Source organism: Rhodococcus sp. A14 (assembly GCF_011603105.1).
GTDB lineage: Bacteria > Actinomycetota > Actinomycetes > Mycobacteriales > Mycobacteriaceae > Rhodococcus_F > Rhodococcus_F opacus.
On record NZ_JAAOQS010000057.1, the window covers coordinates 1 to 57,105 of the forward strand.

Here is a 57,105-nt window from a genome sequence, read left to right on the forward strand (position 1 = left end):
GGGCAGAAGGGTGCACTTCGGTCACGGTGTCGGTGGCGAGGGCGGCGTCGACTTCGAGGACCTCTTCGGGCAGATGTTCGGCGGCGGTGGCGGGTACGGGCCGATTCCCGGCGCCGATCAGGAAGCGGAACTGGAACTGCCCCTGGAAGAGGCGTATCGGGGCGGCAAACGCACTCTCAGACTGGACGGACGGCAGTACGACGTCGACATTCCGGCCGGTGTCCTGGACGGCCAGCGAATCCGGCTGGCCGGGCAAGGCGGCCGGGGCAACGGTGACGCGCCGCCCGGGGATCTGTACCTCGTGGTGCGGATCAAGCCGCATTCCCGGTTCCGCGTCCAGGGCCGGGACATCTACGTCGACCTGCCCGTATCGCCATGGGAGGCGGTCCTCGGGTCGACCGTCGTCATTCCCACCCCGGGTGGCGAGGCGAAAGTCAAAGTGGTGCCGGGCTCGTCGACGGGACGGAAGCTACGCCTGCGCGGAGAGGGAATGCCCAATCCGCGGGGCGCCAACGGCAACCTCTACGCCGAAATCAAGGTGATGGTGCCGCCGAAACCGACAGCACGCGAACGCGAGCTGTTCGAGCAGTTGGCCACCGAATCGAACTTCGATCCGAGGAAAGAGACATGAGCACCCCGACCCCGGTCACCCAGTACGTATTGGTTCGCCGTGCCGGATTGTCGCCAGATGCCTTCGCCGAACGTACCGGGCTGCACCCCGACCTGGCACGAAAGCTTGTGGCTCTCGGCCTGCTCGACGCCCACCGCGCCGCCGGCGGCGAGATGTCGTTCGAACCGTCCGAAGTGGCCCACGCCGCCCGCATCCAACGGCTGCGGACCGGTCTGGGCCTGAACTACTCGGCAATCGGGCTCGTGCTCGATCTGCTGGATCGAATCGAGAAACTCGAAGCAGCTTCCCGCAGAAGGAGGACACCCCCATGGACACCGGCAGCCTGACTGAAAAGTCACGAGAAGCCCTGCAGGAAGCCCAGAACGTCGCGACCAGAATGGGTCACACCGAGGTCGACGGAGAGCACCTGCTGCTCGCGTTGGTCGATCAGCAGGAAGGGTTGGTCCCCCGACTGCTCGAGCAGGCCGGCGCGAACGTCGATGCCCTGCGATCCGACCTGGAACGTGAACTGTCGCGCAGGCCGAAGGTCAGCGGCCCCGGCGCGACGCCCGGTCAGGTGATGATCACCCAGCGTTTGGCCAAGCTGCTCGACGCCGCGGAGCGGGAGGCGAAGCGACTCAAGGATTCCTACGTGTCGGTGGAGCATCTCGTGATGGCCCTCTCCGAGGAGGGGTCGGCCAGTGCGGCGGGGCGGGTCCTCGCCAGTCATGGGGTCACACGAGAGGCCTTCCTCACGGCGCTGACGAAAGTGCGCGGCAATCAACGCGTCACCTCGGCGACCCCGGAGGGGGCGTACGAGGCTCTGGAGAAGTACGGACGCGACCTCGTCTCCGAGGGGCGGGCAGGCAAACTCGATCCGGTCATCGGCCGAGATGCCGAGATCCGCAGGGTAACGCAGATCCTGAGCCGGAAGACGAAGAACAATCCGGTGCTGATCGGCGACCCCGGCGTCGGTAAGACCGCGATCGTCGAGGGCCTCGCCCAGCGGATCGTCCGCGGCGACGTGCCCGAGGGCCTGCGCGACAAGACGATCTTCTCGCTCGACATGGGTTCCCTGGTGGCCGGCGCGAAGTACCGCGGCGAGTTCGAGGAGCGACTGCAGGCGGTGCTGTCCGAGGTAAAGGCGGCCGAGGGGCACATCCTGTTGTTCGTCGACGAGTTACACACGGTGGTCGGTGCGGGATCAGTCGGCGGCGAGGGGTCTCTCGACGCCGGCAACATGCTCAAGCCGATGCTCGCCCGCGGCGAACTGCACATGATCGGTGCCACCACTCTCGACGAGTATCGCAAGCACATCGAATCCGATGCCGCACTGGAGCGTCGCTTCCAGACCGTTCTCGTCGACGAGCCCAGCGCCGAGGATGCGATCTCGATTCTGCGCGGACTTCGAGAACGCCTCGAGGTGTTTCACGGCGTGAAGATTCAGGACGGCGCACTGGTGGCCGCCGTGACCCTCTCGCACCGGTACATCACCGACCGCTTCCTTCCGGACAAAGCGATCGATCTGGTGGACGAGGCGTGTGCCCGGCTACGCACCGAAATCGATTCGATGCCCGCCGAACTCGACGAGCTCACCCGGAAGGTGACCCGGCTGGAGATCGAAGAGGCCGCGCTGTCCAAGGAAACGGACGCGGCCAGCAAGACGCGCCTCGAGGAGCTGCGTAAGGAGCTGGCCGATCTACGGGCCGAGGCCGACGCCCGGCACGCTCAGTGGGAGGCGGAGCGGCAGGCGATCCGGCGGGTGCAGGAACTGCGGGGAGAGCTGGAACGATTGCGCCACGAGGCCGAGGAGGCGGAGCGCAACTACGACCTCAATCGGGCCGCCGAGTTGCGATACGGCGAGATCACCGAGTTGGAACGCAGGCTCGAGGCGGCGGAGGAGCAACTGGCCAGCAGGCAGGGACAGAATCCGTTGCTGCGTGAAGTGGTCACCGAAGACGAGATCGCAGAGATCGTGGCCGCATGGACGGGTATCCCGGTCGCCCGGCTGCAGGAAGGCGAGCGGGAGAAGCTGTTGAAGCTCGACGAGATTCTGCACGAGAGGGTCGTCGGTCAGGACGAGGCCGTGCAACTGGTCGCAGACGCGGTGATCCGGGCGAGGTCCGGTATCCGTGATCCGCGCCGGCCGATCGGTTCGTTCATCTTCCTGGGCCCGACGGGCGTGGGAAAGACCGAGCTCGCAAAGACGCTGGCCAGTGCCCTCTTCGACAGCGAAGACAACATGGTGCGCCTGGACATGAGCGAGTACCAGGAGCGGCACACGGTGAGCAGGCTCATCGGTGCGCCCCCCGGGTACGTCGGGTACGACGAGGGCGGCCAGCTCACCGAGGCGGTACGCCGCAAGCCGTACTCCGTGGTGCTCTTCGACGAGATCGAGAAGGCCCACGCCGACGTCTTCAATACTCTGCTGCAGGTGCTCGATGACGGCCGGATCACCGATTCTCAAGGCAGGCAGGTCGATTTCCGGAACACGGTGATCATCATGACCTCCAACATCGGATCCCAGCATCTCCTCGACGGAGTCACAGCCGACGGCGAGATCAAGCCGGACGCCCGGGAGCGGGTGCTGGCGGAGCTGCGCGGGCACTTCCGTCCCGAGTTCCTCAACCGGGTCGACGACATCGTGTTGTTCACCCCGCTCACGCTGCCCCAGATCGAGCACATCGTCGAGCTGCAACTCACCGACCTTCGGAACAGGTTGTCGGAGCGCCAGATACACCTGGATATCACGCCGGAAGCACGCCGGCTCATCGCCGAACACGGTTTCGACCCGGTCTACGGTGCGCGGCCGCTGCGGCGATACATCGCCCACGAGGTGGAGACCAAGATCGGTCGTGCGCTGTTGCGAGGCGAAATCGAACCGGGTGGCACCATCGGTGTCACGGTGGACGGCGGCGAGCTCGCCGTCGCGTATGCGGAACCCGCCGTCGCGGCGGCCTGAGAAGAGGTGTCGTCATGGGATCCGACAAGGTGAAGTGTCCGAACTGCGGCAAGATCAACAAGGTGCCGGCGGCCGGGGAAGGAAAACCGCGCTGCGGGAACTGTCACGAGCCGCTGCCCTGGATCGCCTCGGCAGGGGACGGCGACTTCGCGGAGGTCGCCGAGAAGTCCTCGGTGCCTGTGCTCGTCGATCTCTGGGCGACGTGGTGCGGCCCGTGCCGCATGGTCAGCCCGGCGCTCGAGCAGCTCGCCACAGAACGCGCAGGTCAGATCAAGCTGGTCAAGGTCGACGTAGATGTTGCTCCCCAGACGGCCGAACGGTTCACCGTCCGCGCCGTGCCGACTCTGCTGGTGATGGACCGGGGTGAGGTCCTCGCTCGGCAGGCGGGCGCAGCTCCGGTACCCCAGCTGCGCACGTGGCTCGATCAGGCACTCTCGGAAAATGCAGGCAAGGAGGCGAAGTCATGACCTTTGTCCATGCGGACCCACACGTGACCGCGATCCGGGCCGTGGTGCCCCGGACCCCGCAGGGTTGCGAGGAATGTCTTCGCCTCGGCACCCCGTGGGTGCATCTGAGGCTGTGCCTGACGTGCGGACACGTCGGTTGCTGCGACTCTTCGCCGGGCAAGCACGCGAGCGCGCACGCTCACGCCATCGGCCATCCGATCGTCCAGTCGATGGAGCCCGGTGAAGATTGGCGCTGGTGTTATGTCGACCAGAACTTCGTCTGAAGACGCCACACCCGTCGGCGACATTCCGCCGGTCGACGACGAGACTCCGGATGCGGTCGGAGCATTCCCGCGGCTGACGGACGACCAGGTCGCAACGCTCGAGGTCGGTGGCACGCGTCGATCGGTTCGCGCCGGCGAGGTGCTGATCCGTGAGGGCGCGCCCAGCCACGACTTCTTCGTCATCCTCTCCGGCAAGGTCGCGATCATCGACGAGGGCGACGTGGACGGCGAACGCCGGATACTGCGCGTGCACGGTCCCGGCCGATTCCTGGGCGAGCTCGGACTGCTGGAAGGCCAGGTGGCGTTCTTCACCGCCGAGGCGATCGAGGACGGCGAGATGCTCGTCGTCCCGGCCGCGCGGGTGCGCGAACTAGTTGCCCACGATCTCGTGCTCAGCGATCTGATCCTGCGCGCCTACCTGGTGCGCCGGCACCTGCTGATCGGACTCGGATCCGGGTTCCGGATCATCGGCTCCTGCTATTCCCCGGACACGTTGCGGCTTCGGGAGTTCGCCATGCGAAACCGACTGCCGCACAGGTGGATCGATCTGGAGCAGGACGAACGGGCGGAGCAGCTGCTGCGCAGCCTGGACATCGCCCCCGAGGACACTCCCGTCGTGATCTGGCACGGCGAGAAGGTGCTGCGCAATCCGACGAACGCCGAACTCGCCCGCATCGTCGGGCTTCCGGTCCCGGACTCGGTCCCGGACGCAGCCCAGGACGTGTGCGACCTCGTCGTGGTGGGTGCCGGACCGGCCGGTCTGGCCGCGTCCGTGTACGGCGCCTCGGACGGGTTGAACACGGTGACGCTGGAGTCGATCGCCGCCGGCGGCCAAGCCAGTACCTCCTCCCGGATCGAGAACTACCTGGGCTTCCCCGCAGGGATCTCCGGCGCCGAATTGGCCGAGCGCGCGGTGATCCAGGCCGGCAAGTTCGGCGCCCGCATCCTGGTGTCCGCCGAGGTGACCGGTTTGGGATCCGAGGACGGGCACCACGTGCTCCGGCTGGCGGACGGCGGCGCGGTCCGCGGCCGGGCCGTCGTGCTCGCCACCGGGGCGCGATACCGCAAGTTGGCAGTTCCGGGGATCGAGGCACTGGAGGGAACAAGCGTGTACTACGCCGCGACCCATCAGGAAGCGCGGATGTGCGGCACCGACCCGGTGGCCATCGTCGGCGGCGGAAACTCCGCCGGCCAGGCCACCGTCTTCCTCGCCGACCATGTCTCCCACGTCCACCTGTTCATCCGCGGCGACGACCTCGGAAAGAGCATGTCCCGATACCTGGTCGACCAGATCGAGCACCACCCGCGCGTCACCGTGCACCGGAACACCGAGATTCGTATGGTCCACGGCGAGAAATACCTCGAGGAAATCGTGGTCGAGGACAACCGCACCGGCGACCAGGACACGATCCGGGTGCACGCCCTGTTCGTCTTCATCGGGGCGACGCCGCACACCGGGTGGCTGGCCGACACGATCGCACTCGACGACCACGGCTTCGTCCTCACGGGCGTGGACGCGGCTCGCGCTCGAGGAGACGGCGACCGGCGGATCGGCGCCGGGTTGTCGAGGACGCTCGAAACCAGCCGGCCCGGCCTGTTCGCGGCGGGCGACGTCCGCCGCGGCTCGGTGAAACGGGTCGCATCCGCTGTCGGTGAAGGAGCGATGGCGGTTCGCCAAATCCATGAATACTTCGAGAGGAGCTGACGACATGCCAGTGATGGGCACCGTGAAATTTCAGCGGTTCTTCCGGGCAGCGGCTGGACTGCAGGTCGACCGGAACGACCTCAAGCGCTATACGGATTTCATCGACGACAAGATCTACGACATGATCCTCATCGGCAAAGCCTCGGCCAAGGCCAACCTGCGGGACGTGATCGAACCGTGGGACCTGCCGATCACCAAGGGGCTGCAGGAGAGCATCCACCGGTTCGAAAAACTGGACGAGGAGATCGAACTTCAACCTCTGCTCGACCAACTGACGGCCCGCCCACCGTTGGACGTGGCCCTCTCCGAGGAGACCGAGCAGCGACTGCCGCTGATCGCCGGAGGCTTGAGCGTGGCGCTGGCGCATACCTTTGTCACGGTCGAGCCGGACCGCAAGAACCCCGGCACCGCCGAATGGAACGTTGCCTTCGACATCTTCCATCTACTGCTCTGACCCCGGACCGGCGGTCCGGGGTCAGAGCAGTAGATCGCCGGGACGCGATAAGGAACTCGTCCGAAGTCACGTATTACCGGTCGTCGACCACCACACCGTGTGATCGTACGGTGCAGATTTTCATAGATGATTGAGCATCAGCGGCCACCGCGCTGTCTGTCCTTCCTCGTTCTGGACGCTTCCGGTCATGGTTGAGGGGTCCGTTCGGGGGCGTGGTGGTCACAACACCGTGAACCGTGCCGGATTCTTGCCGTGCCGGAACGGCCCGAAGGGATATCGGACCTCGTCCCACGTGGAGGCGGCAGTGGCGGGCGCCGCAGGGCGGCGACCAGACCGGCGTGCTGATCGCTGATGATCAGTCGGACACCGGACAAGTCGCGTTTCTTCAGCGAAGCGAGGAAGCCTCGGACCCGTTGCGTTCGGTCGTGCGGGCCTCGGTGCGTTCACAGCGGCCGGCGCCGATCTGTTCGGTGGCTTCGGTTTCGATCAGTTCCTGCATCACCATCCGGACCGACTCACGGATCAGATTCACTCCGTCTCCGGTGCGGAACTCGTCAAGTAGCTCGGACAGGTGAGACTCTACGTCGGAGCCGCGCCGATCGAGCTCGGCATACACAAGTTCTAACGGCAGTTGCGCCGCTTTGGGGCCATTGTCGACGAGCGGACGCCGGACGGTCGTCATGCCCGCGGCTCGCGCGCGTCGAGGGCGAGCAGGTCGGATGCCGCGACGACCGCCATCATCGGAACTCATTTGGCAGGATGTGAGGGCCGCCGGACCCTGCGCCTGACGATTTCCGCGCGATCCGCTGTTGGTCGACCTGTCCGCCGTTCGCGCACGTCATCAGGACAGTGTGAATGCCTTGTACCCGGCCGCGACGTTTTCCTCCCAGTGGTCGAAGTAGGAAGGAAGGCCGCCAGAGTAGTTGAGCATCTGGCTCGGTTTACCGGGAATGTTTGCCCCGTGATACCAAGACTTGGCCCGCGGAAAGAGCGACATGTGGAAGACTTCCTCCACGTGCGCCGTCCATGATTGCTCTGCGTCCTCGCTGGTCTCGAACCGCTGGTATCCGCCGTCGCGAACGTGGGTCAGGAAGTCGACAACGATCTCTCCCTGTACCTCCGCGCATGTGGGCCCGTTGCAGAATCCGGCTGGGCTCTGCGGGCCGTACACGAACATCAGGTTGGGGAATCCCGCAGTGGTGAGTCCCATGAAGGTATCGAGCCGCTCGGACCACTTGTGGCTCAACAGTTGATCATTGGTGCCTCGGATATCGATCGACGTGATGCCACCTCGGTTCGCGTCGAAACCTGTGGCAAAGACCAGGATGTCGAACTCGCGCAGACCGGACTTGGTCTGGACACCCGCCGGGGTGATCCGCTCGATCGGATCCTCGTTGACGTCGACGATGTCGACGTTCTCCTGGTTCACCACATCATAGAAGTTCTGCTCCAGCGAGGGTCGCTTCGTCCCGAACGGATGGGGCGGATCCATCGGGGCAAGCTTCTCAGCCTTGACCGGATCGGTGACGCGCTGATGGACCTTGTTGCGCCAGAAGTCGTACATGGTGCGGTTCGCGCGTTCATCGAGCAAGATGTCTTGATAGTTGGCGAGCCACAGCTCGAAACCGCCTGTGGCCCACATTCGTTCGTAAGTGTCAGCCCGCTCCTCGTCCGAGACTTCGAACACGCTCTTCGGGATGAAGTCCATGTCGAATCCGGCAAACGACCTCCGGCGCTGGGCGAATCGCTCGGGAAGGTTTTCCTTCAGCTTCTCCTTGAGCTGGCCTGTCAACTGTTGCTGCCGCATCGGCAGCGCAAGGTTCGGCGTCCGCTGGAAGATTGTGATCTGTTCGGCGTCCGCGGCGGCCTCCTGGGTGACCTGAACGCCACTCGACCCGGTGCCGATGATCCCCACACGTTTGCCGGCCATGTCCAGACCTTCTTGGGGCCACAACGCGGTATGGTGAGAATCACCTGCAAAGCTGTTGAGCCCGTTGATGCTGGGAATGTACGGCTTGGCACCGAATCCAGTGCAGATCACCACAGACCTGGCACGCAGCATCCGGCCCGTGGAGGTACGCACTGTCCATTGGTTCCGCTCGCCGTCGAAGTCCGCAGACGTCACCCGCGTACTGAAGATGATGTCTCGAGACAGATCGAGCTTGCGGTCGACGTATGCAAAATAGTCGCGCACACCGGACCACGACGGGTAGAGCTCATCGTAACTCCAGTCCTTCCACAGGTCCTCGCGTGAGTACTGATAGATCTGTCCGGTGCTGTCGGTTCGAGCACCCGGGTAGCAATTCCAGTACCAGATGCCCCCCAGCGAGTCACCGGCTTCGACAACCTTCACCGAAAATCCGCGTGAACGAAGTTGATCGAGTTGATACAGACCCGCGAAGCCGCCTCCGACGACGAGGACGTCCAAGACGCCGCTCGTCTCGTCGAGTTCCCTTGGATCGATCGATATCGTGGCCATGTTGCCTCCTTGAGTGAAATGCCCGGGACCCGCGCCGAGGAGCAGATCGATATGTGCCAGTCCGGCCCGTTCGTATGACCGACATCACATACGCTAGGGCCGTTCGAGAACCTGGGACTGTCCGATATCGATCCACCAGACACCCGAAGGGCGCCAGGCACGTGCACGCACGCCTCGCGTGGCGAACGGCCAATTCATCGGACGGCATCCACCATGCAACTACAGCAACATCTTTTGACCGGAACAGTGCCTGGAGCGAATCCGGACACTTCTGCCCAACTCTGCACGTAGAGCATGGAACTCAGCTCCTGTGCCGGCATCCACGCCGACCTCGTGGCACCGTACTTGCCCACCTCACCAGTGAGGGGCAGAACAGCCCTGGCCGAGGTTATGCAGTGGCGAGATGCTCGCTGCGATCGACATGACCGAGACATCGGGTGGATCAAATCTGGTCACTGAAGACGACCGGGCGGATTCGAGTGGCCGTCGCAACGCTTGCGCAATCATTGTGGCAGTCGAGCGGCGAAAGCCGTTGCCGGTGTGGCCCAGTGCAAGCTCTTGCGCGGCCGATTGTTGAGAAGGTCCTAGACCCGTCGCAGGTCGTCGATGGCGTAGGTGCGCAAGTCGGTGCTCTTGGGAAAGTACTGGCGAACCAAGCCGTTCGTGTTCTCGTTGGTACCGCGTTGCGACAGACTTCCGGGTCGGCGACATAGATGCCTTCGTCAATGAGGTGGGCAAGAAGATCAGTGGCGAGCCGTCTCGCTGCCCTGATCCCAGGTCAAGGTGCGCCGCGCGATCGGCGGCAGGTCGCCGACCGCGGTGGCCAAGGCCGCGGCGAAGTCCTCACCCCTGCGGCGATCGGGCACATGCACCAGGCGGACGAAAGGAGAGAGACACACCGGGTTCGCGCGGCCATCGGCACTGCGGAACTACCCCGGTCACAGCTGATCGGCCACCCGTGGGCTCGTCGACACTGCTGGGATTTCGTTGGCCGGTAGGCCGTGACGATGAATGGTTCTACCCGTATTCCGCGAGCGACATCACAGCCTTTGTCTCAGCGGCGCTACCGCTCTATCCAGTCGGTGTAGAAGTCAGGAAGGTCGGTGGATACGCGTCCCTTGAACTGGGGCTTCCTCTTCTCTCGGAATGCTTGGACACCTTCTCTTCCATCTCCGATACTGGTGTAGAACATGGCGAGTGAGTCGATGCGGTGAGCCTCGGCGGGGTGATCGAGAAGCGCGTTGCGGTACATCATCTGCCGGGTCAGGGCGGTCGCGACACGCGACCGACCGCGAGTGAAGCGATGTGCCAGTGCAAGCGCGGCATCGAGAAGTTCGTCCGGCGAGTGGACCGAGCGAACCAGGCCGATGTCGGCCGCGTCGGCCGCGTCGAGGATGTCGGCGGAGTACACGAGGTCGAGCGCGGTGTCGAGTCCGACGATCCTCGTCAGGAACCAGGTCGAGGCTGCTTCGGGTGTGATCCCGAGGCGGCCGAAGACAAACCCGAATCGTGCTGCTGTGGAGGCGAGTCGGGCGTCCGTGGACAACGTCAGGGTGGCTCCGATGCCCACGGCTGGGCCGTTGACGGCGGCGATCACGGGTTTGAGGCAGTCGAACACCGCAAGGGTGACCCGACCGCCGGTGTCGCGGACGCCGCGGGCAATGACCGGGTCCTGCAAGTCCCCCATATCGTGGAGGGTCGGCTCCAATGTCTCGTCGAGACCGAACACGTTGCCGTCGGTCGTGAGATCCATACCGGCGCAAAAGGCACGGCCCGAGCCGGTCACCACCACGGCGTTGACGTCGTCGTCCTCATTGACGGCCCGGAAGAGGTGCTCGAGCTCATCAGCCATGATGATGGTGAAGGCGTTGAGCGACTCCGGTCGATTCAGCGTCACGATGAGCACGCCGTCGCGCAGCTCGAGGGCGATCGTCTCGTACTCGGCATCCACGGTGCGGATCATCGGATGGCACCCGTAAGTTGGGGAAGTCTGTTCACGATCAGATCATGGGCTTGGTTGACCGTGCTGGTCACGATCTCCTCGCAGGTGAGGATCTCGTCGATCAGTCCCTGTGATTGCCCGGCCCACCACAAGCCGGCATCCACGTCACCGCCGGCCAGAACCTTCTGGCGACCGCGCACCCCGGAGGCCAGATCGGCGACGTCGTCGAATGTTGCGTTCGGAAGCGCGGAGATCTCGGAAATTCTCTCCGAGATGGAGTTGCGGGCGACGCGGGCGGTGTTGTTGAACTCTCGGAACACCAGTTGCGTGGATCGTTCGTCGTTGACGGTGATCTGGCGTTTGACGTTCTCATGGACTGTCGCCTCTGTGCTGGCGACGAATCTGGTTCCCATGTTGATTGCGCTGGCCCCCAATGCCAGAGCCGCCGCCAGGCCGGCACCGTCGGCGAATCCGCCGCTGGCGATGACGGGGATCGACAGTTTGCGGGTGGCGGCAGGGATCAGGACGAGACCGGGAACGTCGTCGTTTCCGGGATGGCCTGCACATTCGAACCCGTCGATGCTGACCGCGTCGACTCCAAGCTTCTCCGCCTTCAGCGCGTGGCGCACGGAGACGGCCTTGTGGATTACCTTGATGCCGGCGGCGGCGAAGGCGTGCAGATGGGGAGCGGGGTTGCTACCCGCCGTTTCGACGATGCCCACGCCGGAGTCGATGATGGCAGCGCGGTAGTCCTCGTAGGGAACAGGTTTGAGGGTTGGCAGGATCGTCAGGTTGACACCGAAGGGTCGGTCGGTCATGGACCGACATCTTGCGATCTCCTCGGCCAAGGCTTCGGGTGTCGGCTGGGAGAGAGCGGAGAGGAATCCGAGAGCACCCGCGTTTGCGACGGCGGCGATGAGGTCGGCAGTGCCGACCGCAGTCATGCCGCCACAGACGACGGGATGCTCCACGTCGAAGATCCGTGTGAAGGAGGTAGTGAACACCCCGGGGCTCCTTGGTCAGTTGAAATGTGAGATCAACGCCGGACCCGCTGTGGGAGACGGTTCCGCCGCGGGATCCGGAGGGTCAGGGGCGTCCGGCGTGTGGTACGTCCACTTCGGTGGCGAGCATGCGCCCCAGCCGGGTTGCGGTGCGTTCGGTCTCGTCGAAATTCGGTGCGACGCACAAGAACAGGGTGCGCCCGTCGTCGCCGCCGAGCGCGACGGCGAACACCCCGTCGGGTGCGGTGCTGACCTCGTCGAGGATTTCGCCGCCCTTGGCGATCCGCACCGCTCGGTTGTTCCCGGCATCGGCAATCCACACGGCGCCTTCGGCGTCCAGGGTCAGACCGTCGGGCACGATCGTGGCGGCCTCGAGTCGTGTGCCGACGTCGGGCTCGGCACCGAGATCTCCGTAGCCGGCCCATTCGATTCGCTCGCCGAGCGTGCCGTCCGGGTGGATGTCGAATGCCGAGATCCGATTGCCGAACAATTCGTTGACCAGCAGGGTTGAACCATCGGGAGTGATGACCATGCCGTTGGGGAATGACAGTCCGTCGGCGACGATCGAGGCGCTTCCGTCGGTGTCGACGAGGACGACAGTTGTGTGCTCGTGTGGCGCCCCACCCATGAGGTCGAATCCGAAGTTGCCCACGTAGGCCCTTCCCTGGGCGTCGACGACCATGTCGTTGGCGTGGCCACCGCATAGGTCGCGGATGTCGGCATGCTCGACGAGTGTGCCGTCCGACTCTTGACGCAGCACCTTGCGGTCCTTCATCGACACGATCAGCAACCGCCCGTCCGGCAGCCAACCGAGCCCAGAGGGTTGGTGCGGGACCGTCGCGACCAGTTCGATGCTGCCGTCGGCGTTCACGGCATTCACGGTGTGGGTGTAGAAGTCCGCAAACCAGAGACGTCCGTCATGCCAGCGGGGGCCCTCGAGGTACGAGTAGCCGTCGACAATGGTTCGCAGCGTGTATTCGGTCATGGTTGTGCCCCTTTAGATTTGGAGTCGTTTCGGGCTCGGCATTTCAAACCCGCGGTTTCCACCACTGTTGTCGGCTGAGTGATCAAACGAATGTCCGAAAATGCAACACCACGTTGAGGCAAGGGATGACTCGTTATAGGACACCTTGTGCCTGACGGGGGGTACAGGATCGGCCTATTACGTGGTCGCAGAGTTGGCATCCATCGAGGACCCGACTTGGAGCGATCTGATGAAAGGCGGTAGGACCGGTGGATGGGCTGATGATGAGTAGTCAATTGTCGGTGGCGAGGCTGCTGTGGCGCGCCGAGAACGTGAATGGCGCTCGGATCAACACGGCCTGGACTTCGGACGGGGTTCGCAGTTTCACGTACCGGGACCTGGTCTCCGACGTGAGGGATCTGGCCGGTGCGCTCGCATCGATCGGCGTGAAACGCGGGTCCCGAATCGCAACCATGGCGTGGAATACCCGTCAGCACCTGGCGGCATACTTCGCGGTCCCAGCGCTCGGGGCCGTCCTGCACACGGTAAATCACCGCATGCCGGTCGAACACATGGCCTATACGATCAACCATGTTTCAGATGAGGTTCTGATCGTCGACGAGGATCTCCTCCCGTCGGTAGAGGCGATGCGTGGTCGGATTCCCACGGTTCGTCACCTCGTCGTTGTGGGCGAACCCGGTGCGATCGATGGCTTCGACCAGGTCATTCCCTATGATCAGTTCGTTTCAGGTGCATCCACCCACGGGTCCTTCCAGGAGGTCGACGAAAACACTGCGGCGTCGATCTGCTTCACCTCGGGCACGACCGGGTTGCCCAAGGGCGTCGTCTACAGCCACCGGAGCATCGTGCTCCACGCCATGGCGATCAGCACCAAGGGCGGAGTCGAGATCGACGCAGAGCGGGCCTACCTGCTCGCCACCCAGATGTCGCACGTCAACGGCTGGGGTGTCCCCTACGCGGCGGCGCTCCAGGGCGCACGTCTGGTGCTGCCCGGACCGCACCCCACACCCGAGCGGTTCCTGGACTTGATCCATGGCGAACGGCCCGACACCTTCGTCGGCTCGCCGACGGTCGCCGCCCTCATGCGCGACGAGCACCTACGCCGTAACTGCGGCTACGACCTCTCGGAGCTGAAGACGATGTGGCTCGGAGGGCAGGTGCCGCCGGTCGCGCTGGCGCGGTGGTGGGCTGAGCAAGGCGCCCGCGTCGTAAATGGATGGGGAATGACCGAGACATCTCCGATGGGCACGTTCTCCCCCGGCGGCTCGATGCAGGGCAGGCCACTGCCGTTGTTCGAGCTCCGCGTCGTGGACGAATCCGGCTCACCACAACACTGGGATGGTCAGACCGTCGGCGAACTGGAAGTACGTTCGCCGTGGGTCGCCCGGGAATACCTGGACGATCCACGAACGCCGGACAGCTTTCGAGACGGCTGGCTCCGCACCGGCGATGTGGCGACCGTTCACCCAGATGCCGGCCTGCAGATCAAAGACCGCGAAAAGGACCTCGTCAAGAGCGGTGGGGAGTGGATCTCCTCGGTAGACCTCGAGAATGCGCTCATGCTTCATCCTGCTGTCTCGGAGGCCGCCGTCATCGCCATACCGGACGACACATGGCAGGAACGCCCCCTCGCGTGGCTCCGGCTGGACGCCGACGTGACCGACGAGGAGCTCCGGACGTTCCTGGCGACAACACTCCCCCGATTCTGGCTGCCCGATCGTTTCGTGAGAGTCGATGAGATCCCCAAGACTGCAATGGGCAAGATCGACAAAGCCGACATCAGACGACAGCATCGGGAAATCACAGGTCAGCCCGCATCGACAGACCAGGCGAGCACAGCCTCCGATGGGCGCAACCACAACGTTGCAGTCATCCCCACCAGGTCCGGTACAACGAGCGGACTGTAGCAAAACGGGACACACCCGAAGATGTGAGCCAGGTTACATTGAAAGGAGGGTCAGCTCGGAAAATCCCCTGACCAGTGATGTAAGGTGGCTATGAGTATCGACAAGGCGGGCCGCGAGCCATTGAATGAACGTGAACGATTCTGGATATCAGCGCCATCACGAGAGAGCCAGGAGTTGAGCGCCCTCCGACCCGAGATCGAGGCGTCATGGCGGCGGTGTGAAGTTATCGGCGTCTCGTCCGGCGATGGCGACCTTCCCTACACGCCGGACGTGGATCGTGACAGCCGGTTGAGGAGAGCCGCCGATCCCGTGATCGACAACCTCGTCCTACACCTGCAGGACGCGCCCGCGACCATCCTGCTGGCCGATTCCGCCGCTCAGATCGTCGACCGCAGGGCGGGCGACGCAGGGTTGCGAGCGCGTTTGGACCGCGCCTACGTGGCACCCGGTTTCCGCTATGCCGAGGAGGACACCGGCACCAACGGGATCGGCACCGCGTTGGAGGAGCGACGACCGTTCCAAGTCAGCGGTGGTGAGCACTTCCGTGAGGCGCTGCAGAGCCTGGCGTGCGTCGGTGTTCCTATCATCCATCCGATCACCCGCACCGTGGAGGGGATCCTCGACATCACCTCCAACCTGTCGGACTCCAACGCGCTGATGGGTGCCCTGGCGCAATCAGCCGTTCGCGAAATTCAGTCGCGCCTCTACGCCGAGTCCTCCGATCGCGAGCAACTGCTTCTCCAGTCCTTCCTGCAGGCCTCTCGACGCGGCTCCTCTGCAGTGGTGTCCTTGAATCAAGATGTCATCATGACCACTCCGATGGCCGCGCAGATCATCGACACGTCCGACCAGGCGCTCTTGTGGGATTGGGCATGCCGAATGCTGGCCGGCCGCGACGAGTTCATCGGGGAAGTCAGACTCGCCGACAACGTCACGGTTTCCGCAACTGCACGTAGAGTCGGAGACTCCCGAACGCCGGCGGGCATCGTCATCGAGATGCGGCCACATCCCCGCGATACGAAGAAGTCGCCCGCCCGTCAATTGGCGTCGGCGTCCCCCGTCGAAAGACGCACGGAGACTGTCAAGATTCCCGGCCGCAGTTTGTCAACGAAGCGACTGCAGACCGAACTCGAGCGACTCGCCGCAATCGACGCACCTGTGCTCGTCACCGGAGAACCCGGCGCCGGCAAGTTCTTTGCCGCGAGCGCCCTCCACCGGATGCAGGATGCCGACGGCCATTTCACCGTGTTCGACGCTGGTACCGCCTCCGTCGACCCCGACGCGTGGATTGCCGGACTGGTCAATTGGAACAAGGTCGACGGAGCCCTCATCATCCGGCATCTCGATCTCCTGCCGGAACAACTGGTCTCCAACGTCTGCGCGATCCTCAGCGAGGCCGTCGACAATCGCGCTCACATCATTGCCACCGCCGGCGAAGGGATCCGTCAAGGCCCCGCCGGACGACTGTGCGATCACTTCATGCGCCGCATAGAGATCGATCCACTGCGACATCGGTCGGAAGATATCGCCGACATCAGTATCGCCCTACTACGTAAGCACTCCCCGGACCGCACCGGCTTGCGACTGCAACCCACTGCTTTGCAACTGCTGGTCGCGCGGGACTGGCCGGGAAATGTCAGAGAGCTCGAATCGGTTCTGGCGTCCTCGCTCCTGCGGTCGATGGGCTCCGACATCGGAGTGCAGCATCTGCCCGACGGATACCGCGACGGTGATCTACGCCGCCGAAATGCCTCGACCTCACTCGAATTGGCGGAGCGTGACGCGTTACTCAGGGCACTCGTCGAGACCGACGGCAACAAACTACTGGCTGCGCAACGCCTGGGGGTAGCTCGCTCCACCCTCTACCGCAAAATGCGCGCCCTGGGAATCGACGGAAGCCGGTTCCTTCCGCAGTAGCGCCAGTCGATGACGGGACCGTGCCGATCGAGACAGAGCGTCAATCACCGGCTCGCGCCCAGGCCTCGAGCATGCGCCTCGCAATCGAGACTGCGCCGGGCAACAACACGTCCGCATCCGCCGAGCTCGTCCAATCCCCTGCAGCCAGAGCCTCCCGTACCTCTGCGCGGGTGCACCAGAGAGCTTCGCCGATCTCGCCATCCATGAAGACGAGCTCGTCTCGGGGATCGGCCGTGGCATGGAATCCGAGCATGAGGGAGCGCGGGAAGGGCCAGGGCTGACTTCCGACGTAGACCACGTCGGAGACGACGAGACCGACCTCCTCCGCAACTTCCCGTGCCACACAGCTTTCCAGAGACTCGCCCGCCTCGACGAAGCCCGCCAGCGTCGAGAAGTTCCGTGCCGGCCAGTTCGCCTGACGCGCCAGCAGTACTCGGTCTGCCCCGTCGTGCACCAGACAAATGATCGCGGGATCGGTACGCGGATATTCCTCCCGGCCGCACGCCGTGCACACGCGCATCCAACCACCCGAGGTGATCGTTGTCGGCGCCCCATCCCGCGCGCAGAAATGGGCGTCGTCCTGCCACGTCAGCAATGCCAACGCTGTGACATACCGGTCGGCGTCAGCAGCATCGAGGAGTGCTCCGTGTGAGCGCAGGTCACCGAGCTCGACCAAGGTTCCCGCAGAGGAATTGTCAGCGAGGAACTCGTCCCGCACCGCCCACTCGTGAACCGTGCCACAGACGCCGAGCAGCACGGCGCGCGCGGGAGGCTCGGAGTAGAGGTCGACGGCCGGTTCCAGCATCAGTTGTCTGTCGACAAGCCGGACCTGACCGCGACCGTTCACGCGAAGTATTCGGGCATCCGGCCACGCCTCCACCCACGCAGCCGCGTCGTCACGCACAGAGACGGGACGGCTCAGGGCACCACGTGACGGGGCCTGCCCGCTGTGTTCGACACTCACCACTGGATCACAACTTTCGGAAACGAGCGACACTGTCGACCGGACCGTCGTTCGACGGTCCGGTCGCGCCTATCGCGAGGCGAATTCGATCTGAACGGACGAATACGATTCGGCCATCACCGAGATGAATTCCTGGACGAGGCGCACATGATCGGGATGCGCCAGGTATGTGCGAAAGTCGGGAACGTCTTCGAAGGTCGCGGAGATTGCGTAGTCGCCGCTGCCGGGCTTGAGGGCCAGATCCCTTCCGTAACGGTATTCCACGACCTCCGGAATCTTCTCCGAGACTGCGCTCAGAGCTTCGTGAAAGGACTCAATGTGCTCGTCACTGATGTCCTGCTTCCATTTGAATGTCACAACGTGATTCAACATGGTGAGAATCCTCCCTGGATTCGTGATTCGAACGTGGCATGTCGGAACCCGGATTGCGTTCCCGGTCAGATCAGTACAGAGATTGCTCCGACAACGCCACCGTCTCCGGAGCGTTCTCCACCATGGGGTAGTGCCCGGCTTTGCCCTGAACGGTCTTCAGGTTCCCGTTCTTCAAGGCCGCCAACGTGTCCCCGAGGTAGTCGGCGGTAACGAACGGGTCGCTCTCACCCACGATCAGGGTGGTAGGCCCTTCGTAGGTGCCCATCCGGTCGAGGAAGTCGGGACTGGTCCAGTTCTTCAGGTAGGACTCCCAGGTTGCCTGGTCCATCGTCGAGCGGTTGCGGTCGACGAGGTTCTTCAGATCTGTCTCGTCGATGTGTGGTGCCAGTGCGCCACGGATGGCTGCACCCGGGTCTGCCCAGGCCCCGGCGAAGGAACCGTAGGTCGCTTCGTCGAGAGGGGTACCTGCCGGGGAGACGGGCGTCAGTGCGACGACCGAGGTCACGCGTTCAGGTGCGAGGGTCGCCACCCGAAGCGCTGTGGTGCCCCCCATCGAATGTCCGAGAACGGAAAAGGTCGACCATCCGAGCTGATCGGCGGCGTCGAGGGCGACCGCGGCCATCCCGTCGATTCCGTCGGCCGGTGCTTCGGGCCGGTTGACCCCGTATCCCGGAAAGTCGAGGTACGCGTAGGTGAAGCGGGACTGATCCGTCCGGGCTCGGGCGGTGAGCCATACGCTGCTGTCCAGCGCCCAGCCGTGCAACACCAGGATCCGATGGTCACCGCTTCCTTCGATCGCTGCAATCGCGTTCACTGCCGTTCCTCTCTGTCGGCGACGCTGAAATTCCAGCCGTCTGTTGATCACTCCGAATCAAACTAGAACCGCAGGGCGTCGGCGTGTCCGATTGTGAAACACACGCCTGTGACACCGGGGGCGCGGATGCGTGTGTGATTTTCGGACACTCCCCGCGCCGAACGCACCCATAGTGTGGCTCCACCTGCCGGCTGAACAGACTTGCTCATGACATGAAGGAGAACACCATGGCACTCGATCCTGCGGTCAAGAATTTGATAGACACTTTGAACGAGCAGGGACTGAAGTCGTTCGAGCAGATGAGCATTGCTGAAGTCCGTGAGGTCGTCGAGTCCTTCAGCGGCCTCCAGGCACCGAAGGCGGACGTCGCTCGTGTCGTCGACACGGTCTACCCCGGCCCCGGTGGCGACCAGGCAGTGCGTCTCTACATCCCGGAGTCCGAAACACCTCTGCCGATCGTGGTGTACATCCACGGCGGTGGCTGGGTCGCCGGCAGCCTCGACGTCACCGAGCAGCCATGTCGCGCGCTCGCCGCCGATGCGAAAGTCGTCGTGGCTGCACTGAGTTACCGGCTGGCTCCCGAGCACAAGTTTCCTGCCGCACCCGAAGATGCGTTCGCCGGACTGAACTGGGTCGTCGAGCACGCAGCCGACTTCGGTGGCGACGGCACGCGCGTAGCCGTCATGGGTGACAGCGCCGGAGGCAACCTGGCCGCGGTCACAGCCCTCCGGGCACGCGACACCGGCGCCCCGGCACTGCGCGCTCAGGTATTGATCTATCCGGTCATCGACGGCACGGCACGATTCCCGTCGCGCGAGGAGAACGCCGAGGGGTACTTGGTCACCACGGCAGCCATCGACTGGTTCTGGGAGCAGTACCTGGCCACCCCGGAAGACGCCGAGAATCCGTACGCCTCCCCGGCCAAGGCCGCGGATCTGTCGGGGCTTCCCTCCACTCTGCTGTTGCTCAACGAATACGAGGTCACTCGGGACGAGGGCGTGGACTACGGCCGGAGGTTGGCCGACCAGGGCGTCCCCGTGCAGGTCGAACTGTATGAAGGCCTTGTCCATGCCGTGTACTGGATGACCGGTGCCATTCCACGCAGCGCTGAACTGCACGGTGCCGTCGTCGAATTCCTCGGCAAGCAGTTCGCCGGCTGACCACGGTGCCCCGGGTCGGCTGCATTACGGCCGTACGCTGCGATCGGACCAACTCCGGGCACCTTGCTCCAAGAGCGCGACCAGCCTGTCGCGCTCCTTCGTGATCACGGTGTGTGGTGCGATGACACCGACGGCGGCGACGGTCTTGCCGTTCTCACGAACCGCGACCGAGACACCGTCGCCGTCGGTCGACTCGTTGGGGGAGGCGCAGATTCCGGTCTGTTCGATCTCCGGTAGGGCAGCGAAGAACCGCTCGACAGTGTCGCGATCCTCGTCGGGCAGAGTCTGGATGTACGCCCAGAGGTCACGCTTCTCCATCCCGGCAAGCAGTATCCAGCCGCCGGAGGTTCGGATGAGCGATCGCCTCACGTAGTTCTCGGCGAGGTACGCGAACCGTGGGTCGGAAGAGCAGTAGTCGACGTAGAAGATGTTCGGACCGACGGCGATCGACAGCACGGTCGTCAAGCCGGAACTCGCGTGGACGTCTTCGAGGTCGGCGTGCGTGACCGTCGAGACGGGCTGCCGCCCAGCGAGGCGGTTGAGTAGATACGGGGCACTGCCGAGCGAGTACCGTCGCTCGTGCTCCTCGAGATAACCCGTCGCAACGAGGCCGTTGACGAGACCTTGCGTCGAACTAATCGGCGCGTCGAGCTCTTTGGCCATCCCACTCAAGGTGAGTCCGGTGCGGGATCGGGCTACGAGCTCGAGAATCGCAGCAATGCGGTCCACGGTTCGATGGCGACTGCGGCCTCGAACATTGAGGGCGTCCTCTGGTTGCATCACGGCACATTCTCCCTACGGGCACTGCTCCATCCGAGCGGTCACCACCACTCTATCTTACTTATATCTGTAATCGACTCCTATATTGCGGAAAACTGCTCCGACTGACATAGTCCTTGAAGTGCTTCCTGTCACAGCGAAAGAGTCGTTATGCCGCATACGTCATCGCCGACAAGGTCGTCGGGCGCTACATCGTCATCGCCGTCCTCGTCGCCGCGATGGAGAAGAACCGTACGGCCTCGGCCAGGAGGTCGACGTGCCGATGGTCGATGCCGTACTCGGCGAAGAACTGGAACGACTTCTTCATCATCGCCGGCCGCGCCGATCTGGTGAACAACCCCGCTACGCCTCGGTGAACGACCGCCACACCCACATGGGCGAACTTCTCTCGGCGATCCGTGAGGCCGTCCCGAGCCGGACCACGCGGGAATAGTTGGACTTGTGTCAGACACAGGGAATTCCCGCGTCCGACCTACTCGATCTCGCCCACGCACACGAGAACGCCTACGTCCTGGACCAGGGATTGATCACCAAGCTTGAACACCCCACCGAAGGCGAGTATTACGCCACCCGCACTCCGTTCGCGATGTCGCGCACACCGATTTCGTTCAGCCGACACGCTCCCTTGCTCGGTGAGGACACCTTCACGATCCTCGAAGATCTCGGTTACTCCGCCGACCGCGTCCATGCGCTGGCCGATGCATCCGTCGTGACGGCGACCTCGCCTCAGGCCACCTCCTCCTGAATGAAAGAAACATCATGACCAACCTCAGACTGGTGCCCCCGGTCTCCAGTGACCCACACGCCATGGACGACTTGCGGACCGAAGTCCGTGAGTTTCTTGCCGAGCAACTCAGTGAAGGCAAGATCGGCCGACAGGTCGACTCCTGGTTGACCGGCTGGGACGAAGACTTCACACGTGCATTGGCCGCCCGCGGATGGCTCGGCATGACCGTGCCGGCCGAGTACGGCGGCCACGGTCGCCGCCACCTCGAACGGTTCGTCGTCACCGAAGAGTTGCTCGCCGCTGGCGCCCCCGTCGCCGCCCACTGGATCGCCGACCGGCAGATCGTCCCGTCGCTGCTGAAGTACGGCACCGAGGTCCAGAAGCACAAGTTCTTGCCGGCGATCACGCGCGGAGAATGCTATTTCGGTATCGGTATGAGCGAGCCGGATTCGGGGTCCGACTTGGCAAGTGTGCGCACAAAGGCCACCCGAGTGGACGGAGGGTGGTCCATTACCGGAGTGAAGGTCTGGACCTCCGGTGCTCATCGCGCTGACGCGTTCATCTGCCTTGCCCGCACCGCCCAACTCGATCCGGCACATCGACACGATGGCCTCAGCCAGTTCATCGTCGATCTGCACGCCCCCGGAGTCGACATCCGGCCGATCGTGTCGATGAACGGGCAGCACCACTTCAACGAGGTCCTCCTCGACGAGGTCCTCGTCGAGGACGAGATGGTCTTCGGCACCATCGACAACGGGTGGCAGCAGGTCACCTCGGAACTCAGCTTCGAACGCAGCGGCCCGGAGCGATTCCTGTCGACGTTCGTCCTGCTCGCGAAGACCGCCGAACAGATGAAGCAGGGAACCTTGCCGCGGCATTCGAATCTGGGCCGGTATTTCGGACGGATCGCCGGTCTGCACCAGATGTCGACCGCAGTGGCGGGCGCACTCGAGCGCCACGAGCCCGCCGACACCGCCGCAGCCGTGGTCAAGGTCCTCGGGACGTCCACCGAAGGCGACATAGCCGACTTCGCCGACCTCCTCACCGATGAATCTTCGGCTACTGGTTACGCCTCGATGCTCGAGGACGCCATCGTCCAACGCCCGGGATTTACTCTGCGGGGCGGCACCAACGAAGTTCTGCGCGGCGTGATCGCGCGGGGATTGGGGATGCGCTGATGTACGCACCAACCACGGTCGACGCGGACCTCACCGACATGATGTCCGCGGTCTTTTCCGCTCACCGGGAACGGAACGGGCCCGAGAACGGTATGGCCACGTGCGATCCCTCCCTGTGGGCACAACTCGACGAACTGGGTCTTGTCCGGCTGACCGGCCGCGAAGAGACCGGCGGCAGCGGCGCAGGCTGGTACGAGGCCGCGGAACTCTTGCGCGCCGCGGCATCGCACGGGGTCCGGATTCCTCTCGCCGAACACGACCTGCTCGCCGGTTGGCTCCTCGAAGAGGCCGGCCTACCGATGGACGATGCGCGCCTCACCGCATGCGTACTCGACGAGAAAGGCGTCGCCCGCGGCGTGCCGTGGGCGTCCCAGGCAGACAAGATCGTCACGGTCTGGCGGAAGAACGACACGTACGTCGTCGCCGACCTCGAGTCAACCTTCTTCGACATCACCTCCGGGTCCAACCTCGCCGACGAACCCCGCGACGTCGTTTCCGCGGACACGATCGCATTGTCGGGCACCGCAGTGTCGGACTCGGTGATCCGACAACTCTTTCTGCGGGGCGCCCTCATCCGAGCGCTGCAGGTGTGTGCCGCCCTCGACCGCATCCTCGATCTCTCCGTCGCCCACACCACCGAACGAGTGCAATTCGGACGCCCACTGGCCAGGTTTCAATCCGTGCAGAACCTGGTGGCTGACATGGCAGCCGAAGCTTCCCTCGCCCGAACAGCGACCGAAGCAGCACTGACGGAAGCGGTCCGCACACAGTGGTCGAGTGAGAACCTCGAACTCCTCATTGCCGTCGCCCGGTCGTGTGCTGGACACGCGGCATCGGTCGTCGTCCGTAACGCACACCAGGTGCACGGTGCGATCGGCACCACCCGCGAGCACAGGCTGCACGAATTCACCAAACCCGCCCTGGCGTGGCGCTCGGAATTCGGATCCGTCCACTACTGGGACGACACCTTGACTACCGCCGCTCTCGAAGCAGGTTGCGAGAATATCTGGGGCCTCATCACCCGCTGAAGTGCCCAGGCGCCACCAGAAGGGGCACCAGTTTCGCGAGCAGACCTGAAAGAAGAACTCCGTGGAAGCATCCAATTCGCATCCACGGAGTTCTTCGGTTTCTCGGGCACGTCACTCGCCGGTGAAGGCGGCAGTTCTCTTCTCCATGAAGGCGTTGACTGCCTCCGTGTGATCGGTCGTCTGCTGAACCAGCGCCTGCATGGCAGCGGACAATTCGAGGAGACTGTCGAGGCTTTGGTGCTGTCCCTCGCGGAGGAGCCTCTTGGCCATCCGTACCGAGTGTGGCGGATTGGCGGCCACCCGGCCGGCGAGCGCACGAGCTTCGTCGAGCAGCTTGTCCGGCGCAACGACACTGGAGACCAATCCCCACTCGAGTGCCTTGACCGCGTCGACGCGGTCGCCCGTCAAGATCATCTCTGCCGCCCGCGCCATCCCGACGGCCTTGGGCAGCAGCCACGCGCCACCGTCACCCGGGATGATTCCCAGCTTGACGAAGCTCTCTGCAAAGAAGGCCTTACTGCTGGCAATGCGAAGGTCGCACATGAGGGCGAGGTCGCATCCGGCACCGATTGCAGGACCGTTCACTGCTGCGATGAGAGGTACGTCGCAGTTGTACATGATCCGCGGAATCCGTTGTATCCCAGCCCTGTAGCCATCCCGCTGTTCGTGAGGCTTCCCCCCGAACAATCCGCGACGATTCGCCATGTCCTTGACGTTGCCGCCGGCGGAAAACGTTGAACCGGCACCGGTGACGATGACAGCTCGCACACCGTAGTCGGCATTGACGGCCTCGACGCAGGCGACCAATGCGTCGACCACTTCCATCCCGGAAATAGGATTGCTCTGCGCGGGCCGATTAATCGTCCATGTCTCGATGAACCCGTCGCGTTGGACGAGGACTGGACTATCCATGGGTGTATTTCCCCTAACTTCACTGCGGATCGATCGTTCGACTGGTACCCGACCGGCACGCGAACGAACTCGTCGGCGGCGGTACAGACCCGTGTAGACCGCCGCCGACGAACACCTTCACCTCTTGCCGCCGAGAACCTTCGCGTTCATACGCACACAGCGCAGGCGGAGTTCATGCAAGGCCCAACTTGGGTCGCAGCCACTGGGCAATCCGGCTCAACGCTTGATCCGCCTCGGGCGCCCGCCCCGCGTTGAAGTGAAATACATGCTGTTGCTCATCGACCACGTCGAGCACGACCTCGCCACTCATCTTCTCGATCAATTCGGCCAACCGACGTGAGTCGTCCAGCAGCGTCTCATAGCCTCCGACCGATACGTACACCGGAGGGAAATCGGTGAAGTCGTTGAGCAGTGGGTTCGCCCGCGGGTCCGTTGCATCTGCGGGTTCTGAGAGAAACATCTCCCGCATCATTTCCAGAACCGCCCGCTTGGCCAATACGTCGACCGCGTCGTTCGATTCGACCGTCAACCCCTTGATCTCCATATCCAGCCACGGCGAAAGCGTGACGACGGCAGCAGGAGTGGGAAGTTCCGAGCTCGCGAGTTCGAACGCTGTCGAGATCGCGAGGTTGGCACCCGCCGAGTCGCCGACAGTCGCCGTGTACTCCGCCTTGTAACCTTGCGTGCGGAGCCACTTGTGGACGGCCATGCAGTCTTCGAGTTGGGCCGGGTGCTTGTGCTCCGGCGCGAGCCGATAGTCCACGATCAGGGCGTGAACACCCGCCAGTTTGGCGAGGTGTGCCGCGAGCTTGCGGTGTGAGAACCGTGAACCTGTCACGAACCCGCCACCGTGGGTAAAGACGATCACGCGGTCCTCGGCGGCCCCCAAAGGCTTCGCCCACGTTGCCGGCACACCGTTGGCTGTCACTTCCTCATAGGTGACGTCGATGGGTTCGATGGTCGGAAGATGCCACTCTTCGAACATATCTCGCTGACTGGCGAGGTCCATTCCTTCGGACCGGGTAAGCCACGAAGCGTACAGGTCGTTGAGGAACAGGGATTCTTTGCTCACGGACACGTGTTGCTCACTTTCATCACTACTCGAGGGAGGCAAATTGACTGTTCAGGAAAGCGTGAAGCCCTTGTATCCCGCACACACGATCTCGTCCCACTTGGCCAGGTAGAGGGGAAGACCACCGGGGTAGTTCAGCAACTGCCGCGGCTTACCCGGGACGTTGGCACCCATGTACCAGGAGTCGGCTTTGTCGTAGAGCGCCTCGGTCGTCAGCTCGGCGACGTGATCGGACCAGGCAGCATCCGCGTCCGCCTCGGACTCGATACGGTTCAATCCGTTGTCCCGCATGTAGTCGATGGTGTCGACGATGAGGTCACCTTGGATCTCGGCGCAGCTTGGCCCGTTGCAGAAGCCCGACGGGCTCAGTGGTCCGTAGAGGAACAGCAGGTTGGGGAATCCTGCCGTTGCGACCCCGAGGTTTGCCCGCACACCGTTCGACCACTTGTCCCTGAGCAACGTACCGTCGGTGCCGCGAATATCGATGGCGGTCAGGCCACCGGTGACGGCATCGAAGCCCGTTGCATAGACGATGATGTCGAACTCGTGCTCTTCCGATGTGGTCTTCAGTCCGGTGGGCGTGATCGTCTCGATCGGGTCCTCGTGCAGATCGACGAGACGCACGTTGTCCTGGTTGAAGATGTCGTAGTACGTCTGCTCCAGCGAGGGGCGCTTCACACCGAAGGGGTACGCCTTCGTCGTCGGCGCCAGCTTCTCGGCGATGACCGGGTCCTTGATCCGGGCACGCGTCCGGTCCCGCCAGAACTCGTAGGCCGTGTCGTTTGCGTCATCGTCGACGAAGACGTCTTGGTACGTTCCGAGCCAGAACTCGAAACCGTACTCCCACAGTCGCTCATAAGTGGTGGTTCGCTCCTCGTCGCTCACCTCGAGGGCTGACTTGGGAATGAAGTCGAAGTCGAAGCCGGAGAATGACGCCGCACGACGACTGAATCTGTCCGCCAGATCGGACTTGATCTTCGCGTTGTCCTCATCGGTGAGCTGGCGCTGTCGCATCGGGAGCGCCTGAACGGGGGTGCGCTGGAAGATGGTCAGCTGTACGGCTTCCTTCGACGCCTCCTGAGCGACCTGCACACCGCTGGCGCCGGTACCGATGATGGCGATTCGCTTTCCTGCGAAATCGATTCCGCCTTCAGGCCACAAACCGGTGTGGTGGTTGATCCCTGCGAAGCTGTCCATTCCCGCGAGCTTCGGGAAGATCGGCTTTGCCGCGAATCCGGTGCACAGAACGAAGTACTTGCAGACGAAAGTGCTTCCGTTCTCCGCGGTCACGGTCCAGGTGTTCGCCGTATCGTCGAACTCGGCGGAAGCGACCCGAGTGTTGTAGTAGATGTCCTTGCTCAGATCGAGCTTCGCGTCGACGTACTTGAAGTAGCGGCGCAGTTCGTCACCTCCGGGGTAGAGCTCGGAGAACGCGAATTCATCCCATAGGTCGGGGCGCGTGAACTGGTAGATGGGACCTTCGCTGTCCACTCGGGCACCCGGGTAGCGGTTCCAGTGCCAGATTCCGCCCAGACCCTCACCCGCCTCGACTACTTTCACCGAATAGCCTCGACTCCGCAGATTTTCGAGCTGGTACAGCCCGGCGAATCCGGCTCCCACAACGAGAACGTCGAGTACTTCGGTCACGGCTGGTGCGGCAGTGCTCATGTTGGTCTCCTCTTGATGCCGAGGGCTACTTGGGGTTTGTCGATTGCGCTCTGTGTCGCAGACTGTGAGCCGCTGAATGCGGAAGCTCGTCCGGTGCAGCTTCTAGGTCCAGCGGACATACGCAGTCTTGGTGGTTGTGAAGAAAGTACGTGCGGCCTTGCCCTGTTCTCTGCTCATGCTGCTCGAGCCTTTGAGGCCACCGAACGGCACATGTGGCTCGACACTGCTCGTCTCGCGATTGACGTGCACCAACCCCGATTGTGTGCGCCGGATGAAGGTCATCGCCGTCGCGATGTCTCTGGTGAACACTCCAGAGGACAGGCCGTAGTCCGTGTCGTTTGCGGCCTTCAGCGCACCGTCGAATCCATCGACCTCCTGCACGGTCACGACTGGCCCGAAGATCTCGTCCCTGACGAGCCTGCTCGCCTCCGACACTCCGGCCAGGACTGTTGGTGCGATATAGCAAGTGTCGGAATCGAACTCCCTCCCCGTAAGGAACTCGGCGCTCTCGTCGCGGGCGAGTCGCAGGTATCCGGCCACCGTGTCACGTTGCTCCACCGAGGCAAGGGGCCCGATGTCGGTGGCTTCGTCGTACGGATCACCGACGACGAGCGCGTCAGCGTGCTTCACCAGCAGTTCTCGTAGTCTGGGAGCGACGGTGCGGTCGACGTAGACCCGGCTCGTCGCTGTGCAGCGCTGTCCGGTGTGGAGCATCGCGCTCTTCACGATCTGTAGCGCTGCATCCTCGACATCGGCGTCGGCGAGAACAATGGACGGGTTCTTGCCGCCCAGCTCGAGCTGGACCTTGACGTTGCGATCGGCGACGGCCTGACGTAGTCGCGACCCGACTGCACCCGAACCGGTGAATGTCAAGGCTGCGAGTCGCGCGTTCCCGGTGAGTGCCGCCGAAAGCGTTCTACCGCTGCCTGTCACCAGATTGAGGACACCCGCGGGCAACCCGGCTTCTGCGAGGATCCGCGTCAGGAACACTGCGGATCCGCAGGCCGGTTCGGCGGGCTTCCACACAACTGCGTTCCCGAAACCTATTGCCGCCGCGATTTTCCATGCCGGAAGCGCGAAGGGGAAGTTCCACGGTGTGATTGCACAAACGACGCCGAGCGGCTCCTCCACCGTCATCAGCATCGTGTGTGAATCAGCACTGGGGTACGTCTCCCCACTGGGCTGCAGGATCTCACCGGCGTAGTAGCGGAGAATGGCGACACTTCGCAGGACCTCGGCGCGTGCGTCGCGGATCGCCTTCCCCATGTCCGCAGTGATCGTCAGGGCAGCGTCGTCAACGCGGCTTTCCAGAAGGTCAGCGGCAGAACGAAGAAAGTCCGACCGCTGAATCGCTGTCGTCTCGGACCACGCTGGTTGAGCACCGGCGGCGGCCGCATACGCACTCTCGACATTGCCGGGAGTCGCCGAAGCGTAGATTCCCGTCACGCGGCGGAGATCGGAGGGATCTACCCGCTCGAAAGTGTCGGTGGCAGCACTCCATCGACCTGCGATAAACAACGTTCTCCCGTCGGCGATCGACGACGACAATGCTGGGTGGTCCACGTTTATGGACATCTTTGTTCCCCGATCTGTGTAGGCGCAGAATTGGTTTGGAAGTTCACCACCCGGCGCGGAGTTGACTTGCCTGATCAGTCGTCCGCGCTGTGCGGCAGGCGTGCCAGTACGAAAACCTTTCTCGGCAGTTCTGTAGTCGAGAGGAAGTGGAAAAATTCGCTCTCTGGTCCTCAAAAGTCTTGCACTCAGCGCGTTTTGAAGACTTACAGGCATCAGACTCGCTGCTGCCTGACGCTTTTGGCCGGCACCCCGGACTGACATCGCCCACCCAGCGACTCGACCTTCACGACATCCGCTCCCTGTTCGCAAATCTACTGCGGCGTAGGGAATCGAATCGCTGCGATGGCGATGGCCAGCGGGCCGTCCGACGGTCCGGCCACCTTGCAACCCACTTCAGAAACGACTACCCAAAGTGACCTGGAACACCTCGCAGGGCAAGCATGACACCCAAACCCTAAAACCACAATAGGGGAATAGTTTACTTATATAAGAAGGTTCGGGCTTGTGTCGAGCGGGAAAATGCACGACAAAACCTAGCGGGATCGAGGTGATGGGCGGCGTAGATGGTCGATCCTGACGGCATACCCGCGCTCCCCTTACAACCTTGCGTAACATATTCTTGGGGACGCACGCGCGCCAATCTGCCTTGACCGCAAAGACTTCGAAGTCTGGACTTCACATGCAGGCATGCCCGTCACCGCAGTTCCGACGTCGTTTGTCAAGCGGGAAGGGTGCGGGTTGGCAGCGGTCACCTTCGCTGGAGCTACAGCACAAGTCGGGAGCGTAGGTTGAGAGATCAACCGTCATAGAAGTATGAGGTAACTTTACTGCCGCGGCTTGAAACTCACTGTTCGCAGTTGAACGCAATCGTGCTTGTATGGACCACATATCGCAGATTCAGGCCCTGGATCGGACCACACCGACGCTGTCGATGCGGATCGGCTCGGGCGGGAAGCACACTCACGACTACGCCCGACACCGCACCTTCACCCTGTTCTCCGCCCCGGACATCACCACCGGCACGGTCACCGAGCTGCGCAGCCCGCGACATCACCGTCAGGTTTCCTCGTCTTCCTCAAACACATCGCCGGCGCCCGGCCGGAGCGAAAGCTGCATCTGGTGACGGACAACTACGCCACCCACGAGAAGTCCGAAGTCCGGGCGTGGCCGGCCGAAAGTCTTCGTATTCATGGCATCTCACCCCCGCCCCGGCATCATGGATGAGGCTTGTGGAGGTGTTGGTTCGGAATAAGAACGGCAGGCCATCCACCGCGGACTTTGCGGCTCCGTCACGGAGCTGAACACCGAGATCCGCGCCTTCATCAACGGATGGAGCACCCGCTGTGCGCCGTTCGTCTAGACCAACACCGCCAACCAAGTACTTACCGAAGGAAAACCGTGAAGATACCTCGACAACGAGCCACCAGGGACTGAGCGGGCCGCATTGTCATTAGATGCCGACGAGAGGGCCTATGACTGGATTCCATTGGTAAATGCGCTGCTCTACGACCACACCCTGCTTGACGTAAGGATCCTCCGCAAGCAAGGAACGCAAAGCGTCTTCGCCGGCCGCTTGGAATACCAGTAGGGCTCCGGCGCCGTCGGCCCAGGCGCCGGCCTCCTGCAGCATGCCTCGGGCAGCGGCATCCTTGACGAAAATCAGGTGTTCGGCATGCGCAGCCTCTTTGACAGAGGCATCGGTGGTATACGACCAGATCACAGCAAACAAGGCCATGGTCACTCCTCGAGCGGGGGAAAGAAACGGTTCCGAACATGCACACGGATTGCGCACCTGGGAAGGTTAGAAGTACGGATGAGGTGACTCGTGTCCCATTTCGCAACACTGGGTCTTCTTGAAGATGATTTTTAAATCGGAATCGGATCTGACCGGCGTGTCGTAAACCAATGAAGGCGGCCATCGCATGACTCTTCGAGAGACCTGCCGAAGTCGCCCAGCCCACGGAGATAGCTGGCCGGGACGCCGTAAGACCAGTCCCCATCCCCCCGCCCAGCGGCGGACGGGTCAGCGTGAGGCGGGCGCGCAGGTCATCGAGGACTCGCCGGACGGAGGGCTGGCAGTGGGCTCCAAAAGGGAAGGCATGTGGGGTAGTCACGGCGTGGTTCCCTACGAAGTGAGGCAAGGTGCCGTCAGCCCTGTTGGCTGCGACTCGACCACCTTGGCACCGGCCGGCGGTGAGCAGACTGCGTCGCTCGGTAGTAGGGGAATACGGCCCAGCTGTGAGCAAGCCAGTTCCCCGGCAGACCTGGGATCTCGACACAAGACAACTCCCGCAGCCGGACCCCACAAGATTTTGTCAGCACGTCTTGAAAGATCACGAATCCCGTCTGCGCGGCGACCGGACCGATCGCATTCCGGGCTCCAGCAATCTGAGCTTCTCGGATGCTTTGCGGCGCCTCTTGCAGTGGAAACGTTTATGTTACGCGCAGTACGATGCGTAACTTCGAGAGCAACGACATTTGGATCTCGTGCATAGGCGCCGATTCAGATTTTGCGGCAGAGCGCCAAACTATCTTGTATCGTTTCTATGCGGGTCGCATTCTGCCGACCCCGAGAAGCCTGAGGAGAACCGACAGTGGCTGCGCCTGTGCGATTGATCATCGATACAGATCCAGGAATCGACGATGCGCTGGCGCTGGCGCTGGCGGTGACGAGCCCAGAGGTCGATCTGCTTGCCGTCACCACGGTCGCGGGAAACGCTCCGGTCGAGGAAGCGACCGACAACGCGCTGCGGCTGCTGCGCGCACTCGGGAGGGAAGACGTTCCGGTCGCGGCAGGCGCAACGCGCGCGCTCGTTCGCATCGGGATGCACAACCAGCCGTCACCGCACGGCGAGAACGGGCTGGGCGGCGTCGAACTTCCTGCGCCGACCCGATCGTTGTCCGAGGAACACGCCGTCGGACTCCTCGCGTCGGTGCTCCGTGAGGCCGCACCGCGGTCCGTGACGATCGCGGCGATCGGTCCGTTGACCAACATCGCCCTGCTCGTCGCCATGCACCCCGAGTTGATCGACCGGATCGACAAGCTGGTGATCATGGGAGGGAGCACCGGCCGGGGCAACATCACGCCGGTTGCGGAATTCAACATCTGGTCCGACCCCGAGGCAGCGCAACGTGTCTTCGCATGTTCGCACCTCGAAACCTGGCTGCTGGGACTCGATGTCACGCGACGTTCGACTCTGGACGAGACAGCGCTCGCAATACTCGAGGCGCGGTCACATACCGGGTCACTCCTCGCAACGATGATCCGAGGCTACGGCGACATTCAGGCGGACGGCTGGCCCATGCACGACGCCTTGGTGATCGCAACGATCGTCGACCCTGCGATCGTTCGATTGCAGACCGCGACAGTCGAAGTCGAGACCGGTGTCGGTGTCGGTCGCGGACAGACGGTGTGCACGCTGTCGGGCTCTCTCACCACCGCCGTAGGGAGTGCCACGCCGGGTACACGTCTGGCGGTCGATCTGGATGTCGACCGATTCCGTGCCCTCGTGCTCACCCGCGTCGCCGGTCTCGCTGTGGCACCGGCCTGAAGAGGCCGAGCGACGGCGCGTTACGGACACTGCAAAGGGCTGCCGGTGGGCAGACGCTCGTGCGAGCTCACAATTCTACGAGCGCCCCCGCCACATCTGCGGGCGGACGGACATGCCGAGGTCGGGTGGGGTAGCCGATCGCCACGGCGCCGAGCGGCTTCCAGTTCGACGGCAGACCCAATTCCGTGCGAACGATCTCCGGCGCAAAGATGGTGGATCCGATCCAACAACTGCCCACTTCCCTTGCGGCGAGGGAAACCAGGAGTCCTTGCACCGCCGCGCCGACGGCCACGGTGAACATCGTCGACTCAGCGCACCGACGGTGGGCGTCCGGGTAGTCGTGGGCACCGTCCGGTACACAGAACGGGACGATGACTTCCGGGGCGTCGAACAAAATGCTGCCACGGGCGATTCGCCGCTCCACCCGCTCCGGGGACAAGCCGTCGGCGGTCAGATCGATCCGCCACTGCTCGCGCATCGCGGCGAGGAGTCTTGCGCGTACCTCGTGCGACCGCAGCCATACAAATCGCACGGGATGTGTGTGGTGCGGGGCTGGTGCCGTCAGGGATTCGGCGACCGCCTGCGTGATCAGCTCTGGGTGAACCGGCCTGCCGCTGAAAGCGCGAACCGAATGCCGCAGCAACTGAGCCTCACCGCGGCCCTGTGCCAGCGCCTCAGCGGTGCCGAGCCAGAACAAGTCCTCATGGCCGGAACGCAGCAGATCGGTTGCACCTGACCCGTCGTCGGATGATTTCAGTCCCCGAATAACAGCGACGGGGATTCCCGCCACCTTGCCTTTCACCAGATCGGCGGCGGCCGCGAGTTCGTCGGCCACTGCCACCTCGGTTACCTCCAGCACGTTGCCCTGCGCGTCCCTGGTACCGGCGTAGCCGTGGAGAACCGCGATGCCCGCGCTGCCGATCGCCGCGTCGGTTTGTCCCCGTCGCCACGCGCGGCCCATCGTGTCCGTGATGATCACCGCCACGCTGACACCGAGCAGATGCTGCAACCCTGACCGAATCGACTGCGCGCTCTCATCGGGGTTCTCGGGTAGTAGTGCCAATTCGTGCGAGAAGACGTTGGACCCATCGATTCCCGAAGCGGCCTGCACGATCCCCAGACGGTTCTCGGTGATGACGGTGGACCCCTTGCGGGCAACGACACGAACGGCTTCCTGCTCGACCAGAAGCGCCCGGAACGCCTCACGATCCTCAGCTCCTGTCGGCGCATCGACGATTCGTCCCTCTGCCTTGGACACGATCTTGCTCGTAATCACGACGATGTCGTCGTCAACCAACCAAGGCGCCTGGTGAGCGATCTGTTCGGCAACGTCGTCTCCCGGCCGGAACTCCGGCAGACCTGTCACTGGAAACACCTGGAGTCCACTGACGGAGCCGTGGTCGGGGGCGTCCAAGGCGCCCGAAGTCTGAGGGGCCGACTTCATCGGTTCTGCAATCGCGGAGTTCGGATATTCCCATCCTCTTCTACAAGTCGCAACTTCGCCTGTCGCAATAGTTTTACCCGCTGGCTCTCCGCGAGCTCAGGAGTCACGCTCGACGACAACAGTGCGGTCAATTGCGTGAAGTACGGTCGCGGAGGCACGCCGAAGGTACTGAATATGTCATCTGAGGTTCCGCCACCGAAGGGCTGCCAGCGGCGGGCAAAGTCGATCATTGCAGCCTCGTGTTTGTCCCAGAACGCGAACTCGGACGCCGACCCCAGAGCAGCCATGCGGGCGCCGAATCCCAACCCCCCGACCGTGCGCAGGTCGGAGGCGGTGTCCACGTCTGACCTCAGCGAAGGCCATTCACCCTCGAGAACTATGGCACCCGACGCCTGGTGGGCGAGCGCCGAACCGATTCCGAAGGCTGGGAACAGTCCTTCACCCTCCGCCGAGAGCAGCAACGTTGTGCCCTTTCCATCCCGGTCGGCGCACAACGCACGCCTGCCGTCGGCAGCCGAGATGAATGCGGACAAGTCGCGATGCCGAAGCGCCGGAAGATCCGCGGGCAACGCCCCTACCACTCGGCCCGGGCGTTCCCGCTCCAACAGGGCCGCGCCGTGGTTCAATGCCGCGTTCAGTCCGCCGGCTGGTTCGTTTCCCAGTACGCGTGCACCGAGCCGTTCGACGCTGCGAGCCACGACCGGGTCCGGCGTGACGACGAGCACAGAGTCGACCGCTTGTGCCCGCAGCGCAGCGCAAACCGTGTCGAGCACGATCGCCAGGACCAGCCTCTTGTGCGCGTTCATCTTTCCGGTACCGCCGTCAGCCGCGCCGCGGAGTCGTGTTTTCGCCTCGTTGAGTGACTTGACCGGAATTATCAGGTCGATGCGATGCGGATTCGTCATTACAAGACTCGGATTCTCGAGTGGGTCTTTTCACATCGTCAGTTATCGCGCCGAGGCGCGGAGGTCTGCGCAGTTGGACAGCAGGCTCGCTGCGGCCGCGTCCAGGAACACCCGGGTCGCGTGCGAACCCAGCGCCCCCGCTGCTGGTAACAGTTGGGGCGTCACCCCCTCCTCCATCAGCGTCGCGACTGCAGACGCCTTGGCGTCGCCGGTCGTCATCAGCCACACTTCGCGGGAGCGCGTAATCGCCGACAGGGTCAGCGAAATCCGGGTGCTCGGCGGCTTCGGGCAGTTGTACACCGCCACCACTTCACGCTGCTTCTCCAGCACTGCCGGTGAGTCCGGGAAGATCGAGGCGACGTGACCTTCCTCGCCCATCCCGAGGAGGCAGATGTCGAACAGAGGCGTCCTGTCCAGGCGACCGTACGCGCAGAGTAGCGCCTGGTAGGCGTTTGCCACTGCGGTGGCGTCGTTGCCGAAGCCGCCGTCGCAGGGCGCCATGACGTGCACACGGCTCGGGTCCACGGGCAGGTGGTCCAGTAGGGCCTCGCGCGCCTGCTTCTCGTTACGGTCGGGGTGGTGTCGGGCCACGAAGCGCTCGTCGCCCCAGAAGAAGTTCACTCGATGCCAGTTGACGATGTCGCGATTCGGGGCGGTGCGTAGTCTCTCGAGCACCGCTGTCCCGGTTCGTCCTCCGGTGAGCACCAGCGACGCGTAGGCGCGCTCTTTCTGCGCCTGGGCAAGGTTCGAAAGCAACCTCGACGCGACGTCACCGGCGAGCTGTTCGCTGTCGTCGTAGATATAGGGGATCGGCTTCGAGGGAGCAGAAGTGGTTCTTGTTGGTGTCATCTGAGGATCACCTCTGGTGAGTGTGTCGGCGCACCGTGCAGATCGAGTTGGTGGGTGGGAGGCGTCAGGTAGTTGGTCGTGCGCCGTCGCAGGCGTCGGCCGATTCCCTGCACCACCGCGTCCAGGTCTCTCTCGTCGAGTTGCTGGCCGTGGGCGGCGCCGGCGGCGCGGCTGATGTTCTCGTCCATCAACGTCCCGCCGACGTCGTTCACTCCGGCTTGGAGCAGTTGACGAACGCCGTCGAGTCCGAGCTTGACCCACGACGCCTGCACGTTGTCGATCAGGCCGTCGTAGACGATTCGCGCAATCGCGTGGACCAGCACTACTTCTCGCCAGGTCGGACCGCGGCGCGCACCTCGCTTGAGGTAGATCGGAGCCGCCATGTGTACGAACGGAAGACCGACGAACTCGGTGAACCCTCCGGTCTCACGCTGGAGTTCGCGGGTGCGAAGGAAGTGGCGCGCCCAGTGCACGGGCTCCTCGACGGATCCGAACATCATCGTCACGTTCGACGTCAGGCCCATCGAGTGGGCGACACGGTGACATTCGAGCCACTCCTCGGTGTCGATCTTGTCCGGGCAGAGGATCGCCCGGACGTCGTCGTCGAGGATTTCCGCGGCGGTGCCCGGGAGCGACTTCAGTCCTGCGTCGACCAATCGCTGTAGGTACTTCTCGAGCGGCTCCCCGAGCCGCTTGGCCCCTTCGGTGACCTCGAGGGCCGTGAAGCCGTGCACGTGGATGTCGGGCGCTGCTTCCTTCGCCGCGCGGCAGACGTCGATGTAGTAGTCGCCGTCGAAGGACGGATGGATGCCGCCCTGCAGGCAGACCTCGGTGCACCCGAGATCCCACGCCTCCCGGACACGGCCGGCGACTTCCTGAAGGGTCAGCAGGTACGGCTTGCCGCGCAGGTTCAGCGACAACGGTCCCTTGGAGAACCCACAGAAGGTGCACTTGAAGGTGCAGACATTGGTGTAGTTGATGTTTCGGTTCCGCACGAATGTCACGTCGTCACCGACCGCCCTGGAGCGGAGGTGATCGGCGAACTCGGCGACCTCGGCGACCTCTCCCCCGCGAGCTCCGAACAGGGTGACGATCTCGTCCACTCCCGGTTCCTGCCCCGAGGCGATACCGTCGAGGACGCCACGGACGGGGCCGCCGAACCCTCGCCTGCGGCTCGGCACCAGATCGGTGGGCGCGAACTCCGAGCCGGAGCTCCACACTGTCGAGCGTCGACCGATCTGGACGACTTCCGCCCCGGTGCCGACGTTCTTCGCGTCGGCGTGGCTCTCGGGGAACATCGCGCCCGGGTCGTCGCGGCCGAGCGACTCGGCGTCCGACCTGTCCATGATCGCAAAGCGCAGACCGGGGTCGATCCATTGTTCGGGGCGGCGCGCGAACTCGGGGTACACGGTGAGGCGGGGTGCGAGGAATTTGCCGTGGCGTTCGGTCACCTCGCGGAGCCAGTCGAGCGCGGGCCACGGCCGTTCCGGGTTGACGTGGTCGACCGTCACCGGGGACACACCACCGAAGTCGTCGATCCCCGCATCGAGCAGCGGACCGAAGTCTTCCGACAGGTTGGGGGGTGCCTGCAGGTGCACATCCGACGGCAGGATCAACCGCGCCATCGCGATCGTGCGGAGGAACTCGTCCTGCGGGCAGGCGGGTTCGTTGCGCATCACGGTGTCCGGTTTGGGCATGAAGTTCTGCACGATCACTTCTTGAATGTGCCCGTAGCGTCTGTGCAGGTCGGCGATGGCTCGCAGCGCCGTGACACGGTCCTGCGGGGACTCTCCGATGCCGACGAGGATCCCGGTCGTGAAGGGAATCGCGAGTTCGCCCGCGGCTTCCAGCGTGGCCAGTCGGCGTTCCGGTGTCTTGTCGGGCGCACCGCGGTGGGCCATCAGCGTCGGGTTCAACGACTCGATCATCATGCCCTGACCGGGGCTGACCGTCCGCAGCAGCGACAGAGCATCCGGTGCGAGGGCTCCGGCGTTGGAGTGCGCCAGCAATCCCGTCTCCGCGGTCACGAGCCGGCACATTGCGGCCAGGTACTCGACGGTGGAGCTGTAGCCGTGATCGGCCAGCCATTGGGCCGCGACGTCGTATCGGTCTTCGGGCTCTTCCCCCAGCGTGAACAGCGCCTCGTGACAGCCCGCCTGCGCCCCCCGCGCCGCGATCGCGAGCACCTGATCGGGCGTGAGGTACGGCGCCTCCGCGCGTGCGGGTGAGCGGGAGAAGGTGCAGTAGCCACACCCGTCGCGGCACAATGAGGTCAACGGGATGAAGACCTTCGGCGAGTACGTCACCCTCGTGCCGAAGAGCGCGTCGCGCAGTGCGGCTGCCCGTTCCATCAGCTCCGGAAGGGGAAGGGTGAGGACGGTCGCGTCATCGACCGACGGTAAGTTCGTGGTGCCGAGCTGGTGGATTGTTGACTTCGTACCTATATCGAGACTCATGGTGGGATGCTCTCTACGCCTCTACCGTGTGATGAGAACCCCCGAGCGCGGCTCGGCGGCTCCCACTTCGATCGATCAGAACAACTGGTACTCACTGCCGAACACTTCGCTGACGGATCCGCCTCGGAAGACCTGGCTGATCGAATCGGCGAGGACGCCGGCGCAGGACAGCACGCGCACGTTGGCCGGTGCCTGGGGCGACAGTGCGATCGTGTCGGTCACGACGATCTCTTCGAACGGCGATGCGGCGAGGTTGTCGTAGGCCTGGCCGCTGAACACCGGGTGGGTCGCTGCGGCGAACACCCTCGACGCTCCTGCCCTCATCACCATCTCCCCCGCAGCACGGAGCGTGCCGGCGGTATCGATCATGTCGTCGACGATGATCGCGGTCTTGCCCCGAACATCTCCGATCACGTGACCTATCTCGGCGACCTGATGTCTCGGGCGTTCCTTGTCGAGAATCGCGAGATCGGCGCCGACGCACTTGGCGAAACTCTTGTTCAGCTTCACCCGGCCGGCGTCGGGTGCCACCACCACGAGGTCCTCCATCTCGAGATCGATGAAATACTGAGCGAGTAACCTCATTGCCGTCATGTGGTCCACCGGGATCTTGAACATGCCCTGGAGCTGTCCGGCATGCAGATCCATCGCCAGGAGTCGGTCTGCTCCCGCCGATTCGAGCATCCGGGCGACCATACGCGCGGAAATCGGCTCTCGAGGGGCGCTCTGCTTGTCCTGCCGCGAGTACCCGTACCACGGCGTGACGGCGATGACGCGGTGTGCACTGGCAGCCACTGCGGCGTCGATCATCACCATCAGCTCCATCAGTGCGTCATTGGTGGTGACCCCGGTATCAGCATTGGTACATGTCGGCTGAACGATGAAGACGTCGGCGTCGCGGATCGACTCCTCGAACCGGCAGTACACCTCCCCGTTCGAGAAAGTCTTCAGCACAACCGGACTCAGCCCCACGTCCAGCTCGGCACCGATCGCTTTCGCGATGTCAGGGTTGGCCCGACCGGAAAACAGTTTCAACCGCTTGCCGTAATTCATCGGCATGCTCGTTGCGGTACCCACGGACGTAGCGCTGTCCACACCACTCCTTGTCGGGATGCTTCTCAAGGCGGCCACCGTTCAAGGACCTCACTGTCGTATTGGTGGAAGGTAGTACTGATGTGCCTGTCTTCGACGTGCGGCGACGCCGGTCAGAGCAGTCCTCGGCCGAGGACGTATGCACCGCGGAGATCGGACCCCTCGTACTCGATCGTCGCAAGCTCACGGACCCGGGGGCTCGCATTGACGGCCACCGTGTTCGGAAGCTTTCCGAACAGCGGGATGTCGGACGTGGAGTCGCCGTAAGCGACGCAGTCCCCTTCGGCGAGCCCATACTCCGCGAGTAGCTTGCTGACGATCGAGACCTTGTCTTCGGCGCTGAGGAGACTCTCCGGGCCGACCTCGCTCCTCAAGGCCACCTGCGCGCCGAACGCCGAATCAGCGCCCAAACCGGTCAGACGTTCCACGAAGAACTGGGGTGACTGAGAGATGACGGTGCTGTATTCGCCACGGTTGCGGATATCGGCGAAGACTTCGACCACGCCGCCGATCCACGGGGAGGCGGCGAACGCGTCATCGATGTCCGCCTCGCTGAGCCCTTCCCACAGCGGAAGGCAGAGTTCCCAGAAACGCACATCGCTGATCTCGCCCTTGAACCAGGATTGCTCGATCAGCTCGCCCGCAGCGAGTTCTCCGACCGCTCTCGAGATCTCGATCGAAGCAGTGGACTGCAGAAGGGTGCCGTCCATGTCGAAGACGTGCAGCTTAGTCATCGTGCTGTGAACCTAACTGTGTGTGGAACGAGTTACAAGGCTGCCCGGGAGCCGGCGGCCAGGGCGTTGTGAAGGTTGCGCCCGGTCGCCGGCAGCTCTCAGGAGAGTGCGAGTTCAGCGTCGTTGTGCAGGGGTGCGATGGCATCGGCGTAATAGCTCTCCGGCACCTCCCGCTCACTGCGCTCGATCAGCTCGGAGAAATCCCACTTCCGCAGCAACTTGCCGTTACGGAACACCGGCTGCAGGATGTTCTCCTCCGGCGAGATCGACTCCCGCGGCACCGTCTGATACTCACCCTGAGACAGCCGCAACCCGAGGCGGCCACGCTTGGACGCCTTCATCGCATCACCGGTCGGCGCCTTCGCGATACCCCGCCACTCACCGTTGACACACACCGCACTGGCCTTCTGCCCGAAGTTCATCGTGTCCCGGTTGCAGTGCTGCAACAGCCCGCCCCCCATACCGAAGATCGCGTTCTCCGCCGAGAAACCGCGGCGTTCGAGCTCGGCGTACACCCGCGGGAGACTGTCACGATTGACCCCGTCACCCTGCACCACCCGCACATAGTCGGGCAGCACCTTGAAACCCTTGCTGTTGGTGGTGTACCCGAAGCTGTCCATCAACCACTCGGTCGTCTCCGCGGTCACCTGCACCACGTCACCCGAGTCCGGGCGCACCCCGACCAGTCCGGGAAAGTTCCGAACAAAATCGGCGAGCTCGCGGCCGATGATGTTCTTGACCGCATTCTCGTGGTCGTAGGTGTCGGTCAGCAGCAACACCACCCCGCTCGGTGCGTGCACCTCGAGCATGTTCCGCATCGCCGCGGCCTCGTTCTCCCGACCCCACGCGCAGAAACCGGCGTGCTCGGAGTTCGGGCCGGAATTCGCCGGCGCGACCGCGTTGTAGTACTCCTTCGCCGCGAGAATCCCTGGCACGGTGTCACTCTGGTTGAAGTTGACCAGGTGCGCCAACCCACCGAGCGCGGCCGACTGCTGCGAGCTCACCCCGCGGGCGCCGTAGTCGTGCAGACAGTGCCGCAAAATTTCCGGGTGATCGGAGGTCCGGGCCAACGCCTCCTTGATGACCTGCTTGGCCAGCCAGCTGATGGTGCCCACCGTGGTCGGGTACCACACCCCACGCAGCAGGGCGGTCTCGAAGAAGCTCGTCACCCAGAAGTACTTCGGGTCGGTGTTGATGATCTGCACCAGCACGTTGCGGGTCGGCATCACCAGGCCCTCGGGCACCGCCTCGATCTCCACCGGCAAGAACCCACCGTGATCGTTGAGGATCCCCAGCCAATTCTCCCGATTGAAGTGCATCCCCTGCTCACGGGTGATGCTCTCCGCCTGATCGATGTCCTCGAGCGTGATCGGATGCAGCAGATACTCCCGAAGGAAGGCCTGCAACCCCACGAACATCGTCACCGGGAACTCCCCACCCCGCGACTCGACGTAACTGGATACATACTCCGTCCCCGCCGGATACAACGGGTAGTGACAATGCTTGTAACTGTCGGTGTTGATGATGATGTTGTCGTAACTCCGGCCCAATGCCATCGCAATCTCGCCTTTTCTCGTGGTGTGATCGTTGCTACTTCTCTGTTGTCTGGATTTTCCAAGCCCAGGAGAGTTGCCGCGAATGCGGCCCCGAACCTTCGCCTTCGAGGTGCTGCGTTCGACCCAGTACCCGATACTGTATGACGTTGGTTATCAATATGTTTCGGCCCATTACATCTAGCGAGCCGATGCTCGTCCTGCGGGCGACATACAGCGGATTCGCTCTCTCAGTGCGCTGCATCACACTTACTATTAACGTTTATAGTCTCGCAGTCAAGAGGTTCGCGGAGATCAATTCTCAGCTCGCGCCCCTGCTCGAGAAACCGGGTCGCGTAGCCACTGGCCTGGACAATCCTCTGTAAACGACCAGTTGGCCGCATCTCACGTCCGCGCTCCGCGTACAGACGCCGAAGAACCCGTGGGCCCGGTAGAACTACCAGAAACTAGAAAGGGTTCTACTCGGGTCGCGGAGGCCTGAGCTACTCGCGAACGCGCTGCCGACCGGCCGCGTGACCGACCTGTAGCGGCGATGCAACATGCACCTGCACAGACGAATACGGCCATCCACACGAGTGAATGGCCGTATTCTCGCAGCCGGAGTCGAGGGCGCCGTGGCCGAGCGCCGGCACGGCGAGGACCGGTCGGTGCCGACTCGACGAAGCGACCATGCGGTTCTCCCGCTCATTGCGGGACGGTCGCCCAATCTACCCCAACTCCGGGCAGGTCCGCGCTCCGACACTTGTCAGTGGCGTCAGAGCGATCACGTTGCGGATCCGACCGCAACCCCCACCCCACAACATTCAGTTATTTCCTCTGCGTTGTAACTTCTAGGAAGCAGTAACGGGAGTGGAAATCTTGCGGTAGGTGTCCTTACGCTTGATGCGGTCGCCTCCGAACTCGAACACGTCGCACGCACGTGTTTCCAGAACGGCACCGTCCTCGTGCCTCTGGAAGGTAGTCCACCGGGTTACAGCAAAATCCATACCCACAAGCGGCTTCTCCATCACGGTTTCAGTCGCTAAACCGCTTGGTAGAAGGTACATCTCGAATCCGCGACGCACATCGGCATGACCTTCGAACCGGACTCCCGGATCGGGGCCGACCGAAGAGTGGAAGATGCAATCGTCGGTCATCAGGTTCATCAGTGCGTCGACATCCTTGATGTTCCAGGCGTAGACGAACTGGTCGATCAGCGCTGCACGGTCGTCAATAGTCATGGTTGCTCCATATGCTCCGGTTCGGGAAGCCTCCGGCCGCGCTGATGCTCGCCGCACAGGGGCCTCGACGGGTGGTTACGCCCGGCTGCCGACCTCGATGTCCGTGGCGCGAGGCATCCCGGCGCGGGCCCCGACGTGTGCAACAGACAGCGCGGCAGCAACATTCGCGGCTCGGACCGCGTCGTCGAGTTCGTCTCCCGCTGCCAGCCGGGTGATCAGAACGCCATTGAAGGTATCGCCTGCGCCGGTGGTGTCGCGGGCCACGGCCGGCCGTGGCCGAACGTGGTCGACGTTCCCGTCGGGCGTGAGTACCAGGGCACCGTCACCTCCCAGGGTGACGACGACCGGTGCTCCGGTGCGTGCCATAATCGCGGCGGCGGCCTCGCGGGCATGGGTGTGGTCGTCATCCAGCATCTTGGCGAGTTCGAGACACTCACCCGCGTTGGGCGTCAGGATCGGCCCGTACCCGAGGAGATCGGCAACACCGGGAATGGGAGGGGCCGGATTCAGGACACAGCGTGCACCCGCCGAGGCGGCAGCGATCACCGCAGCCTCCACCGCGGCATCGGGTATCTCCGTGCTGACCAGCACCGAATCCGACGGTCTCAGGTGGGAAGCGAGGGCGCGCGTCACGTGTTCGGCACTCAGTGCGGCATTGGCACCCGCGCCGACGGCGATCTGGTTCTCGGCGCCCGGGTCGACGACGATCAACGCGACCCCGGTGGCTTCGTCCTCGAGGACGGTGACACCGTCCACCCAGATGCCCTCGGCGGTGAGTTCGTCCAGCGCTTCGGTGCCGTTGGCGTCCGCGCCTACCGCTCCGACGAGATGCACTTCCGCACCTGCCCGCGCGGCCGCCACCGCGGCGTTGGCGCCTTTGCCGCCGCCGTACCGTTCGACGCGGGTTCCCACGACGGTCTCGCCCGGACCGGGCAGTCTCTCAGCGGCGACGACCAGGTCGACGTTGATCGCTCCGACGACGAACACTCGCCCCCGGGTGGTACGCACGTCCAGCGGCGTACTCATGAACTGCCTAAGGGTGTAGCCACGGAATCTCTTATCTGTAGCAGGGTCGGGAACGGCTCGGGAGCGGGAACGTCGACCTTGTCGTCGATGAGTTCGAACAGCAGGTTCGCGGCTCGCACACCCATGTCCCGAGCCGGTTGGCGGACTGTGGTCAATCTCGGCGTGAGGAGCGAGACCAGCGGTAAGTCGTCGAATCCGACGACGCTGAGTTCTTCGGGCACCAGGATGCCCTCGGATCGGCAGTATTCGAGCACGCCGATGGCCATCAGGTCGTTCGCGCACAACAACGCTGTCGGGCGCTCCGACGACGGCCCGGACAATGCCTTCGCCGCAAGTTCCGTACCCGACTCCTGCCGGTAGCTACCACCGAAGACCGGAACCGTATCGGGTTCGATTCCGGCGGCTGCCAACGCTTCCCGATAACCGGCGAGTCGTTGTTGGGCCGTCCACAGACCCTCGGGACCGCCGATGACGGCGATCTTGCGATGGCCTGCTTCGAGCACATGTTGAGCAACTTCCCGGGCACCGCGGCGGTTGTCCGACACGATGGCCGGCAGGTCGAATCCGGGGACCTGCTCGTCCACCAAAACGATCGGACCGAGCCGCGTGAGTTCGAGAAGCGACGTCGGTGACGTCGACGCCCCCGACAGGTAGATGATCCCGTTCAGCCTCTGACTTCGCAGCAGCCGCCCATTGAGCGACTCTCCTCCGTCGATGGCTTCGGGGGCACACAACACGACGAGCACTCCACGAGCAGCTGCCGCCTGTTCGACGCCCTCCGCGAGGAGCGCGAAGAACTGGTTCGACAGTTCGGGGACCACGAGTCCGATCGTGGGCGCCGAACGTCTCTTCAACCCCCGCGCAGCCTCGTTGGGTGCGTAGTTGAGGACCCGCACAGCATCGAGCACGCGGGCTCGACGTGCGGGCGCAACCGGTCCGCTGTCGTTCAAGACATAGCTGACCGTGCTCACGGACACGCCCGCGTGCCGGGCCACATCTTTCATCGTCGGGGGCTGACCATTGCTCATAAAATTCTCAATCTACCGCAGCGATTGCGTGCACCGGCGACGGAAGGCTCGTGTCGAGGCCCGCAGCCCAGTTCACGATCGACGTCCACAGCGCCTGATAATGCTGCCACTGCACGAATTCCGGCGGCGCCCAATGGGGCGCCAGATCCGACGCGAAGGCCACCGTGCGGCCGACGCCGGCTGTACCGACGACCAGCAGCGGGTCCTCACCGAAGCGCGCGACAACCGTCGCGTCGGACTTGGCGATGACCCGGTTGTAGCCGAGAAGCATCGGCCATTCCGCGGGGGTCCCGCCGAGGATCTCGTGGTTCGGCTCGTCGAACGTGGCGTCGAGGCCTTCGGGAACTTCGATGCGGTCGTCGTGGTCGAGCATGGTGACCGGAAGGACCGGTGCCAGCGGGCTCATCCCGTAGCGGGCCTTGCCGTCGATCCCGGTGAACGACATGTAGCCGCCCACCATGATCAGGCCTCCGCCGGCTTCGGTGAAGTCCGCGAGCAGCGACAACCGGTTGACGCTGCGTTCGGATCGCAGGAACGTCTCGTCGGCCAGCAGGAAGGAGTTCGCTCCGATGTCGCTGAGGACCACGACGTCGAACTGCTGCAACTCTTCCAGTGTCTTCGGGAACCGCCCCGAGATCTCGTGGGCGCGCATGTACGTCACTTCGAGCCCGGAAGCCTCCAGCGAGTCCAGGAAGACGCCGCCGCCTTCCTCGTACTCGACTGTGCGGAATTCGTCGAAGCCCTTGATGTGCACCGTGTGCTTGATCCACGATTCGCCGACCACGAGCACCCGGGTGGCGCCGTCCTTAGTCGAAGTCATACCTACTCCAAATTTCAAAAGAATGTGTGTGTGCAACTCGAGCCGTCGCCCGCGGTCGTCGTTGTCGGGAGCGGGCGGACCGGCGTGCCCGTCAGTGAACGAGAGATGCCGGTCCGCCGTGATCTGCGGCGATGAACGGATCGGTCAGCTCTTGGGGAGCGGCCGGTCTCCTACAAAGTCCGGCAGCACGCGAGCTTCCGGAACCTGCGGCATCGTCGTCTCGCGTGAATCCCAGCCGATCATCTTGTCCGGCACCAATTCCAGGTAGCGGCGGTCGGCGAATTCGCCGAACTCGAAGTACTGCTCGGCGTAGGGGTGACCCGTGCCGAAGTACTTCTCGAACACCTTGTCCTGGAGCTTCTTCACGAGAACCTCGTCGGTGGCTTCGACCAGCGTTCCCAGGATGCGTACACCGCTGACGGTGGCGTACTCGTCGCCTGAATCCACCAGCGCGGCGATCTTCCGGCCGGCCTGGGAGTTCGCACCGTGGCGGCTACCGGCGTCGATCGGGAGGAAGATCCTCTTTTCGTCGACGACGAACCACAGGGGAGTCAGGTAGATGCTCCCGTCGGCATTCACGCTCGCCACACGGATGCTCTTGGCCCTGTCGAGGTAACCCCACCTCTTGTCGCCCCGCAGAGGGGCGGTCTGGCTTGCGGTCACGGCCATTGCTCTCTCACTTCCTCAGTTCTTGGAGGGTCTTGTGGTAATCCGGCACCTCGACGAGTCCCACGCGGGGAGACGGTCCGCTGGTCCAGAAGAAGACGGTCCGCACACCGGTGTTCTCGAGGGTGTAGGTGTAGCCGGCCGGCAGGTAGATGTGCTCTCCCGGACCGGCTTCGAGCACGACCTCTCGGTCGTTCGCATCCTTGACCCTCAGCTTGATGTGCCCCTCGAGGCAGTAGTGCGTCTCGTCGAAGTTGGGCTGCTCCCAGTTGTAGGGGGCGTGGTCGGGCTCCTGGTAGCAGTAGCCCTGGCGGAAGTAGCGTGCGTCGTCGCGCTCCCGTGACAGGAAGATCGCGGTGTCGATGCCGGTGTTGAACTGTAGGCGCGGCATGCTGCTGATCTCGCCTTCGGTGATCACCCGCGGGTAACGTCGCGCGTTCGGCGCTGACGGATCGAAGTCGGCCATCCGGGTCTTCCCTTCATTTCGAGTCGGTTTCCGAGAGCATCCACAATGGTGGCCAGGCAGACTGAGCGCAGTTGGCTCGTGCTGGATCTTCGGGTGAGTCCCGCGACGACCACCGGGATTGCTAGCCGGTGTGAAACGTTTCCACTTTTGAGATCTAATCTGGCATCCCACCTGTTGTAATGCCGACTGGATTCGTTTCTAATCTACAAGAGCCGTTATGGAGCGTCAAGTGTTCTGGAGGATTCTCGCGTGCCTGTCGCGGACGCCGTCCCCAGGCCCGGGACCTGCACATACCGCACCGTGGACAGCCCTGTTCCCTCAGCGCACGGCGGCAACGTGTCGGTCTCCACCGGTCCGTGACTACACCCGCCGGGCCGCGGCCTTCCGGTACAGCGAGACCAGGGAGTTGGTCGATTCATCGTGACCGAGCGCGGGCGGCTCGTCCTGAGAGAGCTCGTCGACGATGCGGTGGGCGAGCACTTTGCCCAGCTCCACACCCCATTGATCGAACGAGTTTATCCCCCACAGAACCCCCTGGGTGAACACCTTGTGCTCGTACAAAGCCACCAGCTGACCGAGCACGAACGGGTCCAGCCTGCCCGCCAGCAGCGTGTTCGTCGGTCTGTCCCCCGCGAAACTTCGGTGCGCGACGAGGTCGGCCCGCACCCCGGCAGCCGCCACTTCCTCCGCGCTGCGGCCGAAGGCGAGCGCCTCGGTCTGAGCGAAGAAGTTCGCCATCAACAGATCGTGGTGTTCGTCAGGACCGTCGACGGGACGAAGAAAGCCGATGAAGTCGCAGGGGACGAGATGGGTGCCCTGGTGCAGCAGCTGATAAAAGGCATGCTGCCCGTTCGTACCGGGTTCGCCCCACACGACCGGGCCGGTACGGACCCGGACCGGCCGTCCCTCGGTGTCCACCGATTTGCCGTTGCTCTCCATGTCCAGCTGCTGCAAGTACGCCGGAAAGCGTGCGAGGTACTTGCTGTACGGCAGGACGGCATGAGTCTGAGCGTCGTGAAAATTGTTGTACCAGAGTCCGATCAGTGCGAGGAGCACCGGCATGTTGCGGGCGAACGGCGCCTCGCGGAAATGAGTGTCCATCGCACGGAAGCCGTCGGTCATCGAGGCGAAATTCTCCGGCCCGATCGCGATCATCAACGACAGTCCGACCGCCGACTCGACGGAGTACCTACCGCCGACCCAGTCCCAGAAGCCGAACATGTTCTCGCTATCGATCCCGAAGCGACGCACCTGTTCCGCATTGGTGGAGACGGCGACGAAGTGTCTGCGGACCGCATCCTCGTTGCCGAGCGCGTCCACCAGGAACCGGCGCGCGGTGCGCGCATTCGTCAGTGTCTCGACAGTCGTGAACGTCTTGGACACGACGACGTACAGGGTTTCGCTCTGGTCGAGATCCCGGACCGCCGACACGATGTCCGAGCCGTCGACATTGGAGACGAAACGGACGTTCAGTTCCGGATCCGAGTAGGCCGACAGCGCCTCGGCGGCCATCACGGGACCGAGATCCGACCCGCCGATCCCGATGTTCACCACGTTCTTGATGGCCTTCCCCGTGTATCCCAGCCACGCTCCCGACCGGATCCGGGTCGCGAAGGCCGCCATGTCGTCGAGTACCTGATGCACCCCCGGGACGACGTCACCTCCGTCGATCACCATTCGCTCACCGCGTGCGGCGCGCAATGCCACGTGTGCCACGGCGCGATCTTCGGTCGTATTGATTCGTTCCCCCGCGAACATCGCCTCGATCCGCCGGTCCACCCCGGCGGCGTAGGCGAGGTCGACCAACTCGCCGATCACCTCGGCGTCGACGAGGTTCTTCGAGTAATCCAATAGCAGTCCGTCGACACCGAGGGTGAACTCGGCAGCGCGACCGGGATTTTCAGTGAAGAGTCGGCGAAGCGATACTCCGTCGAGGCGTGCTCGGTGTTTCGCGAGCGCGGCCCACTGCGGCCGCTGATCGACCGGGGTTTGAAGGAATTCCATCATCGCCTCACACTTCTCGAGTCTGGACCGCCGTGACAGGGAACGACGGTGGCATCTGTACTGGGATACGGGACCGGTCGATCTGCGCGCGGGCGTCGTCGAGAAGCAGCGCGACGGTCGAGGTGAGTTCGTTCCAGGCGACCTCGAACTTCCGCAGTCCCTCCGCTTCGAGCCCACGGACGACGTCGTCGTAATCGACTCCGGCGAGCGTGAGCTTGTCGAGCACCGTGCGCGAGGTGTCGTATGTACCGGAAATACTGTCGCCGTCCACGACGCCGTGATCGGCCACGGCGCGTAGCGTCTCCTCTGGCATCGTGTTCACTGTTCGGGCGGCGATCAACTCGGTGACGTACCGGGTGTCGAAGTACGCGGGGTCCTTCACACCGGTCGATGCCCACAGGAGGCGCTGCGGGTGGGCGCCGTCGGCCTCGAGCGCGCGCCATCGAGGACTGAGCAGCATCGTCTCGAACTTCTCGTAGGCGAGCCTGGCGTTTGCTATCGCTGCCGCCCCGCGCAAGTAGTCGCGAGGGTCCTCGCCGAGGCGCTGGTCTACTTCCGTGTCTACTCGGGAGATGAAAAATGATGCCACCGACTGGATTCCGGCCAGGTCGTGGCCGTTCGCGCGGGCCTGCTCGAGACCGGCGAGGAACGCGTCCTGGACGCCTTCGTAACGTTCGAGAGAGAAGATCAGCGTCACGTTGACGCCGATGCCGGCCGCGAGCGTCTGTGTGATGGCGGGAAGGCACTCGGCCGTCGCCGGAATCTTGATCAGGACGTTGCGGCGGCCGATCGAGCGAAAAAGGTCGCGGGCCTCTGCGACGGTGCCCGGCACGTTGCGCGACAGGTAGGGGTCCACCTCGATCGAGACATATCCGTCGGCACCTCCGGATCGTTCGTACGTCTCCTGCAGAATCTCGCAGGCCCAGCGAACGTCGGTGGTGGTCAACGCTCGTACGGCCTCGGCGGCATCCGCCCCCGCGATCGCCAGCTCGCGGAGCTGCTCACCGTAGGCGGCCTCACCCGACCGCAGGGCGTTCTCGAAGATCGACGGGTTGGTGGTCACGCCGCACACGGACCAGTTCCGCACGAGTGCGTCCAGGCTCCCCGACGCCAGGCGGTGACGAGACAAATCGTCGAGCCACACTGCAACGCCGGCGGCGGACAGCCGCTGGAGAGGGCCGGACGCGGCCGGGGATTCCGCGGAGTTGCGCTCCTCCCACGCCGGCCCTTCGTCGGTGTCGAGGTACTCGTGGGGGCGAACAGTGCGCCCTCGATCGTTTCTCATTCGAAGTCTCCTTGACCGTTCCGGCATGGGCACATATTGTAATGTAAACGTTTCTACTCGGGAGGTAATCTCATCACATGCCGAATGCCCCTGACAACCTCATGGCCCACGATTCCCCGAGCGCCTCGGCCGGCCTGATCGCCGCGATGACGCTCCGGCTCGGACACCCCGGCGGGATTCCCGGACGCGACACACCTACTCCGACGTCGTCGCGCTCCATCGCCGCAGGTGAAAGAACCGAAATCCCACGTTCGACTCCTTCCATGCCCCAGGTCAGGTGACCATGTCCAACACCTCTGTGTCTGCAACGCTCCTCGACGACGCCGCGACGCTCTTCATCGATGGCGAGTGGTGCACCTCGGAACAGACATTTAAACGATTCGAGCCATACGGGACAGATCGCCTGTCGGGCACCTTCGCGTCGGCGACTCCCGCTCACGTCCGCCGCGCCTACGACGCGGCCGAGAAGGCACAGCCGGGATGGGCGGCCACACCTGCCGTCCAACGCGCCAATGTCCTGCGCCGAGCAGCCGACCTGCTCGAGGCCAGGGTCGAGACGGCCGCTCGCCGGCTCACCGCCGACATGGGCAAGGCCATCCGCGACGCCCGCGGCGAGGTGCTGCGCAGCGCTGCGATCCTGCGCTACTACGCCGGCGATCTGCTGCAGCCCTCGGGCGAGACCTACCCGAGCGCAGACCCCGAGACCGTACTGCTCACCGTCGAGCAACCCCTCGGGATCGTCTGCGCCATCACGCCGTGGAACTTTCCGTTCGCGATTCCGACGTGGAAAATCGCTCCCGCAGTCGCATTCGGCAACTCCGTGGTGTGGAAGCCGGCGGAAGTGGCCTCAGGCAGCGCGGTGTTGCTCACCGAGATTTTCGCCGAGGCGGGTCTGCCGACGGGTGTGCTCAATCTGATCACCGGCAAGGGCCGTTCCCTGTCCGGTTCGTTGACCGGGGACCACCGCTTGGCGGCGTTGACCTTCACCGGATCCAACGGTGTCGGTGTCCGCCTCCGTGAGGCGGTCGCAGACCGCAACGTCAAGGTGCAACTCGAACTCGGCGGCAAGAACCCCGCCATCGTGCTGGCGGACGCCGAACTCGAGGACGCGGCCGTGCAGGTCGTTCGCGGAGCCATGCTGGCCGCCGGACAGCGGTGCACGGCCACCAGTCGCGTGTATGTTCAGCGCCCGGTGGCCACGGAATTCCGCGAACTGCTGCTCGCCCAGGTCAACCGACTCGTGGTGGGCAACCCGTACGACGAGGCCACCGACATCGGGCCGATGTCCTCACCGGAGCAACGCGACACCGTGGTCGAGTATCTTCGGCTCGCACACGAGGAAGGTGCGGACATCCTTGTCGGCGCCAAGGCAGACGGTGAGGGTTGCTTCCTCGAACCGACGGTGCTGACCGGTGTGGCCCCGTCCAGCCGACTCGTGCGGGAGGAGATCTTCGGCCCGGTGCTCGTCCTGACCGAGGTCGAGGATTTCGACGAAGCGCTGGCCGCGGCGAACGACACCGTGTTCGGCCTGTCGGCCTCGCTGTTCACATCGAACATCTCCAAAGCCATGCAGTTCGTGCGCCGGATCAATTCCGGCCTGGTGCATGTCAATCGGGAGACGGCGAGTGTGGAGCCGCACGTCCCGTTCGGCGGAGTCAAGGCCTCGAGCAGCATGAATCGTGAGCAGGGAAAGGCTGCCCGCACATTTTTCACCACCACCAAAACGGTCTATCTCAGATCGCCGAACTGACGGGGGCGATCGCACATTTTCGAGATCAATCGCTTGGCCCCAGCACTTTTCAGCACCACCAACACTTCGACGGAGGAAAATGATGGACCACACTCAGAAGTTCTACATCGGCGGCACCTGGGTAGACCCGATCGGCTCGAAGACGCTCGAGGTGATCAACCCGGCGACGGAGAAGCCGATCGCCACCATCGCGATGGGCAACGAGCAGGACGTTGACCTCGCAGTCACCGCCGCACGCACGGCGTTCGACAGCTTCGCGTCGACCACCCCGGCCGAGCGTATCGCCCTGCTGGAGAAGATCATCGAGGTGTACAAGCGGCGTATGAAGGACCTCGCGGGCGCCGTCACCAGCGAGATGGGAGCGCCCACCGGCCTCGCGGAGGCCGCTCAGGCACCGGCAGGTCTCGGGCACTTCATGGCGACGCTCGACGCCCTCGAGAACTTCACGTTCGAGGAAAAGATCGACACCACGACCGTGGTGCGCGAGCCGGTCGGCGTCTGCGCCTTCATCACCCCATGGAACTGGCCGCTCAACCAGATCGTCGCCAAGGTGGCACCCGCCCTCGCAGCCGGATGCACGATGGTGCTCAAACCGTCGGAGATCGCGCCCCTCAACGCAATCATCTTCGCCGAGATCCTGGACGAAGCCGGTGTTCCCGCAGGCGTCTTCAACCTCGTCAACGGTGATGGCCTGACCGTGGGAACGGCACTGTCCGCGCACCCCGAAGTCGACATGGTCTCGTTCACCGGGTCGACGCGGGCCGGCGTCGAGGTCGCCAAGAACGCGGCCCCGACGGTCAAGCGCGTCGCCCAGGAACTCGGCGGCAAGTCGGCCAACATCGTGCTCGACGACGCCGACTTCGAAGACGTCATCACTCGCGACGTCACCGGCATGGTGGTGAACTCGGGCCAGTCCTGCAACGCCGGATCCCGCATCCTCATCCCCGCGGATCGCATGGACGAGGCTGTGGAGATCGCGAAGAAGGCCGCGGCCACCATCGTCGTCGGAGCTCCGGATGTGGAGGGCACGACCGTCGGTCCCGTGGTGTCGCAGGCACAGTTCGACAAGATCCAGGGACTCATCCAGAAGGGCATCGACGAGGGCGGCACGCTCGTCGTCGGTGGCACCGGCCGCCCGGACGGGCTGCAGGAGGGTTACTTCGTCAAGCCCACCGTCTTCGCCGACGTCACCAATGACATGACGATCGCGCAGGAGGAGATCTTCGGGCCTGTGATGATGTTCATCGGCTACGAAGACGAGGACGACGCGGTGCGCATCGCCAACGACACGCAATACGGGCTCGCCGGCATGGTGTCTTCCGGAAACCCCGAACGTGCTCGGAAGGTCGCTCGGCGGATGCGGACCGGAATGGTGCACCTCAACGGTGCCCCGCTGGCCGCCAATGCGCCGTTCGGTGGATACAAGCAGTCCGGCAACGGTCGTGAATTCGGCAAGTTCGGTTTGGAGGACTTCCTCGAGGTGAAGGCCATCTTCGGGGACAACCAGAACTGACACACCCACGGGGGGTCGAGCACGCGTGCCCACGGGGCTCGGCCTCCCCCACCGGTTGTGCTCTGTCGATTCGGAAAGGCTCCACGCTATGCAGATCGGGCTTATCGGGCTGGGAAAGATGGGCTTCAACATGCGCGAACGGCTCCGCCGTTCGGGCACCGAAGTTCTCGGTTACGACCCGCACGTCAACAGCTCCGACGTCTCGTCCATCGACGCGCTCGTCGAGGCACTTCCCCCACCGCGCATCGTCTGGGTGATGGTTCCGGCGGGTGCGCCGACGCAGGAGACGATCACGCACCTGTCACAGGCGCTTTCTCCGGGCGACCTCGTCATCGAAGGAGGCAACTCCCGCTTCAGCGAGGACATCCACCACGCGAAGGCGCTCGACGCGCGAGGGATCGGGTACATCGACTGCGGTGTGTCCGGCGGAATCTGGGGTCTCGAGAACGGCTACGCGTTGATGGTGGGCGGATCCGAGGAACACGTCGACAGGGCGATGCCGCTCTTCGACGCCCTCCGCCCCGAAGGCCCGCGCAGCGAAGGCTTCGTACACGCGGGACCCATTGGAGCAGGCCATTATTCAAAGATGGTGCACAACGGGATCGAGTACGGCCTGATGCAGGCGTACGCTGAGGGCTTCGAGCTGCTCGAGGCCACGGAACTCGTCGAGAACGTCCCGGCAGTGATCGAGGCCTGGAGCCGCGGCACCGTGGTGCGATCGTGGCTCCTCGACCTCCTCGTGCGCGCCCTCAAAGACGATCCCGAGCTGTCCGGGATCTCCGGCTGGACTCAAGACTCCGGAGAAGGCCGGTGGACCGTCGAAGAGGCCATCCGCAATGCCGTTCCGGTACCGGTCATCTCGGCTGCACTTTTCGCCCGGTTCGCCAGCAGGCAAGAGACCTCACCGTCGATGAAAGCGGTCTCCGCCCTGCGGAATCAGTTCGGTGGACACTCCACGAGCAGGGCAGACGCTGCACTCGATCAGGTGAAGGCAGCGGCCCGATGACAGTGAGCCGCCGGGAGAAGCCGGACCGCAATCTAGCCCTCGAACTGGTCCGCGTAACGGAAGCAGCCGCGATGGCCGCTGGACGCTGGGTGGGACGGGGCGACAAGATCGGCGGCGACGGCGCCGCAGTCGACGCAATCCGGCAGCTCATCAACTCCGTGACCATGTGCGGAGTCGTCGTGATCGGCGAGGGCGAGAAAGACAACGCCCCCATGCTCTACAACGGCGAGTGCGTCGGCACCGGTGACGGTCCCGAGTGCGATGTCGCGGTCGACCCGGTGGACGGAACGACGATGATGTCCAAGGGAATGTCCAATGCCATCGCCGTGCTCGCGGTATCCGAGCGCGGAACGATGTTCGATCCGTCTGCGGTGTTCTACATGGAGAAGATCGCAGTCGGTCCCGATGCCGCCGACGTCATCGACATCACCGCGCCGGTCCACGAGAACATCCGACGTGTGGCACGAGCGAAGAAGTCGTCGGTCTCGGACGTGACAGTGGCCGTACTCGACCGACTCCGCCACGGCGACCTCATCAATACCGTGCGAGACGCCGGAGCCAGGGTCCAACTGCTGGCGGACGGAGACGTCGCCGGTGCCATCGCAGCCGCGGATCCACGTTCGGCACCGGACATGCTGCTGGGGATCGGCGGCACCCCCGAGGGCGTGATCGCAGCCGCGGCACTGCGATGCATGGGAGGCGCGATCCAGGGCCGGCTCGCCCCCACCAACGATGCCGAACGCCGGCGAGCGATCGATGCGGGCCACGACCTCGACCGGGTGCTTCATACAGAGGATCTCGTTTCCGGAGACAACGTGTTCTTCTGCGCGACGGGTGTCACCGACGGTGACCTGCTCCGCGGGGTGCGATACGCCGCCGGCGGAGCCACCACCCAGTCGATCGTCATGCGATCCAAGTCCGGCACGGTCCGGATGATCGACGGACGACACAGTCTGAACAAACTCCGTGAGTACTCCGCGGTGGACTTCCACGGCTGACGACCCACTTCGTACACACACAGAAAAGCAGGAACGCACATGACCGCAGAACTCAAGCTCGGGTACAAGGCGTCGGCGGAACAGTTCGGCCCACGTGAACTGGTCGAACTCTCAGTGCTCGCCGAAAGTCATGGACTCGACAGCGCCATGGTGAGCGACCACTTCCAGCCGTGGCGGCACAAGGGTGGCCACGCCCCGTTCTCCCTGGCGTGGATGACGGCCGTCGGTGAGCGGACCACGAGGATCCAGCTCGGCACTTCGGTTCTGACACCGACATTCCGGTACAACCCCGCAGTCATCGCTCAGGCATTCGCCACGATGGGACTGCTCTACCCCGGACGGGTGATGCTCGGGGTCGGCACCGGTGAGGCGCTCAACGAGATCGCGACCGGGTTCGAAGGCGATTGGCCCGATTTCAAGGAACGCTTTGCCCGCCTACGCGAATCCGTGCAGCTCATGCGCGAACTGTGGAAGGGCGGCCGGGTCGACTTCGAAGGTCAGTACTACCGCACCACCGGGGCCTCGATCTATGACGTTCCCGTAGAGGGCATTCCGGTGTACATCGCGGCAGGCGGTCCGGTCGTCGCCCGCTACGCCGGTCGCGCGGGTGACGGATTCATCTGTACCTCCGGTAAAGGCATGGAGCTCTACAACGACAAGTTGATGCCAGCCGTCGCCGAGGGCGCACAGAAGGCCGAACGGAAGCTCGAGGACATCGATCGTCTGATCGAGATCAAGATTTCCTATGACACCGATCCCGCACAGGCACTGGAGAACACCCGATTCTGGGCGCCGCTGTCCCTGACACCCGAGCAGAAACATGACATCACCGACCCGATCGAGATGGAGGCCGCCGCGGATGCGCTCCCCATCGAGCAGGTCGCGAAGCGGTGGATCGTGGGCGCCGACCCGGACGAAGTGGTCGAGGCGATCAAGCCCTACATCGACGCAGGGCTGAACCACCTGGTCTTCCACGCTCCCGGTCACGATCAGAAGCGCTTCCTCGAGTTGTTCGAGCGTGACCTGGCACCCCGGCTTCGCCGGCTCGGCTAGCTCACCCCAGCCCGTCACCGCACCGTCCAGCCAGACACCGCGGTGACCGTCACCGCACACGTCCAGCCATAGACAGTGCGATGACCGTCTGCGGCGCACCAGGTGTTCGGCCCTACGGAGTGGCTGGAAATTCCCACCACTCACCCGGGCCGTTCGTCGCCATCGCCTGGTGCGCCGCTGTACGACTTTTCACCGGGCACCCAACTTCTCTGCCCGAGAGCCGATCCAGTCGCTCGACCAGCCTGAAGACCAAGGAGATCACGTGAAGAGAGTGGGCGTCATCGGCGGCGGAATAATGGGGAAGGGATGTCGGAAGTAGTTGCACGAGCAGGTGTTTCAGCGACCATTCTCGAGCGCGACATCACCTCGGCCAATGCCGCAACGGACCGTACCCAGTCGTCCCTCGCCCGTGCCGTCAAGTCGGGACGACTCGACAGCAATGCCAGCACAGCCCGCCGCCGTTGTTACAGCGCATGGTCGATGCCGGTCGTCTGAGTAAGAAGACCGGCCAGGGTTTCTACTCCTACACATAGTCCAGACCACCCGTCGAGAAATGGACGGCCAGAATCAGTCCCGGCACCGGCAGCGATCGAGTGCCCATATTTCCCACCCCGCAACAGGAGACTTCTGCCCGTGTCGATCACAGACGACATCCACGTCCTCACGCAACCGGTTCACCCCGCCGACTGGACCGAACTGGACACCAAGGCCGTCGACACCATCCGGGTGCTCGCCGCGGACGCG

Annotated in this window: 50 protein-coding genes and 2 pseudogenes; 21 read left to right on the forward strand and 31 right to left on the reverse strand. The window is 63.8% G+C overall.

The genetic code is table 11. The features are described 5' to 3' along the window. The 7 genes from G9373_RS26100 to G9373_RS26130 all read left to right on the forward strand — a co-directional run. A partial coding sequence (locus G9373_RS26100; RefSeq protein ID WP_167117454.1) for a DnaJ C-terminal domain-containing protein occupies nucleotides 1–631 on the forward strand: 631 nt, incomplete at its 5' end. Continuing rightward, entirely contained in the window at nucleotides 628–957 is a 330-nt protein-coding gene (locus tag G9373_RS26105) for a chaperone modulator CbpM (RefSeq protein ID WP_005567551.1), read from the forward strand. The genes G9373_RS26100 and G9373_RS26105, both read left to right, overlap by 4 nt. Beyond that, complete coding sequence (gene clpB / locus G9373_RS26110) at nucleotides 939–3,572, forward strand: ATP-dependent chaperone ClpB (RefSeq protein WP_167117458.1); 2,634 nt, start codon at nucleotides 939–941, stop codon at nucleotides 3,570–3,572. Before G9373_RS26105 ends, clpB begins: the two co-directional genes overlap by 19 nt. Nucleotides 3,573–3,586: 14 nt before the next feature. Continuing rightward, a complete protein-coding gene (trxA, locus tag G9373_RS26115; RefSeq protein WP_007297052.1) occupies nucleotides 3,587–4,039 on the forward strand; it encodes a thioredoxin in 453 nt (150 codons plus the stop codon). Further along, entirely contained in the window at nucleotides 4,036–4,302 is a 267-nt protein-coding gene (locus tag G9373_RS26120; protein WP_007297053.1) for a UBP-type zinc finger domain-containing protein, read from the forward strand. The genes trxA and G9373_RS26120 overlap by 4 nt, the downstream gene beginning before the upstream one ends. Beyond that, complete coding sequence (locus G9373_RS26125) at nucleotides 4,280–6,007, forward strand: FAD-dependent oxidoreductase (protein WP_167117461.1); 1,728 nt, start codon at nucleotides 4,280–4,282, stop codon at nucleotides 6,005–6,007. The genes G9373_RS26120 and G9373_RS26125 overlap by 23 nt, the downstream gene beginning before the upstream one ends. Nucleotides 6,008–6,020: 13 nt before the next feature. Continuing rightward, nucleotides 6,021–6,461, forward strand: coding sequence for a DUF1931 family protein (locus G9373_RS26130; protein WP_005259205.1), 441 nt, complete (start codon nucleotides 6,021–6,023; stop codon nucleotides 6,459–6,461). A gap of 400 nt (nucleotides 6,462–6,861) precedes the next feature. On the opposite strand, the pseudogene G9373_RS26140 reads toward G9373_RS26130, so the two are convergent. The 6 genes and pseudogenes from G9373_RS26140 to G9373_RS26165 form a co-directional block, all read right to left on the reverse strand. After that, nucleotides 6,862–7,077 (reverse strand): annotated as a pseudogene (locus tag G9373_RS26140) (transposase); the annotation flags it as partial. 225 nt (nucleotides 7,078–7,302) lie between these two features. Next, nucleotides 7,303–8,940 (reverse strand): NAD(P)/FAD-dependent oxidoreductase, encoded by a 1,638-nt coding sequence (locus tag G9373_RS26145; RefSeq protein ID WP_005568202.1) that lies wholly within the window; start codon nucleotides 8,938–8,940, stop codon nucleotides 7,303–7,305. Nucleotides 8,941–9,683: 743 nt separating this feature from the next. Next, on the reverse strand, nucleotides 9,684–9,812 hold the full coding sequence (locus G9373_RS26150) for an integrase (RefSeq protein ID WP_246859954.1): 129 nt from the start codon (nucleotides 9,810–9,812) through the stop codon (nucleotides 9,684–9,686). Between the two features lie 191 nt (nucleotides 9,813–10,003). Next, on the reverse strand, nucleotides 10,004–10,903 hold the full coding sequence (locus G9373_RS26155; RefSeq protein WP_133985571.1) for a crotonase/enoyl-CoA hydratase family protein: 900 nt from the start codon (nucleotides 10,901–10,903) through the stop codon (nucleotides 10,004–10,006). Beyond that, nucleotides 10,900–11,886 (reverse strand): nitronate monooxygenase family protein, encoded by a 987-nt coding sequence (locus G9373_RS26160; protein ID WP_167117464.1) that lies wholly within the window; start codon nucleotides 11,884–11,886, stop codon nucleotides 10,900–10,902. The genes G9373_RS26155 and G9373_RS26160 overlap by 4 nt, the downstream gene beginning before the upstream one ends. Nucleotides 11,887–11,968: 82 nt before the next feature. Then, nucleotides 11,969–12,868, reverse strand: a complete 900-nt coding sequence (locus tag G9373_RS26165) for an SMP-30/gluconolactonase/LRE family protein (protein ID WP_005256223.1) — start codon at nucleotides 12,866–12,868, stop codon at nucleotides 11,969–11,971. Between the two features lie 260 nt (nucleotides 12,869–13,128). Between G9373_RS26165 and G9373_RS26170 the strand changes: the two genes are divergently transcribed. Further along, the gene (locus tag G9373_RS26170) at nucleotides 13,129–14,775 is read left to right on the forward strand and encodes a long-chain fatty acid--CoA ligase (RefSeq protein WP_054246223.1); all 1,647 of its coding nucleotides are present in this window, start codon (nucleotides 13,129–13,131) and stop codon (nucleotides 14,773–14,775) included. A gap of 270 nt (nucleotides 14,776–15,045) precedes the next feature. Further along, nucleotides 15,046–16,692 (forward strand): helix-turn-helix domain-containing protein, encoded by a 1,647-nt coding sequence (locus tag G9373_RS26175; protein WP_346842848.1) that lies wholly within the window; start codon nucleotides 15,046–15,048, stop codon nucleotides 16,690–16,692. Between the two features lie 40 nt (nucleotides 16,693–16,732). On the opposite strand, the gene nudC is transcribed toward G9373_RS26175, so the two are convergent. From nudC to G9373_RS26190, 3 genes are all read right to left on the reverse strand, one after another. Continuing rightward, nucleotides 16,733–17,659 carry an NAD(+) diphosphatase gene (nudC, locus tag G9373_RS26180; RefSeq protein ID WP_167117470.1) on the reverse strand — a complete coding sequence of 309 codons (927 nt, stop codon included), beginning with the start codon at nucleotides 17,657–17,659 and terminating at the stop codon, nucleotides 16,733–16,735. A 66-nt stretch (nucleotides 17,660–17,725) separates the two neighbouring features. Continuing rightward, a complete protein-coding gene (locus G9373_RS26185) occupies nucleotides 17,726–18,028 on the reverse strand; it encodes a Dabb family protein (protein ID WP_005568216.1) in 303 nt (100 codons plus the stop codon). Between the two features lie 70 nt (nucleotides 18,029–18,098). Then, nucleotides 18,099–18,842 carry an alpha/beta hydrolase gene (locus tag G9373_RS26190; protein WP_167117473.1) on the reverse strand — a complete coding sequence of 248 codons (744 nt, stop codon included), beginning with the start codon at nucleotides 18,840–18,842 and terminating at the stop codon, nucleotides 18,099–18,101. 227 nt (nucleotides 18,843–19,069) lie between these two features. Between G9373_RS26190 and G9373_RS26195 the strand changes: the two genes are divergently transcribed. After that, nucleotides 19,070–20,002 carry an alpha/beta hydrolase gene (locus G9373_RS26195; RefSeq protein ID WP_007297063.1) on the forward strand — a complete coding sequence of 311 codons (933 nt, stop codon included), beginning with the start codon at nucleotides 19,070–19,072 and terminating at the stop codon, nucleotides 20,000–20,002. 24 nt (nucleotides 20,003–20,026) lie between these two features. On the opposite strand, the gene G9373_RS26200 is transcribed toward G9373_RS26195, so the two are convergent. Further along, nucleotides 20,027–20,782: a helix-turn-helix domain-containing protein gene (locus tag G9373_RS26200; RefSeq protein WP_037203513.1), complete on the reverse strand. Its 756-nt coding sequence runs from the start codon at nucleotides 20,780–20,782 to the stop codon at nucleotides 20,027–20,029. 187 nt (nucleotides 20,783–20,969) lie between these two features. Continuing rightward, nucleotides 20,970–21,119, reverse strand: coding sequence for a hypothetical protein (locus G9373_RS26205; RefSeq protein ID WP_167117450.1), 150 nt, complete (start codon nucleotides 21,117–21,119; stop codon nucleotides 20,970–20,972). Between the two features lie 102 nt (nucleotides 21,120–21,221). Here G9373_RS26205 and G9373_RS46685 point away from each other — a divergent pair, with 102 nt between their 5' ends. Genes G9373_RS46685 through G9373_RS26220 form a run of 3 tightly spaced genes read left to right on the forward strand, consistent with a single transcriptional unit; the run spans nucleotide 21,222 to nucleotide 23,715 of the window. Then, the gene (locus tag G9373_RS46685) at nucleotides 21,222–21,527 is read left to right on the forward strand and encodes a CoA transferase (protein WP_240960731.1); all 306 of its coding nucleotides are present in this window, start codon (nucleotides 21,222–21,224) and stop codon (nucleotides 21,525–21,527) included. A 14-nt stretch (nucleotides 21,528–21,541) separates the two neighbouring features. Continuing rightward, nucleotides 21,542–22,687: an acyl-CoA dehydrogenase family protein gene (locus G9373_RS26215; protein WP_065492503.1), complete on the forward strand. Its 1,146-nt coding sequence runs from the start codon at nucleotides 21,542–21,544 to the stop codon at nucleotides 22,685–22,687. Beyond that, nucleotides 22,687–23,715 carry an acyl-CoA dehydrogenase family protein gene (locus tag G9373_RS26220; RefSeq protein ID WP_167117476.1) on the forward strand — a complete coding sequence of 343 codons (1,029 nt, stop codon included), beginning with the start codon at nucleotides 22,687–22,689 and terminating at the stop codon, nucleotides 23,713–23,715. The genes G9373_RS26215 and G9373_RS26220 overlap by 1 nt, the downstream gene beginning before the upstream one ends. A gap of 111 nt (nucleotides 23,716–23,826) precedes the next feature. Here the strand turns inward: G9373_RS26220 and G9373_RS26225 are convergent, their stop codons facing one another. The 4 genes from G9373_RS26225 to G9373_RS26240 all read right to left on the reverse strand — a co-directional run bounded on the left by G9373_RS26225 (nucleotide 23,827) and on the right by G9373_RS26240 (nucleotide 28,942). After that, the gene (locus G9373_RS26225) at nucleotides 23,827–24,627 is read right to left on the reverse strand and encodes a crotonase/enoyl-CoA hydratase family protein (protein ID WP_011598505.1); all 801 of its coding nucleotides are present in this window, start codon (nucleotides 24,625–24,627) and stop codon (nucleotides 23,827–23,829) included. A gap of 172 nt (nucleotides 24,628–24,799) precedes the next feature. Continuing rightward, the gene (locus G9373_RS26230; RefSeq protein ID WP_231137729.1) at nucleotides 24,800–25,699 is read right to left on the reverse strand and encodes an alpha/beta hydrolase; all 900 of its coding nucleotides are present in this window, start codon (nucleotides 25,697–25,699) and stop codon (nucleotides 24,800–24,802) included. 51 nt (nucleotides 25,700–25,750) lie between these two features. Next, nucleotides 25,751–27,367: an NAD(P)/FAD-dependent oxidoreductase gene (locus G9373_RS26235; RefSeq protein WP_167117479.1), complete on the reverse strand. Its 1,617-nt coding sequence runs from the start codon at nucleotides 27,365–27,367 to the stop codon at nucleotides 25,751–25,753. 102 nt (nucleotides 27,368–27,469) lie between these two features. Beyond that, complete coding sequence (locus G9373_RS26240; protein ID WP_167117482.1) at nucleotides 27,470–28,942, reverse strand: aldehyde dehydrogenase family protein; 1,473 nt, start codon at nucleotides 28,940–28,942, stop codon at nucleotides 27,470–27,472. Nucleotides 28,943–29,819: 877 nt separating this feature from the next. Between G9373_RS26240 and G9373_RS26245 the strand changes: the two genes are divergently transcribed. Then, nucleotides 29,820–30,065: a hypothetical protein gene (locus tag G9373_RS26245; RefSeq protein ID WP_005561338.1), complete on the forward strand. Its 246-nt coding sequence runs from the start codon at nucleotides 29,820–29,822 to the stop codon at nucleotides 30,063–30,065. Between the two features lie 327 nt (nucleotides 30,066–30,392). Here G9373_RS26245 and G9373_RS26250 read toward each other — a convergent pair whose 3' ends face one another. Next, nucleotides 30,393–30,677, reverse strand: a complete 285-nt coding sequence (locus tag G9373_RS26250) for a YciI family protein (RefSeq protein WP_043787215.1) — start codon at nucleotides 30,675–30,677, stop codon at nucleotides 30,393–30,395. 859 nt (nucleotides 30,678–31,536) lie between these two features. Between G9373_RS26250 and G9373_RS26255 the strand changes: the two genes are divergently transcribed. Further along, nucleotides 31,537–32,493 carry a nucleoside hydrolase gene (locus tag G9373_RS26255; protein WP_231137731.1) on the forward strand — a complete coding sequence of 319 codons (957 nt, stop codon included), beginning with the start codon at nucleotides 31,537–31,539 and terminating at the stop codon, nucleotides 32,491–32,493. Between the two features lie 67 nt (nucleotides 32,494–32,560). Here the strand turns inward: G9373_RS26255 and G9373_RS26260 are convergent, their stop codons facing one another. From G9373_RS26260 to tal, 15 genes are all read right to left on the reverse strand, one after another. Further along, nucleotides 32,561–33,937 (reverse strand): coenzyme F420-0:L-glutamate ligase, encoded by a 1,377-nt coding sequence (locus tag G9373_RS26260; RefSeq protein ID WP_240960732.1) that lies wholly within the window; start codon nucleotides 33,935–33,937, stop codon nucleotides 32,561–32,563. After that, nucleotides 33,934–34,842, reverse strand: a complete 909-nt coding sequence (gene cofC, locus G9373_RS26265; protein WP_133985587.1) for a 2-phospho-L-lactate guanylyltransferase — start codon at nucleotides 34,840–34,842, stop codon at nucleotides 33,934–33,936. The genes G9373_RS26260 and cofC overlap by 4 nt, the downstream gene beginning before the upstream one ends. Before the next feature lie 42 nt (nucleotides 34,843–34,884). Then, on the reverse strand, nucleotides 34,885–35,691 hold the full coding sequence (pgl, locus tag G9373_RS26270) for a 6-phosphogluconolactonase (protein ID WP_054246226.1): 807 nt from the start codon (nucleotides 35,689–35,691) through the stop codon (nucleotides 34,885–34,887). Then, a complete protein-coding gene (gene cofH / locus G9373_RS26275; RefSeq protein ID WP_133985589.1) occupies nucleotides 35,688–38,147 on the reverse strand; it encodes a 5-amino-6-(D-ribitylamino)uracil--L-tyrosine 4-hydroxyphenyl transferase CofH in 2,460 nt (819 codons plus the stop codon). Before cofH ends, pgl begins: the two co-directional genes overlap by 4 nt. Nucleotides 38,148–38,222: 75 nt before the next feature. Further along, complete coding sequence (locus G9373_RS26280) at nucleotides 38,223–39,200, reverse strand: ribose-phosphate pyrophosphokinase (protein WP_005561331.1); 978 nt, start codon at nucleotides 39,198–39,200, stop codon at nucleotides 38,223–38,225. 152 nt (nucleotides 39,201–39,352) lie between these two features. Continuing rightward, the gene (locus G9373_RS26285; protein ID WP_052023900.1) at nucleotides 39,353–39,973 is read right to left on the reverse strand and encodes an HAD-IB family phosphatase; all 621 of its coding nucleotides are present in this window, start codon (nucleotides 39,971–39,973) and stop codon (nucleotides 39,353–39,355) included. Between the two features lie 98 nt (nucleotides 39,974–40,071). Beyond that, nucleotides 40,072–41,529 (reverse strand): nicotinate phosphoribosyltransferase, encoded by a 1,458-nt coding sequence (locus G9373_RS26290; protein ID WP_054246228.1) that lies wholly within the window; start codon nucleotides 41,527–41,529, stop codon nucleotides 40,072–40,074. Between the two features lie 827 nt (nucleotides 41,530–42,356). Beyond that, entirely contained in the window at nucleotides 42,357–42,746 is a 390-nt protein-coding gene (locus G9373_RS26295; RefSeq protein WP_133985592.1) for a nuclear transport factor 2 family protein, read from the reverse strand. Nucleotides 42,747–42,821: 75 nt separating this feature from the next. Continuing rightward, the gene (locus tag G9373_RS26300; protein WP_167117485.1) at nucleotides 42,822–43,772 is read right to left on the reverse strand and encodes a PfkB family carbohydrate kinase; all 951 of its coding nucleotides are present in this window, start codon (nucleotides 43,770–43,772) and stop codon (nucleotides 42,822–42,824) included. Beyond that, entirely contained in the window at nucleotides 43,769–44,800 is a 1,032-nt protein-coding gene (locus tag G9373_RS26305; RefSeq protein ID WP_240482798.1) for a LacI family DNA-binding transcriptional regulator, read from the reverse strand. The genes G9373_RS26300 and G9373_RS26305 overlap by 4 nt, the downstream gene beginning before the upstream one ends. A gap of 7 nt (nucleotides 44,801–44,807) precedes the next feature. Continuing rightward, the gene (locus tag G9373_RS26310) at nucleotides 44,808–45,620 is read right to left on the reverse strand and encodes a glutamine amidotransferase (protein ID WP_065492514.1); all 813 of its coding nucleotides are present in this window, start codon (nucleotides 45,618–45,620) and stop codon (nucleotides 44,808–44,810) included. A gap of 144 nt (nucleotides 45,621–45,764) precedes the next feature. Beyond that, nucleotides 45,765–46,289, reverse strand: coding sequence for a pyridoxamine 5'-phosphate oxidase family protein (locus G9373_RS26315; protein WP_005561315.1), 525 nt, complete (start codon nucleotides 46,287–46,289; stop codon nucleotides 45,765–45,767). 7 nt (nucleotides 46,290–46,296) lie between these two features. Beyond that, nucleotides 46,297–46,752, reverse strand: coding sequence for a hypothetical protein (locus G9373_RS26320; RefSeq protein WP_005561314.1), 456 nt, complete (start codon nucleotides 46,750–46,752; stop codon nucleotides 46,297–46,299). Nucleotides 46,753–47,112: 360 nt separating this feature from the next. After that, complete coding sequence (gene pgi / locus G9373_RS26325) at nucleotides 47,113–48,759, reverse strand: glucose-6-phosphate isomerase (protein ID WP_005561312.1); 1,647 nt, start codon at nucleotides 48,757–48,759, stop codon at nucleotides 47,113–47,115. 4 nt (nucleotides 48,760–48,763) lie between these two features. Next, nucleotides 48,764–50,041, reverse strand: a complete 1,278-nt coding sequence (gene tal / locus G9373_RS26330; protein ID WP_054246230.1) for a transaldolase — start codon at nucleotides 50,039–50,041, stop codon at nucleotides 48,764–48,766. A 283-nt stretch (nucleotides 50,042–50,324) separates the two neighbouring features. Here tal and G9373_RS26335 point away from each other — a divergent pair, with 283 nt between their 5' ends. The 6 genes and pseudogenes from G9373_RS26335 to G9373_RS26360 form a co-directional block, all read left to right on the forward strand. Beyond that, nucleotides 50,325–51,791: an aldehyde dehydrogenase family protein gene (locus tag G9373_RS26335; protein ID WP_167117488.1), complete on the forward strand. Its 1,467-nt coding sequence runs from the start codon at nucleotides 50,325–50,327 to the stop codon at nucleotides 51,789–51,791. Between the two features lie 82 nt (nucleotides 51,792–51,873). Then, complete coding sequence (locus tag G9373_RS26340; RefSeq protein ID WP_167117491.1) at nucleotides 51,874–53,304, forward strand: aldehyde dehydrogenase family protein; 1,431 nt, start codon at nucleotides 51,874–51,876, stop codon at nucleotides 53,302–53,304. A gap of 55 nt (nucleotides 53,305–53,359) precedes the next feature. Beyond that, nucleotides 53,360–54,310, forward strand: a complete 951-nt coding sequence (gene gnd, locus G9373_RS26345; protein ID WP_259465779.1) for a phosphogluconate dehydrogenase (NAD(+)-dependent, decarboxylating) — start codon at nucleotides 53,360–53,362, stop codon at nucleotides 54,308–54,310. After that, entirely contained in the window at nucleotides 54,307–55,308 is a 1,002-nt protein-coding gene (gene glpX / locus G9373_RS26350) for a class II fructose-bisphosphatase (protein WP_054246232.1), read from the forward strand. The genes gnd and glpX overlap by 4 nt, the downstream gene beginning before the upstream one ends. Before the next feature lie 39 nt (nucleotides 55,309–55,347). Further along, nucleotides 55,348–56,361: a glucose-6-phosphate dehydrogenase (coenzyme-F420) gene (fgd, locus tag G9373_RS26355; protein WP_005561299.1), complete on the forward strand. Its 1,014-nt coding sequence runs from the start codon at nucleotides 55,348–55,350 to the stop codon at nucleotides 56,359–56,361. Between the two features lie 446 nt (nucleotides 56,362–56,807). Further along, a pseudogene (locus G9373_RS26360) lies at nucleotides 56,808–56,894 on the forward strand (3-hydroxyacyl-CoA dehydrogenase family protein); the annotation flags it as partial. Nucleotides 56,895–57,105: the final 211 nt, after the last annotated feature.

Coding starts and splice junctions, on each gene's coding strand:
- G9373_RS26105 (WP_005567551.1), top strand. CDS start 628: ATGAGCACCCCGACCCCGGTCACCCAGTACGTATTGGTTCGCCGTGCC.
- clpB (WP_167117458.1), top strand. CDS start 939: ATGGACACCGGCAGCCTGACTGAAAAGTCACGAGAAGCCCTGCAGGAA.
- trxA (WP_007297052.1), top strand. CDS start 3,587: ATGGGATCCGACAAGGTGAAGTGTCCGAACTGCGGCAAGATCAACAAG.
- G9373_RS26120 (WP_007297053.1), top strand. CDS start 4,036: ATGACCTTTGTCCATGCGGACCCACACGTGACCGCGATCCGGGCCGTG.
- G9373_RS26125 (WP_167117461.1), top strand. CDS start 4,280: ATGTCGACCAGAACTTCGTCTGAAGACGCCACACCCGTCGGCGACATT.
- G9373_RS26130 (WP_005259205.1), top strand. CDS start 6,021: ATGGGCACCGTGAAATTTCAGCGGTTCTTCCGGGCAGCGGCTGGACTG.
- G9373_RS26145 (WP_005568202.1), bottom strand. CDS start 8,940: ATGGCCACGATATCGATCGATCCAAGGGAACTCGACGAGACGAGCGGC.
- G9373_RS26155 (WP_133985571.1), bottom strand. CDS start 10,903: ATGATCCGCACCGTGGATGCCGAGTACGAGACGATCGCCCTCGAGCTG.
- G9373_RS26165 (WP_005256223.1), bottom strand. CDS start 12,868: ATGACCGAATACACGCTGCGAACCATTGTCGACGGCTACTCGTACCTC.
- G9373_RS26170 (WP_054246223.1), top strand. CDS start 13,129: ATGATGAGTAGTCAATTGTCGGTGGCGAGGCTGCTGTGGCGCGCCGAG.
- G9373_RS26185 (WP_005568216.1), bottom strand. CDS start 18,028: ATGTTGAATCACGTTGTGACATTCAAATGGAAGCAGGACATCAGTGAC.
- G9373_RS26195 (WP_007297063.1), top strand. CDS start 19,070: ATGGCACTCGATCCTGCGGTCAAGAATTTGATAGACACTTTGAACGAG.
- G9373_RS26200 (WP_037203513.1), bottom strand. CDS start 20,782: ATGCAACCAGAGGACGCCCTCAATGTTCGAGGCCGCAGTCGCCATCGA.
- G9373_RS26215 (WP_065492503.1), top strand. CDS start 21,542: ATGACCAACCTCAGACTGGTGCCCCCGGTCTCCAGTGACCCACACGCC.
- G9373_RS26220 (WP_167117476.1), top strand. CDS start 22,687: ATGTACGCACCAACCACGGTCGACGCGGACCTCACCGACATGATGTCC.
- G9373_RS26225 (WP_011598505.1), bottom strand. CDS start 24,627: ATGGATAGTCCAGTCCTCGTCCAACGCGACGGGTTCATCGAGACATGG.
- G9373_RS26235 (WP_167117479.1), bottom strand. CDS start 27,367: ATGAGCACTGCCGCACCAGCCGTGACCGAAGTACTCGACGTTCTCGTT.
- G9373_RS26240 (WP_167117482.1), bottom strand. CDS start 28,942: ATGTCCATAAACGTGGACCACCCAGCATTGTCGTCGTCGATCGCCGAC.
- G9373_RS26245 (WP_005561338.1), top strand. CDS start 29,820: ATGGACCACATATCGCAGATTCAGGCCCTGGATCGGACCACACCGACG.
- G9373_RS26250 (WP_043787215.1), bottom strand. CDS start 30,677: ATGGCCTTGTTTGCTGTGATCTGGTCGTATACCACCGATGCCTCTGTC.
- G9373_RS26260 (WP_240960732.1), bottom strand. CDS start 33,937: ATGAAGTCGGCCCCTCAGACTTCGGGCGCCTTGGACGCCCCCGACCAC.
- cofC (WP_133985587.1), bottom strand. CDS start 34,842: ATGACGAATCCGCATCGCATCGACCTGATAATTCCGGTCAAGTCACTC.
- pgl (WP_054246226.1), bottom strand. CDS start 35,691: ATGACACCAACAAGAACCACTTCTGCTCCCTCGAAGCCGATCCCCTAT.
- cofH (WP_133985589.1), bottom strand. CDS start 38,147: ATGAGTCTCGATATAGGTACGAAGTCAACAATCCACCAGCTCGGCACC.
- G9373_RS26280 (WP_005561331.1), bottom strand. CDS start 39,200: ATGAATTACGGCAAGCGGTTGAAACTGTTTTCCGGTCGGGCCAACCCT.
- G9373_RS26285 (WP_052023900.1), bottom strand. CDS start 39,973: ATGACTAAGCTGCACGTCTTCGACATGGACGGCACCCTTCTGCAGTCC.
- G9373_RS26290 (WP_054246228.1), bottom strand. CDS start 41,529: ATGGCATTGGGCCGGAGTTACGACAACATCATCATCAACACCGACAGT.
- G9373_RS26295 (WP_133985592.1), bottom strand. CDS start 42,746: ATGACTATTGACGACCGTGCAGCGCTGATCGACCAGTTCGTCTACGCC.
- G9373_RS26300 (WP_167117485.1), bottom strand. CDS start 43,772: ATGAGTACGCCGCTGGACGTGCGTACCACCCGGGGGCGAGTGTTCGTC.
- G9373_RS26305 (WP_240482798.1), bottom strand. CDS start 44,800: ATGAGCAATGGTCAGCCCCCGACGATGAAAGATGTGGCCCGGCACGCG.
- G9373_RS26310 (WP_065492514.1), bottom strand. CDS start 45,620: ATGACTTCGACTAAGGACGGCGCCACCCGGGTGCTCGTGGTCGGCGAA.
- G9373_RS26315 (WP_005561315.1), bottom strand. CDS start 46,289: ATGGCCGTGACCGCAAGCCAGACCGCCCCTCTGCGGGGCGACAAGAGG.
- G9373_RS26320 (WP_005561314.1), bottom strand. CDS start 46,752: ATGGCCGACTTCGATCCGTCAGCGCCGAACGCGCGACGTTACCCGCGG.
- pgi (WP_005561312.1), bottom strand. CDS start 48,759: ATGATGGAATTCCTTCAAACCCCGGTCGATCAGCGGCCGCAGTGGGCC.
- tal (WP_054246230.1), bottom strand. CDS start 50,041: ATGAGAAACGATCGAGGGCGCACTGTTCGCCCCCACGAGTACCTCGAC.
- G9373_RS26335 (WP_167117488.1), top strand. CDS start 50,325: ATGTCCAACACCTCTGTGTCTGCAACGCTCCTCGACGACGCCGCGACG.
- G9373_RS26340 (WP_167117491.1), top strand. CDS start 51,874: ATGGACCACACTCAGAAGTTCTACATCGGCGGCACCTGGGTAGACCCG.
- glpX (WP_054246232.1), top strand. CDS start 54,307: ATGACAGTGAGCCGCCGGGAGAAGCCGGACCGCAATCTAGCCCTCGAA.
- fgd (WP_005561299.1), top strand. CDS start 55,348: ATGACCGCAGAACTCAAGCTCGGGTACAAGGCGTCGGCGGAACAGTTC.